Annotated in this window: 52 protein-coding genes (2 of these 52 cut by a window edge); 50 read left to right on the forward strand and 2 right to left on the reverse strand. The window is 36.2% G+C overall.

Translation table 11 applies throughout. From position 1 onward, the window contains the following. A protein-coding gene (locus tag GMD78_RS03050; protein WP_155667036.1) for a M14 family zinc carboxypeptidase crosses the window boundary here: on the reverse strand, nt 1–2,760 show its 5' portion. It extends 615 nt beyond the left edge of the window; the window shows 2,760 of its 3,375 coding nt (coding positions 1–2,760); the start codon lies at nt 2,758–2,760; its stop codon lies beyond the left edge, outside the window. A gap of 675 nt (nt 2,761–3,435) precedes the next feature. Here GMD78_RS03050 and GMD78_RS03055 point away from each other — a divergent pair. The 27 genes from GMD78_RS03055 to GMD78_RS03185 all read left to right on the forward strand — a co-directional run bounded on the left by GMD78_RS03055 (nt 3,436) and on the right by GMD78_RS03185 (nt 32,964). Beyond that, nucleotides 3,436–4,698, forward strand: a complete 1,263-nt coding sequence (locus GMD78_RS03055; RefSeq protein ID WP_155667038.1) for an ABC transporter substrate-binding protein — start codon at nt 3,436–3,438, stop codon at nt 4,696–4,698. 95 nt (nt 4,699–4,793) lie between these two features. Further along, a complete protein-coding gene (locus GMD78_RS03060) occupies nt 4,794–5,699 on the forward strand; it encodes a carbohydrate ABC transporter permease (RefSeq protein WP_155667040.1) in 906 nt (301 codons plus the stop codon). Nucleotides 5,700–5,713: 14 nt separating this feature from the next. Continuing rightward, nucleotides 5,714–6,526, forward strand: a complete 813-nt coding sequence (locus tag GMD78_RS03065) for a carbohydrate ABC transporter permease (protein ID WP_155667042.1) — start codon at nt 5,714–5,716, stop codon at nt 6,524–6,526. A gap of 11 nt (nt 6,527–6,537) precedes the next feature. Then, nucleotides 6,538–7,278 (forward strand): MBL fold metallo-hydrolase, encoded by a 741-nt coding sequence (locus GMD78_RS03070; protein WP_155667044.1) that lies wholly within the window; start codon nt 6,538–6,540, stop codon nt 7,276–7,278. A gap of 129 nt (nt 7,279–7,407) precedes the next feature. Beyond that, nucleotides 7,408–8,244 carry an HAD-IIA family hydrolase gene (locus GMD78_RS03075; RefSeq protein ID WP_155667046.1) on the forward strand — a complete coding sequence of 279 codons (837 nt, stop codon included), beginning with the start codon at nt 7,408–7,410 and terminating at the stop codon, nt 8,242–8,244. Next, on the forward strand, nt 8,225–8,857 hold the full coding sequence (locus GMD78_RS03080) for a PhoU domain-containing protein (RefSeq protein ID WP_155667048.1): 633 nt from the start codon (nt 8,225–8,227) through the stop codon (nt 8,855–8,857). The genes GMD78_RS03075 and GMD78_RS03080 overlap by 20 nt, the downstream gene beginning before the upstream one ends. A gap of 18 nt (nt 8,858–8,875) precedes the next feature. Then, complete coding sequence (locus tag GMD78_RS03085) at nt 8,876–10,483, forward strand: Na/Pi cotransporter family protein (RefSeq protein WP_155667050.1); 1,608 nt, start codon at nt 8,876–8,878, stop codon at nt 10,481–10,483. Between the two features lie 30 nt (nt 10,484–10,513). Further along, complete coding sequence (locus GMD78_RS03090; protein WP_343042091.1) at nt 10,514–11,083, forward strand: glycerol-3-phosphate responsive antiterminator; 570 nt, start codon at nt 10,514–10,516, stop codon at nt 11,081–11,083. Nucleotides 11,084–11,617: 534 nt separating this feature from the next. Then, complete coding sequence (locus GMD78_RS03095) at nt 11,618–12,676, forward strand: Gfo/Idh/MocA family protein (protein WP_155667052.1); 1,059 nt, start codon at nt 11,618–11,620, stop codon at nt 12,674–12,676. Nucleotides 12,677–12,691: 15 nt separating this feature from the next. Further along, nucleotides 12,692–13,744, forward strand: coding sequence for a Gfo/Idh/MocA family protein (locus GMD78_RS03100; RefSeq protein ID WP_155667054.1), 1,053 nt, complete (start codon nt 12,692–12,694; stop codon nt 13,742–13,744). Between the two features lie 12 nt (nt 13,745–13,756). Next, on the forward strand, nt 13,757–14,590 hold the full coding sequence (locus tag GMD78_RS03105) for a sugar phosphate isomerase/epimerase family protein (RefSeq protein WP_155667056.1): 834 nt from the start codon (nt 13,757–13,759) through the stop codon (nt 14,588–14,590). 12 nt (nt 14,591–14,602) lie between these two features. Further along, nucleotides 14,603–15,280, forward strand: coding sequence for a hypothetical protein (locus GMD78_RS03110; RefSeq protein WP_155667058.1), 678 nt, complete (start codon nt 14,603–14,605; stop codon nt 15,278–15,280). Then, complete coding sequence (locus GMD78_RS03115) at nt 15,277–16,263, forward strand: Gfo/Idh/MocA family protein (RefSeq protein ID WP_343042092.1); 987 nt, start codon at nt 15,277–15,279, stop codon at nt 16,261–16,263. Before GMD78_RS03110 ends, GMD78_RS03115 begins: the two co-directional genes overlap by 4 nt. An 11-nt stretch (nt 16,264–16,274) precedes the next feature. Continuing rightward, entirely contained in the window at nt 16,275–17,012 is a 738-nt protein-coding gene (locus GMD78_RS03120; protein ID WP_155667059.1) for a glycerophosphodiester phosphodiesterase, read from the forward strand. Between the two features lie 16 nt (nt 17,013–17,028). Beyond that, nucleotides 17,029–17,736 (forward strand): alpha/beta hydrolase, encoded by a 708-nt coding sequence (locus GMD78_RS03125; RefSeq protein ID WP_155667060.1) that lies wholly within the window; start codon nt 17,029–17,031, stop codon nt 17,734–17,736. Nucleotides 17,737–17,843: 107 nt separating this feature from the next. Further along, complete coding sequence (locus GMD78_RS03130; protein WP_155667061.1) at nt 17,844–18,815, forward strand: ROK family protein; 972 nt, start codon at nt 17,844–17,846, stop codon at nt 18,813–18,815. A 14-nt stretch (nt 18,816–18,829) separates the two neighbouring features. Beyond that, nucleotides 18,830–20,026: an alpha amylase family protein gene (locus GMD78_RS03135; protein WP_196493705.1), complete on the forward strand. Its 1,197-nt coding sequence runs from the start codon at nt 18,830–18,832 to the stop codon at nt 20,024–20,026. Nucleotide 20,027: 1 nt separating this feature from the next. Next, nucleotides 20,028–21,539 (forward strand): DUF4127 family protein, encoded by a 1,512-nt coding sequence (locus GMD78_RS03140; RefSeq protein ID WP_155667063.1) that lies wholly within the window; start codon nt 20,028–20,030, stop codon nt 21,537–21,539. 13 nt (nt 21,540–21,552) lie between these two features. Next, entirely contained in the window at nt 21,553–23,112 is a 1,560-nt protein-coding gene (locus GMD78_RS03145; protein ID WP_155667064.1) for an FAD-dependent oxidoreductase, read from the forward strand. A gap of 222 nt (nt 23,113–23,334) precedes the next feature. Beyond that, on the forward strand, nt 23,335–24,645 hold the full coding sequence (locus GMD78_RS03150; protein WP_246187546.1) for an ABC transporter substrate-binding protein: 1,311 nt from the start codon (nt 23,335–23,337) through the stop codon (nt 24,643–24,645). Between the two features lie 192 nt (nt 24,646–24,837). Next, nucleotides 24,838–25,692, forward strand: coding sequence for a carbohydrate ABC transporter permease (locus tag GMD78_RS03155; protein WP_155667065.1), 855 nt, complete (start codon nt 24,838–24,840; stop codon nt 25,690–25,692). Between the two features lie 14 nt (nt 25,693–25,706). Next, a complete protein-coding gene (locus GMD78_RS03160; RefSeq protein WP_155667066.1) occupies nt 25,707–26,576 on the forward strand; it encodes a carbohydrate ABC transporter permease in 870 nt (289 codons plus the stop codon). Nucleotides 26,577–26,597: 21 nt separating this feature from the next. Further along, nucleotides 26,598–27,224 (forward strand): YesL family protein, encoded by a 627-nt coding sequence (locus tag GMD78_RS03165; protein ID WP_155667067.1) that lies wholly within the window; start codon nt 26,598–26,600, stop codon nt 27,222–27,224. Between the two features lie 38 nt (nt 27,225–27,262). Next, nucleotides 27,263–27,949: an N-acetylmannosamine-6-phosphate 2-epimerase gene (locus tag GMD78_RS03170; RefSeq protein WP_155667068.1), complete on the forward strand. Its 687-nt coding sequence runs from the start codon at nt 27,263–27,265 to the stop codon at nt 27,947–27,949. A gap of 96 nt (nt 27,950–28,045) precedes the next feature. Beyond that, nucleotides 28,046–29,719 (forward strand): alpha amylase family protein, encoded by a 1,674-nt coding sequence (locus GMD78_RS03175; protein ID WP_155667069.1) that lies wholly within the window; start codon nt 28,046–28,048, stop codon nt 29,717–29,719. A 109-nt stretch (nt 29,720–29,828) separates the two neighbouring features. After that, nucleotides 29,829–30,659, forward strand: coding sequence for a MurR/RpiR family transcriptional regulator (locus tag GMD78_RS03180; RefSeq protein ID WP_155667070.1), 831 nt, complete (start codon nt 29,829–29,831; stop codon nt 30,657–30,659). 454 nt (nt 30,660–31,113) lie between these two features. After that, nucleotides 31,114–32,964, forward strand: coding sequence for a GDSL-type esterase/lipase family protein (locus tag GMD78_RS03185; protein WP_155667071.1), 1,851 nt, complete (start codon nt 31,114–31,116; stop codon nt 32,962–32,964). A gap of 192 nt (nt 32,965–33,156) precedes the next feature. Here GMD78_RS03185 and GMD78_RS03190 read toward each other — a convergent pair whose 3' ends face one another. Then, nucleotides 33,157–34,221 carry a C40 family peptidase gene (locus GMD78_RS03190; protein WP_155667072.1) on the reverse strand — a complete coding sequence of 355 codons (1,065 nt, stop codon included), beginning with the start codon at nt 34,219–34,221 and terminating at the stop codon, nt 33,157–33,159. A 281-nt stretch (nt 34,222–34,502) separates the two neighbouring features. Here GMD78_RS03190 and GMD78_RS03195 point away from each other — a divergent pair, with 281 nt between their 5' ends. From GMD78_RS03195 to rfbB, 23 genes are all read left to right on the forward strand, one after another. Next, nucleotides 34,503–35,459 carry a nuclease-related domain-containing protein gene (locus GMD78_RS03195; protein WP_155667073.1) on the forward strand — a complete coding sequence of 319 codons (957 nt, stop codon included), beginning with the start codon at nt 34,503–34,505 and terminating at the stop codon, nt 35,457–35,459. Between the two features lie 424 nt (nt 35,460–35,883). After that, on the forward strand, nt 35,884–36,621 hold the full coding sequence (locus tag GMD78_RS03200; RefSeq protein WP_155667074.1) for a YveK family protein: 738 nt from the start codon (nt 35,884–35,886) through the stop codon (nt 36,619–36,621). Between the two features lie 4 nt (nt 36,622–36,625). Then, nucleotides 36,626–37,324, forward strand: a complete 699-nt coding sequence (locus GMD78_RS03205; RefSeq protein WP_155667075.1) for a CpsD/CapB family tyrosine-protein kinase — start codon at nt 36,626–36,628, stop codon at nt 37,322–37,324. Nucleotides 37,325–37,603: 279 nt separating this feature from the next. Beyond that, the gene (locus GMD78_RS03210; RefSeq protein WP_155667076.1) at nt 37,604–38,377 is read left to right on the forward strand and encodes a tyrosine-protein phosphatase; all 774 of its coding nucleotides are present in this window, start codon (nt 37,604–37,606) and stop codon (nt 38,375–38,377) included. Between the two features lie 341 nt (nt 38,378–38,718). Then, a complete protein-coding gene (locus tag GMD78_RS03215) occupies nt 38,719–39,681 on the forward strand; it encodes a YeiH family protein (RefSeq protein ID WP_425495045.1) in 963 nt (320 codons plus the stop codon). Nucleotides 39,682–39,886: 205 nt separating this feature from the next. After that, nucleotides 39,887–40,651 (forward strand): tyrosine-protein phosphatase, encoded by a 765-nt coding sequence (locus GMD78_RS03220; protein ID WP_155667078.1) that lies wholly within the window; start codon nt 39,887–39,889, stop codon nt 40,649–40,651. 281 nt (nt 40,652–40,932) lie between these two features. Then, complete coding sequence (locus GMD78_RS03225) at nt 40,933–41,601, forward strand: response regulator (protein ID WP_155667079.1); 669 nt, start codon at nt 40,933–40,935, stop codon at nt 41,599–41,601. Nucleotides 41,602–41,870: 269 nt separating this feature from the next. Further along, a complete protein-coding gene (locus tag GMD78_RS03230; RefSeq protein WP_155667080.1) occupies nt 41,871–42,503 on the forward strand; it encodes a helix-turn-helix transcriptional regulator in 633 nt (210 codons plus the stop codon). 31 nt (nt 42,504–42,534) lie between these two features. Then, nucleotides 42,535–44,370 carry a polysaccharide biosynthesis protein gene (locus tag GMD78_RS03235; protein WP_155667081.1) on the forward strand — a complete coding sequence of 612 codons (1,836 nt, stop codon included), beginning with the start codon at nt 42,535–42,537 and terminating at the stop codon, nt 44,368–44,370. A gap of 77 nt (nt 44,371–44,447) precedes the next feature. Then, complete coding sequence (gene galU / locus GMD78_RS03240; RefSeq protein WP_155667082.1) at nt 44,448–45,326, forward strand: UTP--glucose-1-phosphate uridylyltransferase GalU; 879 nt, start codon at nt 44,448–44,450, stop codon at nt 45,324–45,326. 339 nt (nt 45,327–45,665) lie between these two features. Next, complete coding sequence (locus tag GMD78_RS03245; protein ID WP_343042122.1) at nt 45,666–45,911, forward strand: type II secretion system protein; 246 nt, start codon at nt 45,666–45,668, stop codon at nt 45,909–45,911. 571 nt (nt 45,912–46,482) lie between these two features. Next, complete coding sequence (locus tag GMD78_RS03250) at nt 46,483–47,118, forward strand: sugar transferase (protein WP_155667084.1); 636 nt, start codon at nt 46,483–46,485, stop codon at nt 47,116–47,118. Continuing rightward, nucleotides 47,115–47,912 carry an NAD-dependent epimerase/dehydratase family protein gene (locus GMD78_RS03255; protein ID WP_155667085.1) on the forward strand — a complete coding sequence of 266 codons (798 nt, stop codon included), beginning with the start codon at nt 47,115–47,117 and terminating at the stop codon, nt 47,910–47,912. The genes GMD78_RS03250 and GMD78_RS03255 overlap by 4 nt, the downstream gene beginning before the upstream one ends. 18 nt (nt 47,913–47,930) lie before the next feature. Beyond that, complete coding sequence (locus GMD78_RS03260) at nt 47,931–48,707, forward strand: glycosyltransferase (RefSeq protein WP_155667087.1); 777 nt, start codon at nt 47,931–47,933, stop codon at nt 48,705–48,707. A gap of 48 nt (nt 48,708–48,755) precedes the next feature. After that, nucleotides 48,756–49,610: a glycosyltransferase gene (locus GMD78_RS03265; RefSeq protein ID WP_155667089.1), complete on the forward strand. Its 855-nt coding sequence runs from the start codon at nt 48,756–48,758 to the stop codon at nt 49,608–49,610. 38 nt (nt 49,611–49,648) lie between these two features. Beyond that, nucleotides 49,649–50,713, forward strand: coding sequence for an EpsG family protein (locus GMD78_RS03270; protein ID WP_155667091.1), 1,065 nt, complete (start codon nt 49,649–49,651; stop codon nt 50,711–50,713). A 41-nt stretch (nt 50,714–50,754) separates the two neighbouring features. Further along, the gene (locus tag GMD78_RS03275) at nt 50,755–51,648 is read left to right on the forward strand and encodes a glycosyltransferase (RefSeq protein WP_155667093.1); all 894 of its coding nucleotides are present in this window, start codon (nt 50,755–50,757) and stop codon (nt 51,646–51,648) included. Nucleotides 51,649–51,660: 12 nt separating this feature from the next. Beyond that, nucleotides 51,661–52,863 (forward strand): polysaccharide pyruvyl transferase family protein, encoded by a 1,203-nt coding sequence (locus tag GMD78_RS03280; RefSeq protein ID WP_155667095.1) that lies wholly within the window; start codon nt 51,661–51,663, stop codon nt 52,861–52,863. Nucleotides 52,864–52,922: 59 nt separating this feature from the next. Beyond that, a complete protein-coding gene (locus tag GMD78_RS03285) occupies nt 52,923–54,368 on the forward strand; it encodes an oligosaccharide flippase family protein (protein WP_155667097.1) in 1,446 nt (481 codons plus the stop codon). A 46-nt stretch (nt 54,369–54,414) separates the two neighbouring features. After that, on the forward strand, nt 54,415–55,293 hold the full coding sequence (gene rfbA / locus GMD78_RS03290) for a glucose-1-phosphate thymidylyltransferase RfbA (RefSeq protein ID WP_155667099.1): 879 nt from the start codon (nt 54,415–54,417) through the stop codon (nt 55,291–55,293). A 23-nt stretch (nt 55,294–55,316) separates the two neighbouring features. Further along, nucleotides 55,317–55,877, forward strand: coding sequence for a dTDP-4-dehydrorhamnose 3,5-epimerase (gene rfbC / locus GMD78_RS03295; RefSeq protein WP_155667609.1), 561 nt, complete (start codon nt 55,317–55,319; stop codon nt 55,875–55,877). A gap of 4 nt (nt 55,878–55,881) precedes the next feature. After that, a complete protein-coding gene (gene rfbD / locus GMD78_RS03300; RefSeq protein WP_155667101.1) occupies nt 55,882–56,736 on the forward strand; it encodes a dTDP-4-dehydrorhamnose reductase in 855 nt (284 codons plus the stop codon). Beyond that, nucleotides 56,737–57,671, forward strand: the 5' portion of a protein-coding gene (gene rfbB, locus GMD78_RS03305) for a dTDP-glucose 4,6-dehydratase (RefSeq protein ID WP_343042096.1). Its footprint extends 91 nt past the window's final position; 935 of the gene's 1,026 nt are visible here — the first part of the coding sequence; the start codon lies at nt 56,737–56,739; its stop codon lies off the right edge, out of view.

Below are 57,671 nucleotides of genomic sequence, written 5' to 3' on the forward strand. Positions count from 1 at the left end.
AATAGATACTTCATCTAATATTTCTTTTGTATTATAGGAACTGTACGTTGTACCTTTTGCGTAAGAATATGCATACTCATCAAGCATTGTCATTAATAGATTAGTAGTCATATGTTCACGAGCATGGAATGAACCGTTAAAGAATACTTCTTTTTTACCAAATCCTAATTTTACTGCATAAATGTTTCGACCATCAACAGACTTGCCGATGATTTCTGATGTTACTAATTCCGGGTATTGCCTTTCTAATGTTTTAATATCATTTACCATTTGATTATATGAGTACTTAGCAACATTCCCGTTAACAACTTTTGAAGTAATGTATATCCTCTTCCCACTTTTAGCTAATTTTAAATAATTTTCTACTTGTTGTTTAATGGACTTATTAACCCCAGAAGATCCTATAATTTTATTGTATCGATCAATCGCAGTTTTGAAGTTTCCACTTTGATGTTTTGTAGTAGCCCAGTCTAGTAATAATTGAGCACTTTCATTCAATCCTGCTTTCATCTGCTTATCTCTAGGATAATATACATATCCATTATTATAGATTTCTAGTTTACCTGAAGCAGTGGTATTTTTATTAGCATTTTCTATTATTTGAGATACGGTAGGAATTTGTTTACCTTGATTAGCATAATCAAGTTTTGTTTTTGTTTCTTTCGTTATATTACTCTTTAACACAGGGGCACTTAGTATACTCTCATATCTGCTTTTAGCAGTAGCTATATTCCCTAAAGAATGCTGAATAGTAGCCCAATCTAATAGAGTAATAGCACTAGAATTAATCATGTCTTCAAATTTGTTACTTCTTGGATACAACTCATATCCTTCAATAGATCTTTCAAACTTGTCAGAGGCTTTGTTTGAATTTTCTATTTGTGTAATTAATTCTTTTTCAGTTGGTAGTGTTTTTCCTTCTAAAGCGAATGATAGCTTCTTTTCTATTTCGTTTGAAATATTATTTTTAATACCTGATGCTTCTAAGATCTTATTATAACGATTTTTTGCGACTTCAATATTGCTATTTTGATGCTGAATAGTAGCCCAATCTAGTAGTATTAAGGCATTATTATTTAATACTTCCTGAATGCTTATACTTCTTGGATATAACCAGTACCCTTCCAATGATTTCTCAAATTTTCCAGAGGCAGTGGTTTCGTTGTTTATTAGTTGTTGTAATTCCTTTTGTGTAGGCAGTATTTGTTCATCATTTGCCAATTCTAATTTAAGAGTTGTTTCTCGCTCTACATTAGCAGCTAATACAGGTGATTCTAATATTCTTTCATACCTTACTTTAGCGGTTTCAATATTCCCCTTTTGATGTTGGTTAGAAGCCCAATCTATTAACAGAATAATGCTATTAGCTAACCCCTCTTGTACTAATGAATTTTCGGGATAAAGATTGTGTCCTTCCAAAAATAACGAATACTTCTCAGATACTTTATTAGAACTATTAGCTAAGCTAATTATTTGATCGGAGGTTAATTGACCTTGTAATGCAACGTTTAAATTGTCCTCCGTTTTTTGTTTAATTTCTTCTTTTAGTTTAGGAGCATGTAAAATTTTCTCATAACGGTTAATCGCAGTATCAAAATTTCTAAGTTGGTGTTGATTATCAGCCCAATTGAATAATAGTTGAGCACTTATGTTGATACCATCCCATATCTGTTGTTCCTTAGGATATAATAGATACCCTTGTAAATAGATTTCCAGTTTTCCTGAAGCACTATTATTTTGTTCTGCTGAATATATTAGCTCATCAATCGTTGGTAATACATTTTCATTTACAGCAAACTCTAACTTATATTCTGTCATTTCTTGTACAGTAGAGTCTAATAAAGGAAGGTTTAATATACGTTCATATCTATCTTTTGCAGTATTGATATTCCCTTTTAGATGTTGACTAGTAGCCCATTCTAATAGAGAGAGTGTGCTGTTATGTACACCTTCTACTATTTCTTCGTTATCAGGATATAAGCTGTAGCCTTCTTCAAATAGGCTTAGAATTTCGGATACCTTGTTAGATCGATTAGCTAATTCAACATAATGCTTAGGAGCTAAATGACCTTCAAGGGCATAACCCAAGTATTCCTCTGTTTTCAGTCTAAACTCTGTGTCTATTAGAGGTACATTTAGAATTGTTTGATAACGATCTGTTGCTGTAGAAAATTTTCTTTCATTATGTTGTCTATCAGCCCAAACAAATAGAAGATTAGCACTGTTTTTTAGGCCAGATTTGATCTGGTCATTATTAGGATACAAGCTAAATGCTTCACTATATTTTTGTAGTTTTCCTGAAGCGGTACTAATAGATTCGGCTGAATTAATAAAATCGGATTCAGTTGGGAGTTTTTTATTGATATACTCTAGTTTTCGCTGTGTTTCTCTTGCGATAGGCTCGTCTAATTCTGGTGCACTTAGTATGCGGTTGTAGCGAATCTCAGCTACGGTTAAATTTTTTAATTGGTGTTGACGGGTAGCCCAGTCTAATAGTAATCTTGCACTTGAATTTATACCTTTTACAAATCGTTCATCCGATGGATAATGATGATAACCTTCTATAAAAGCTTCTAGTAATGCAGATGCAGTAGTTTGTGAGTTAGCATATTCTAACCACTCATCAGCAGATAGGTCTTTGTCACTAGATTGCTCCAATATGCTTTCTGACGTCTGATCCCCAGTGTTTTCCTCACCATAAATATTGTTTGGATAAATGGTGATGGCTACTACTAATAAAATAATTACTAGTTTTTTCAACAATTTTCCCCCTTTTTTTACACCTATATACAGTTTTTTATTATATCAAATTAATTAGATTATAGGAAGATGAGATGGAGTATAACCTTCCGTATCCGACACTGACAATGGAAAGTAATAACTAGTTCAATAGTCTCGTATGTAAGTGGCTTTTTAACGGATCTACCAAATAGTAAATTTGGAGTGAATTTGTACTTTTTTTGGGATACGGAAATTTTAATGGAAGATATATACTGAGTAGAAATGTTTGCCCTTTTTTGTAAACGCATCCAAAAAACTATTGCTTTTCCCAAATTCATATTGTATTATTGTAAATAATCAAACAAATCAAAAGGTACAATGGGTAGAGATTAGGAGAACCCTGTGAACAGTAAAACGTATTACGTTGATGTAGTACTTTTATTTGTTCATGGGGTTTTGTGTATTTTATCCCGTATTTATCGGGCAGTAAATACCAGTTTAACTTTATTATCTTAATCTTTAAAATGTACAAACTAAACAATCACTTTACACCCATTTCATACTTTTTTTACATGGATAAGTCATGCTATGAAGTAAAGAATCCATTTATTTTAAGTAATATGTAACGACATATTACTTGTAAATAACATGCTTCTATACATATAGAAGTAGTTTATAGAATCTCTTGAACTATTAAAAAGGAGGAAAGTGTAAATGAAGGGGAAGGTTTTGTCTTTATGTGCTATTTTAGTTATCATTCTGGCAGCATGTAGTAGCACGACATCAAGTGAAGAGGTTGAAATCGACTTTTATTTCCCGGTTGCTGTTGGGGGACCAATTGCAAACATTGTGGATGATTTAGTTGATGAGTTTGAGGAAGAAAATCCAAATATTACAGTAAATGCTAACTTTGGTGGTAGTTATGCAGAAACGATGACTCAGGTTATGGCTTCTGTACAAGGTGGAAATCCTCCAGAGCTGGCAGTGTTGTTTTCTATTGATTTATTTACCTTACTAGAAAATGATGTCATCGAAGAAATGACACCACTATTTGATGAAGCTTATTTCGATGATTTTTATGATGGATTTATGGCGAATTCCTCTATTGGGGATGAAGTGTGGAGTATCCCATTCCAACGGAGTACGATCGTTCTTTACTATAACAAAAATGCTTTCGCTGAGGCAGGACTAGACCCAGATCAGCCTCCAACAACATGGGACGAATTAGTGGAATATGGGAAAAAGTTAACGACTGATGAACAATGGGGTCTTGAAATCCCAAGTACTGGTTATCAGTACTGGATGCTACAAGCTTTAACCTTACAAACAGAGGACAATATTATGTCCTATGATGGAAAAGAAACGTACTTTGATGCTCCATATGTGAAGGAATCGATGGATTTCTGGATGGACTTAAGTCAAGAACACCAAATTATGCCAGAAGGAGTTATTGAATGGGCTACCGTACCATCTGATTTCTTAAGTGGTAAAACAGCTATGATGTACCATACAACTGGTAACCTATCAAATGTAAAAGAAAATGCGGAATTTGATTTTGGCGTATCGTTCCTGCCAGCTAATAATCAATATGGTTCCCCAACTGGTGGAGGTAATATTTACTTGTTTAAGGATGTACCAGAAGAAAATCGTGATGCAGCAATTAAGTTTATTGAGTTTTTAACGGAGCCTGAAAGAGTAGCGCAATGGTCAATCGATACGGGGTATGTAGCAACTAGGGAATCAGCATATGAAACAGATAAGTTAAAAAAGTATGTGGAGGAATTTCCAGCAGCACTGGTTGCGAGAGAACAGCTAGAATACTCCGATAGTGAGCTTGCTACTTATCAAAATGGTGAGGTGCAAAAAATCTTAAACGATAATATCCAATCCATTTTAACTGGAGATCGTACAGTTGATGAAGCACTGGAAAGAGCACAGCAACAAGCAGAAGAAGTGCTTGAGCCATTTCAAGATTAATGACTTTAAAGTAGATATGGAGAAGCTCTGTTTCTGGTCATAAACTGAGCTTCTCTCTTTACATACACCACCGATTGGAGGTTATACATAATCTAATGAAAACAACGAATCAGAAATCATTCAAACAGAGGTTTAGTCGGTCATTTCGGCAAAATATTTTTGCATATACGCTGTTACTTCCATCTTTTATTTTTCTAACTTTATTTACGTTTTATCCAACCATTAAGTCGATTCAGCTCAGTTTTTATAGTGGCCCAATGACCAGGCTGCAATTTTCAGGGCTGGATCAATATAAAGATGTTTTTACGGATGAAATTTTTAGGAAGGTGTTATGGAATAATATCATTTTTATGATTGGTACGGTACCAGCTAGTCTTTTTTTAGCAATGTACTTGGCCATTTGGTTAAACAAGAGAATGAAGGGGAGTGCATTACTTCGAACATCATTTTTTTATCCGACAGTTATTCCATTAATTGCGGTAGCGAATATCTGGCTATTTATTTATACCCCTCAATACGGACTATTGGATCGTTTCTTGGATGTATTTGGAGGAAGTGGACCGAACTGGTTAGGTGATCCGAATACCGTTATGATTGCGATGATCATAATGATTATTTGGAAAGATGCTGGATTCTTTATGATTTTTTACTTGGCAGGGTTGCAAAATTTACCGAGGGATGTTTATGAAGCGGCAACTATTGAGGGAGCAAAACCGTTTCAAATGTTTCGGAATATTACATTTCCATTATTGATGCCGACGACATTATTTGTTCTAATTGTTGCTATCACCAATTCATTTAAGAACGTGGATCACTTATATATCATGACAAAAGGCGGACCAGATAATGCTAGTAATCTATTACTTTACTATATTTATGAAGTAGCCTTTACGAATTGGGATTTAGGGAAGGCAGCTGTGTTAACTGTCATTTTAATTGTTATTTTATTAAGTGTGACCGCATTTAACTATCTATATTTAGACCGGAAAATTCATTATTAGAGAGGAGAAAATAAATGAGTCGTTATATTAATTATTCCATTATGATTATACTCGGATTGGTATTTTTTGCACCGTTACTTTGGATCTTTATAACTTCTTTTTCTCCTCCTGGTGAAGTTATTAATGGTTCGAACCCGTTTTGGGTGTCTAACCCAACGTTTCAAAACTATATCGATGCATGGAATGCTGCACCGTTTTTACGGTATTATTTAAATACATTTATTATCGTTTTTGGTGTTTTAATCGTACAGTTATTTACGATTACCTTAGCAGCATATGCATTTGCCAGACTAGATTTTAAGGGGAAAAATGTTCTATTTATCTTATTTTTATTACAACTTATGATTCAACCAGAAATTCTATTATTTCCGAACTATCAAGTGATGAGCCAGTTAGGCTTAGTAGATACGAAGCTAGCAGTTATGCTTCCATATTGGGCATCTGCGTTTGGAGTGTTTTTGCTACGACAAACGTTTAAGCAGGTTCCATATGAATTAGACGAGGCTTCAAAAATGGATGGAAGTAAATGGTACCAGACATTGAGACATGTTTACATACCAGCAGCAAAGCCAACCTATGTTGCTTTTGCCCTCGTATCGGTAAGTACACACTGGAGTAATTTCATGTGGCCATTAATCATTACAGATTCCGTTACGAACCGTCCACTTACAGTGGGGATGGCGTTATTCGCACAATCCTATGAAACTGGTGCACAGTGGGGGATGGTAACTGCAGGTACGATGATGGTGATCTTCCCATTACTCATTGCGTTCTTTATTTTCCAAAAGCAGTTTGTATCTAGTTTTATGCATTCTGGTATTAAGTAGGTGGTGACAAAATGTACATTCATTTTTTAGGAACTGGGAGTGCTTATCCGGGCGAGACAAGAGATAATACTTCTTTAAATATCTCGAATAATGGATATCATGTGCTAGTTGATGTAAGTGGAAACCCTTGTAAAAAGTTAAAACAGCTAAAAATAGGACTAGATGAAGTGGATGCGGTTATTTTCACGCATTTCCATATTGATCATATATATGGATTGCCTTCATTATTGTGGGGAATGTGGTTGGAGCATCGTAAAGAGTCCCTAACGATTTATGTTGATTCACGTAATGAGGAAAAGTTAAATGAGTGGCTACAGACGATGAATGTAAAAGAATGGGGAATAGAATTTCCGATACATATCGTTACATTTCAAGGTGATAAGACGGGACAGATTCTAAAGGAGAAAGATTTAGAAATATCCTGTTTCCCTGCCATACATTCTGTGCCAACCATTGGCCTAGAAATAAGGAGTAAAGATAAAATAATTGTTTACTCTGGTGATTCGGAAATAAATGCGCATATTCAATCATATAATGGGATTGATGTACTAATTCATGAGGCAACATCTGCTAGAACATCAGCCAGGTACCACTCCAGCCTAGAGGGAATTAGTAAAGCTTATAACATGGAAAGGATTGGGGAAGTAGTTGCGGTACATTTATCCGATAATGAACCGTATGAGGAAGTGCTAGCTACGTTACCAAGAGGTAAATTTACGGTAGCAGAAGATTTGATGACAATAAAAATTTAATTTCATAAACAGGGTAGAGATTAGGAGATCCCTTGAGCAATATGTATATCCAGTGGTAATCATTGGATACTGTCATAATGCTCAAGGGATTTCTCATATATTTATACTTATATACATTTGGAGGAACCTATGGAAGAGATCAAAGGATTTATTTTTGATTTAGATGGAACAATTTATCTTGGGGATCAAGTTATAGATGGAGCAGATACGGTAATCAATACACTACAACAACTTGGAAAAAAGGTGTTATTTCTCACCAATAAAACGATCGAGTCACGAGAGAAATATGCGAAGAAGCTGCAACAATTTAATATTCATGCATCGGTTGAAAATATTTTAAACCCTACAGTAACCCTAATTAATTATTTGCAAGAAAGTGATCCGACAGCCTGTTTATACGTAATTGGGGAGCAAATTATTAAAGACGAACTATCAAAAGCGGGATTTTTACAAGCTCAAACACCAGAAGAGACGGATATTGTCATCATATCCTGGGACCGTGACTTCCATTATGATCATCTCAATTTTGCCTATCAGGCTGTAAAGCGAGGGGCTAAAATGATTGCAACCAACCCGGACAGGACGTGTCCTATCGAAAATGGAGATGTACCAGATTGTGCTGGAATGATTGGTGCCTTAGAAGGAGTTTCAGGAAGAAAGATAGATCTTCAAATTGGAAAGCCATCCATTATAACTTTAGATGCAGCTTTAAAAATTCTTGAATTAGACTCGCATCAATGCATTATGATTGGAGACCGATTGGAGACGGATATTCGCATGGGCAATGAAGCGGATATGAAGACCGCGTTGGTTCTTACCGGCATTACGACAATGGAGGATCTAAAAACATCAGATTGGGAGCCTGAATTTGTGCTTTCTTCCATAAATGAAATCATTTCTAGTGGAAAGCTAGGAAAATTCACATTGGGAAGTGATAACGATTCTAGTGAGGAAAAATTATTATGATGAGAAAGTGAATGAAGTAAAAGGGGATTTTGGAAATTTGTTTGCCACCTTATTTGAGATGCTTTATTACACGAATGAGTATATATCATCTGGTGAAAAAGAAACGAAAAATCAACTTTATTTACTAGAAGACCAAGTAGATGATCTAGATGAAAAAATTGAGCAGCATATTATAGAATTGCTAATGATCAAGCAGCCAGAAGTGAATTATATGAAACTGTTTTTGTGCTTACTTCGCGCAATAAAGGATCTAGAAAGAATAGGTGATCAAACAATTAATTTTGTTAACATGGTAGACCGGATTTCAGAACAACCACAAGTGTTTAAAAATGCAATCTCAAAAATGAATACGACGCATACAAAAATGCTCCAAAGCTGTTGGGAGGGTATTCAAAAAAGAGAACGTAGTCTACTAGATGACTGTATTCTCATGGATGAACAAATTGATTACCTGCATATTAAAACAAATGAACTAATTGTCGATGCGATGGATGAACATAGCATTGAAAGTTCGAATGGAACTAAGATGATTGTGATGATCCGCTTTTTAGAAAGGCTAGGTGATAATATTGTAAATGTTTGTGAAACCTATATTGATTATTTTTATAAATAAACTAGGAGGGGCGTACTGTTGGAATATGTAAATATTATCATAGGTCTGCTTGGTGGAATTGGTATTTTCCTTTATGGTATGCACCTGACTAGTCGCGGAATGCAGAAGTTAGCGGTTAATAAGATGAAGGAATACATTAGTCAATTTACAAATAATCGAATTCGAGGATTATTGGTTGGGATTGTTGCGACATTCTTCATGCAAAGTAGTACCGCAACCTCGATTATTGTTGTTGGACTAGTAAGTGGTTCGGTTTTAACCCTGTGGCAAGCACTTGGGGTTATATTAGGTTCTTCGATTGGTACGACTTTGACCGTGCAAATCCTTGCCTTTGATGTGACGAAGTATGCTAGTTTGTTTATTTTCATAGGTGTTATTTTCATTATTTTTACACGAGCAAATAAGCTAAAATTACTTGGTCAAGCGATGCTAGGGATTGGTTTTTTATTTTTTGGAATTGGTGTCATTTCCTCCTCTTTAGAACCTCTAGGAAAGGATCCTAGTTTTATAGAATTCATGGTTCAATATGAAAATATCCCATTTGTTTTATTTCTTCTAAGTGTTGTTTTTACACTTCTTATGCACAGTAGTGCTGCGACGATTGTGCTCTGTATGACGCTTGTTACAACTGGGGTACTGTCATTTGAGTCATCGATCTCGATTGTGCTTGGTGCGAATCTTGGTGCAACTATTCCAGCATTAATATCAAGTCTTGCTTCATCAAGAGAAGGAAAGAAGGTTGCATTATCTTACTTTCTATTTAAATCGATCGCTGTTACAGTTGCTTTTATTTGTTATGGACTAATTGTTAATGGTATTGCCTATCTACCTGGGGATTTAGAGCGACAAATTGCCAATTTGCATACAGTCTTTAATGTATTAACCGCAGCAATCTTCCTACCGATTTTGTACCATGTTTCGAAACTAATGGAGCGGATACTTCCTTCAAAGGAGGAACAATCTGTCATTCAACTAGATAACCGATTACTAGAGCTTCCAGATGAAGCCTTGCACACTGCTAAAAAAGAAATTGCTAAAGCAAGTGTTAAAGTGGAGAAAAACATGATCAATCAGCTCATCCCTTTACTTCAGGATCAAGATTACTGGAAATGCGTAGATCTGATTGAAGGAGCTGAGCGAGATTTAGATCGTGACTATTTAATTATTTTGCAGTTTTTACTAAAACTTGGACAACAGGATTTATCCCAGAAGCAATCGGATAAAGAAGTGAAATGTTTATATGTTTTAAATGATTTGGAGCATATTGGGGATATTGTTAATCAAATTGCCAAGATTTTCACGAAAATGGAACAAGAAGATATTTTATTAAATGAAGCGGATAAACAGGAACTCCTAGCTATGACGAATCGGATTAGTAACACATATAAAAAATCCTTAACAGCATTTGCAAAGCAAGATTTTGACTTGGCAAAAGAAGTGATCAATGAACAAGGAACGTATTCAACAATCCAAAATGATTTAATCTTTAACCATTTTAATCACTTAATAGAAGAGAAAAAATATAATTCTACGATGAGCGCTAACCATTTAGAGTTGATCAATCAGCTGTTTCGTGTTCACCAACATTCCGTTCATATATCGCAAACCGTTCTCGGTGTTGTATAATAGATCAAAATAGTCGAAAGGGTTGATACAGTGAAACAATATATGGTTGATTTATTTGAATCACAAATCATTGCTACCATTACTACACCAGAACAGATTCCACTTGCAATAGAAAGTCATTCAAATGTAACGTTTTTACTTGCAGGTGATCTACTAACCAGCCCTTCATACATCAACGAATTAAAAGACGCCGGCATGATCGTTTTTATCCACCTAGATTTAATAGAAGGACTTGCAAATGATAGAAGTGCCATTCGATACGTAGCGAAAAATTGGAAGCCAGATGGCATTATCACGACTAAAACACATTTAATTAAATTTGCTAAAGATGAAGGTATGCTAACCGTGCAGCGGCTATTCCTCATTGACCAGCATGCCGTTCAAAAAGGAATTGAAATAGCAAACAAGTGCCAACCAGATGCAATCGAGGTACTGCCTGGCATCATGCCACGAGTCACCTATGAAATCACCGAAAAAACTAGATTACCAGTTATTGTCGGTGGTCTAATTAAATATGAAGATGAAATTCATGCTGCTTTACGAGCAGGAGCACTAGCAGCTTCCTTGAGTGATCAGAAATTGTGGAATTTGGGGATTTAGGTGGATGGGTGTTTGAACATGGGAGGAGCACATGCGATGAAAGCGAGCGCACCAAGTTTTGTAATAAGCGCACGGAGTTGTAATTAATCGCACCACTCCGAGGGCGAGCGCGCCAATATGAAAATAAACGCACCACCCATAAGTGCGAGCGCACGCGAAACAAAATAAGCGCACCACTTTCAAGGGTGAGCGCACCAAAATAAAAATAAGTGCACCACCCATAAGTGCGAGCGCACCAAACAAAAAATAACCGCACCAAACCCAAGTACAACCGCACCAAACCCAAAACAACCGCACCACACCCCAGCGTAAAACGCAGCAAGCTAAACGACAAGACCTCTTATAAAAATGAAGAGGTCTTTCATTTTTTCTCCTACAATTCGACAAGTGACAGGCACCGACAAAACAAAATAATCTCTACAAATCTTTTTTATGTAGTGGTATAATGAAATCGATTACAATTGAAGGAATAATCCACTTTTTCTAATATATTTGAACATTAATTCCTTCTTGTTAAGAAAGGTGATGTTGATGTTGGAACAAGTTAGAGTAGGTATTATTGGGATTGGGGCGATTGCTGAGGCAACTCATTTAACGTTTTTGAAGCAACATCCGGAAGCCTTGGTAAAGGCAGTAGTAGACCTATCTATTGACCGAGCGAAGGAAATGGCTGATAAACACAATATACCCCATTATTTTAAAACGGTTGAAGAAATGTTTGCCAAGACTGTAGTAGATGCTGTCATTATCTGTACTCCTAACCAGACTCATATGCAAATTGCTAAGAAAGCAGCTGAGCATGGTGTCCATGTTCTGGTTGAAAAGCCGATTGGTACTTCGTTGCAAGAGGTAGATGAGTATTTAAAAACAGCTAAGAAAGCAAACACCATAACCATGGTAGGGATGACACATCGGTTTCGTAATGATGCAGCGATCGTAAAGCGTTATGTCGAAAAGAAAGAATTTGGAGAGCTGTACTATGCGAAGGCAAAATTATTTCGTCGTCGTGGTGCGCCTAAGGGCTGGTTTACGAACAAGGAATTAGCTGGTGGTGGAGCAATGATGGATATTGGTGTTCATGCCCTTGATCTTGCCTGGTGGCTACTAGGGAGTCCAAGTGTTCAATCTGTATCTGGACAAACAACGAAAGCGTTAGGTGCATATCAAACAAAGCATGTTTCTACATGGGAATCGAAAAATAAAGAATTAAATGCTCAGCACGTATTTGATGTAGAGGACTTTGGTGCGGCATGGATTCGTTTTACAAATGGGATCGTTTTATCCTTGGAAATTGCATGGGCAGTTAACGGTGAACAGGATGACGGGATTCAGTTAGAGATATTAGGTAATAAAGGTGGAGCAAAACTTGCTCCTTTAACCATCTATAAGGAAGAACAAGATGGATTGTTTATGACATCTCATCCGCAGCATGACAACAATGATCCATTTAAGGCGGAGATCGATCATTTTATCGATTGTATCCGTTTGAATAAAACCCCTTTGATTACTGGGGAGAATGGATATGAAATTCTAAGGATGCTTCAAGCAATCTATGAGTCTTCTGAGAAACAAAAGGAAATATACTTTAACTAAAAAGGAGAGATGATCATGTTAAGAGTAGGTGTTATTGGAATAGGTTCCATATCTGACTTACATATTAAGTCGTACTTACAAAATGAAGAGGTACAGTTAGTAGCATTTTGTGATAAGAATGAACAGCGACTACGGGAGAAGAGCGATACGTATGATGTAGATCGCCGCTATGACAATTATCAAGATTTACTACGTGATCAAACCATTGATGCAGTTAGTATTTGCACCTGGAATAATTCGCATGCTGAGATTGCCATTGCTGCTTTGGAAGCGGGAAAACATGTCTTGGTGGAGAAGCCTTTAAGTATGACAGTGGAAGAAGCGGAAGCAGTTGAAGCAGCTGTGCAAAGGACGGGGAAGGTTCTTCAAGTAGGGTTTGTACGCAGGCATGGAAATAATGTGAAGCTACTAAAAAAATTTATAGAACACGGAGAACTTGGGGAAATTTATTATGCTAAAGCATCCTGTTTACGTAGACTAGGAAACCCTGGTGGTTGGTTTAGTGATATTACTAAATCTGGTGGTGGACCGTTAATTGATTTAGGTGTGCATATGATTGATATTTGCTGGTATTTAATGGGGAAACCGCGTCCTGTTTCGGTAAGTGGTAATACGTATAAAAAATTAGGTAATCGAAGTCATATAGAAAATCTTTCATTCTATAAGGCTGCTGATTATGATCCATCGGTTAATGATGTGGAGGATTTAACGAACGCGATGGTTCGGTTTGAAAACGGTGCTTCATTACTAGTGGATGTTAGTTTTACCCTACAAGCAAAAGAAGATGAGATTTCTGTGAAGCTTTTTGGTGATAAAGGTGGTGCTGAAATAGAGCCTGAACTAGCGATCATTACGGAAAAGTATCAAACGATATTGAATGTAACACCTCAAATTGATCAACTGGGATTTGATTTTAATCAGGCATTTGGTAGTGAAATTAATCATTTTGTTGCTTGTTGTCTTCACGGAAAAGAAACGATTGCACCAGTAGAGGATGGCGTTCAGGTGATGCGTATGTTAAACGGGATCTATGAATCTGCTAAAACCGGTAAAGAAATATACCTATAAGGAGATGTGGTCATGAAAGTTAGTGTAAGTATGTACAGTGTCAATAAAACAGTTAAACAAGAAAATTGGTCAGTACTTGATTTTATTGAGTTTGCAAGTGACACAGGTTTGGAAGGTGTTGAACTACTTGATATTTATTGGAAGGATAAAGAACAGGAATTGGAGCTAGTGAAGGATGCTTTAGAAAAAAATAACGTAGAGGTTTCTGCGTATGATGTAACGAATAATTTTGTAAGTGAAGATCCGAAACAACGTGCCCTTGCAGTAGATAAAGTGATTGACGGGATAAAAGTAGCTAAGGAGCTAGGAACAAATATAGTCCGAGTATTTTGTGGAGATTTGCACGGGGATTTAACGTATGAAGATGGACAAGGATGGATTGTTAGTGGACTGAAATCCTGTGCAAAAGTAGCGGAGGAAGCAGAGGTTTATTTAGCGATTGAGAATCATGGATTATTAGCAGGTAGAAGTGAACAGGTAGAGGAAATCATACATCAAGTGGATAGTCCATTTGTTAGATCAACATTTGATACAGGAAATTTTTTACTCGTCCATCAAGATCCTAAACAATCATTTGACCGCCTTAAAGAAAAAATAGTTCATGTTCATTTCAAAGATTTTCGCATGAAGGAACCGAGTGAAGATGTGAATGGATTTCGATCTATTAAAGGAAAAGAATTGATTGGAACGATTCCTGGGGATGGGCAAGTGGATTTAGATTATATTGTTAATGGCTTGAAGGAAATTGGGTATCATGGGTGGCTGTCGATTGAATACGAGGGCTTAGATGAACCGATAGAGGCAAATAAAGAAGCAGTTAATCGTCTAAGAAAACTACTAGATTAGGAGGTGATCTGTGTGAGAAAGCTGATTATTGGGGATTTGGATAAATTTACGTTAGAAGTCAATCAAATGAAGGAAAAAGAGGATACCTACTTAATCCGTTCCTTAAATGATGTCGACCATCTCGTTTTATCCCATGATGACCAAGTGTTTTTTCCAATGTCAAAGTTACCACAGGTAAAGTCAGTGGACGATCCATACGTATATTTTGATCTAGAAAGCTATCCATTCTTTCAAAAAGCAAAAGAGATTATCACAAGTGACCCGCACCCACAAGGTGTATTTCGGTTACGAAGGAAAACTCGATCGACAACGACGAATGATCCTATAATCGTAGATGATTTATTTGTGGTTTCTTCAATGTTTGGCAGTCCTAAAATGGTTTACGTCAAACGAACTGCTAAGGATCAATCTCCACTTCATATTATTGTGACTGTTACATTTAACTGCGGTACAATGGCACATCTTGACTATACGTTTATGGATGAGGAAGTTATCGAACTAGAATGGAGTGGGAATAAGAAAATTATTGAATTTACTAGCATGGAGGCAGATCCTTTTGCTACTAAAAAAGATCATACATTAATCTACAGTATAGATTCCGTATTGGATCATTCCCATCCGGTGAATGATAGTCTATTAAAACGTCTTGATGACATTCGAAATCTAGTGACTAGAGGTGATCAACGGTGAAAATAGGTATCATGAGTTTTGCCCATATGCATGCATATAGTTATTCGGATTGCATCATGAAACTACCTAACGTGGAACTGATCGGTGTTTTTGATGATGATCAAAAACGTGGCAATGAAGTGGCTGAACAATATCACATCCCTTTTTATCCGGATCAAGCTGCTTTTCTATCGGAAGAAATGGACGCTGTCATTATTTGTAGTGAAAATATTCATCATAAGGAAATGGTCATAAATGCTGCAAAAGCAAAGAAGCATATTCTATGTGAAAAACCAATTGCGACGTCAGTAGAGGATGCACAGGAAATGATAGATATTTGTAAGGAGAATGATGTTATCCTGCAAATTGCTTTTCCGGTACGGTTTAGTTCACCAATTAGAAAACTAAAGGAATTAATTGATAACGGAGAGTTAGGGGAAATCGTTGCATTTCGTACCACCAACAGAGGACAAAATCCAGGAGGATGGTTTATTGATGAAAAACTGTCTGGTGGTGGCGCGGTATTAGATCACACCGTACATATGGTGGATATAATGCGCTGGTATGTAGGAAAAGAAGTAACGGAAGTATATGCGATAGTTGATTCATTTTTTCACGACATCCCAATTGATGATGCGGGTCTTGTTACACTGGAATTTGAAAATGGAGTAATTGCCTCCCATGATGCGAGTTGGTCTAGGTTTTCGGAATATCCAACCTGGGGAGATGTAACGATTGAAGTAGTGGGAACCAAACAAACGATTAAAGTCGATGCATTAAAAGAGCATGTACGGTTATTTTCAAGTGAGGGTAAAACTTTATCTCATGAATTTTTTGGAAATGATATGGATTTAGGTTTAATTCAGGACTTTATAGCGTGTGTTGAACAAGGTAGGGAGCCATCTATTACTGGATTTGATGGGCTGAAGGCTATGCAGGTTGCTCTGGCAGCCTATAAATCTAGTAGGCTAAACGAGAAGGTCATGATTGAACGAGTAGAATAGGAGCAAAAAATATGACTAAAATTATTGCACATAGAGGAAGTGCGGGGACACATCCTGAAAATACGATGGCAGCCTTTCGGGAAGCAGAACGTGTAGGTGCAGATGGAATCGAGCTGGACGTACATCTAACGAAAGATGGTAAGTTAGCAGTGATTCATGATGAAACTGTGGATCGAACGACAAATGGGAGTGGCCATGTGAAGGATTTTTCGCTAACTGAGTTGCAACGGCTAGATGCTGGAAGTTCATTTAGTAAGCAATTTACCGGTGAAAGAATACCAGAGTTAGCTGACGTATTATCTTGGGTGAAGGAAAAGAATTTGCTCGTGAATATTGAGTTGAAAAATGTATTTTATTTAGAGTATCCAGGATTAGAAGAAAAGGTGCTAGCTGAAGTAGAGCGATTTAACGTAAAGGGTCAAACAATTATTTCATCGTTTAATCATGTAGGGCTAAACAAAGTTAGAGAGTTAGATCAAGATATAGATATCGCTATTTTGTACTCGGCGAAATTGTATCAGCCATGGCAATATGCTGGTTCGCTTGGAGCAACGAGTATACATCCGCATTTCTATAGCATAACAGAAGACATGATACGTACTTCCGAACGGAAAGGAATCCCAACCCGCCCATACACCATTAATGAAGTACCCTTAATGGAGAAACTTATAAAGGCAGGGTGTACGGCGATCATTACAGATTTTCCTGCACGTGCTATCGAGGTGAGGAAGAGACTAAATCGTTCATAAAGGGAGATATAGGAAAATGGAGAAGCGATATTTTCATAGTACCATTTTGAATAAAGCGTTTGAATACCATGTAGTAGCTCCAGATCATCCAATTACAGAAGGAAATATCCTCTATGTACAGGATGGGAATGACTATTTAGAGTTAGGAAAATTTTTAGAGGCATTCCATGGCCTAAAAAGTAAAGGACTAGTCCCTAATGATAATTGGATAATTGTATTCATACATCCAGGAACGTCAGAAGAAAGATGGCATTCCTACAATAGAAAGGGAAGCTATTTTCATAGCTATATACAAATGATGCATACCGAATTTATCCCATTTGTAGAGAAAGAGTTGTCTGTTAGAAACGTAATAAAAAGAGGATTGCTTGGAGATTCACTCGCAGCCAACATTAGTTTAAACATTGCAGCTAAACAACCTAGCATGTGGACGCATCTCCTATTACAATCAGCAGCTATTAGTCAACAGGATTTGGATGAAATATATAATATGGACCAACCGCTACATTGGAAGGTTTATCAAACCGTTGGAATATATGAAGATGAATTTGTATCACCAATTACAAATGAAAGGTTATATATCTATACGAGAAACCGGGAGCTAGCAGAAGTTTTCCGGAAAAAAGGTGCAAGCGTACAATTGACAGAATTCGAGGAACATCATTTATGGGTGGTTTGGGAACGAGATTTACCAAATGCACTTAAGTTTCTCTTTCATTCGTGAAAGGTGAGTTGACTGTCAATTTTGAATAGAATATAATTAAAATTGGAGAATATCTCCTAATTTAATTCATTAAGAGAAAAAAATATTCATAGAATAGAGGTATCTTCGTGAAGGAATGTAGTTTAGGGATAGATATTGGCGGAACTAAAATAGCTGCTGGGCTAGTTGATCGTAGTGGCCATGTGTTAAAGCAACAAACCTATTCAACTCCAAAAGAATCAAAGGATCGTATATTAGATGTTTTGCGGGAAACCGTCATTACATTTTCCAATTTAGCCAAGGAAGCTGGGTATAACATAAATGGTGTAGGGATTGGTACAGCTGGTCAAGTAAACTATGACATAGGTCGAATTATCTCGGGAACATCGAATATAACAGATTGGAATAATATACCGATCATTGATTATCTAAAACAGTATACATCCCTTCCAATTTATCTTGATAATGATGCAAATACCTTTGCTATTGCGGAATATGTGTTTGGAGAGGCACGGGGTACAGATAACTTAATCGGTCTTACATTAGGGACTGGAGTTGGAGGAGGGGTTATCTCACAAGGGGATCTCATCCGTGGGGAATGGGGCGGAGCAGGAGAGCTTGGCCATATGACGGTAAATATGAATGGCCCCGATTGTAACTGTGGTTCAAAAGGATGTATCGAAGTTTATGCGTCCGGAACGGGAATTGCGAATCGAATGAAGGAACGTTTAGAAAACTTGGAATCAACAGATCTTACAGAAGAGCTAAAAGTGTATCAAGGAAATCGTAATCAGCTTACGAGTAAGGAAGTGTTTTCTTGGTATGAAGCAGAAATGCCAGTAGCTAAGGAAACAATTAATCTAGCAATCCTGGCACTTTCTTATGGGATCGTAAATATGATACATACCTTTAATCCATCTGTCATTGTGCTAGGTGGTGGCTTAGTTCGAGAAAGGGAATGGATTGCCACAACTATTCAAGAGCACATCCAACACAAGGGGATGTCTTCTCTTATCGGAACGGTTGATATACGTCTTTCCAAGCTTGGCTATGATGCAGGATTAATCGGCGCATCCAGTCAGGTATGGTTTCAAAAATAAGGAGGAATGCTGGTATGAGTTTTACATTTGATGAAAACGCTAACATTTTATGGGTGGATTTTTTAGCGAATGGAAAGCGATTAGCTGATGATGGAGAACAAGTAAATTTACTTGAAAATGCAGTTGATACAGGGGTGACTCACCTGATCATTGATGCTAAAGTTCCTTTTGGACAAACCACCTACCCTAGTAAGTACGGCTATCATGTTAGTAGCTGGTCTGATGGTCGTTTTAGCATGTGGAAAAATCGTGATTTTTTGGAGGAGTTTTTATCTAAGGCTAAAAACTATGATGTGAAGGTATTGGCTAATGTAGATGTTTTCTCCGAGGGAACGACAGAATCTCGAGATGGGCTCGCATATGATAAGGAACATTGGAAGGTTACGTTTTATAATGATGCCGTTGCATCCGAATCGAATGCGGCAGAATATAAGGATGCTGATACGATCTTCGTGAACCCTATTCATCCAGAAGTGGAGGACCATGAGTTACGTATTATACAAGAAGTGTGTACATATGACTTGGATGGAGTGGTTATAGATCGTTGTCGCTATCCAAATGTTTACGGTGATTTTAGTGAGCTAAGCCGAAACAGCTTTGAGGCGTATGTGGGAGAGAAGGTTTCAAATTGGCCAGAGGATATTTATACGATTAATGATGAGAAGGAAATTGAATTCGGTCCGTATTTTCCAATGTGGACGGAGTGGAGAGCAAATAATATTAAACACTTCGTGAAAAAAGCAAGATCAGTTGTTAAACAACATTTCCCACTATTTGCTGATTATGTTGGTTCATGGTACCCGCTCTATTATAGTGAAGGCGTTAATTGGGGCAGTGAAACATATCGTCCGACCTTAAAGTGGACTTCTGATACATACCAGGTTTCAGGTCTTGCAGAGCAATTAGATTTCTTAATGACAGGTTGTTATTACTATGACGTTACTAGAGATGAAGCAAAGAACAATGAGAAGCCAGCATATTGGTACAGTGTAGAAGGGGCAGCAGATATAAGCTTAGAAGCAATTAATGGGGCAACACCGTTTATTGCAAGCTTATTCCTAAAGAACTATGTCAATGATCCGGAGCAATTTAGAAAAGCTATTCGAATGTGCAAGCAGAAATCTGCTGGTGTCATGCTGTTTGATACGGTTTATGTAGAGGAATATCAATGGTGGAACATTTTAAAAGAAGAATTAGGGAAGCGGGAATGACATGAATAGAAAATTAGCACTCATACCTGTTGATGCTAGGCCAGTTACCTATGATTTACCAAAGGATTTAGCAAAATTAACCGGTTGGGAAGTGATCATGCCACAGAAAGAAATGTTAGGTTTTTTAAAACAGCCAGCTGATTTAGAGAATCTTTTCCAATGGATAGATGAGGTAATACCAAACGTTGAGGGATTTGTTGTTTCTATCGATATGCTGTTATATGGTGGTCTCGTTCCTTCGAGAGTAAATACAGACGGGGAAATGATTTTAAAAGAACGATTGGAAAAGCTAGTATCTATGAAGCAAAAATATCCAGATAAAAAAATCATGGCTTTTAGTTCTACGATGCGGCTATCCAATAGCTATGTAAATCAAGAAGAGAAGGAGTACTGGAATCAGTATGGTAAGGAAATATGGAAGTTTTCCTACCACTCGCACCGGTTTGAGAAGCATGGTGATCCAGCTGATCTTGATATTGTGAAAGCAATGGAGCTAGAAATTCCTACAGATATTTTAGAGGATTATATCCAAACTCGAAAACGAAACTTTTCTATTAATCTATCGATGATCGATCAAGTGGAAAAGGGATGTCTTGATTTGTTAGTTTTTCCACAGGACGATACGAGTGAATACGGCTTAAATATCCAAGAACAGGAAAACTTAGTCGAGGAATCAAGACGAAGAGATTTATTAGATTCGATTTATATTTATCCTGGTGCTGACGAGGTAGCAAGTACGTTAATTGCCCGAATGATTTATCTGTTGGAAGAGGAAACCTATCCTACTTTTTATCCGATATATAGTGGATTAAAAGGTTCCCTTTCGATGGCGATGTATGAGGATCGGGCTTTACAAGAATCGGTAAAAGGACAAATCTTTGCATTTGGCAGTCATACAGTGGAAACACCTCAAGAAGCAGACATCATCCTCGGTGTAAATGTTCCAGGTAAGCGGCAAGGGGATCTGGCCTTACAGCTTTATTTGGATGGAGTAGATACGAACGACCGAAATATCGGTGAATGGACGAGAAAGTTACGTTATTATGCCAGCAATGGCAAATCAATTGCGATAGCTGATGTTGCTTATGCAAATGGGGCAGACCCGGCTATGGTGCCAATGCTCTTTCAGGCATTCCAACTAAATGAGATTTACGGGTTTGCTGCATGGAATACGGCAGGAAATACGCTTGGAACCACCGTTGCACAAGCTGCCTGTGTGCATTTAGCAGAAAGGAAAGGTCTTCCCATACGTGAGGAAAAAGCTAGGCAGTTTTTGGTGCGTTATTTAGATGATTATGTCTATCAAACTATTGTTAGGCAGCAAGTGAGGACAGAAATAGAAAATGAAAGCGAAAGCGAACATGAATTATTGCTAGAAAAAGTGGAAGCGTTATTCATGAAAAAAGCTGTAGAGGTGAAGAAGGACGTTCAAATTAATTTTATAGTAGATCGCATTTATTTACCTTGGAAGCGAACATTCGAAATTGGCATGGAAATAAGGATTCAAAGATAAGGGAGGTGTTTTTTTGAAAAAGGATATCGCAATTATTGGCGGGGGAATTGGTGGCTGTTTAGCAGCTCTTACTGCTGCAAAGCTAGGAAACTATGTTGTTTTAACGGAGGAAACCGATTGGATAGGTGGACAGTTAACGACTCAGGCAGTGCCACCAGATGAGCATCCGTGGATTGAACAATTTGGCTGTACCCAAACGTACCGACAGTTTCGTAATGAGGTAAGGGATTATTACAGACGAAATTATCCACTCAACGAAGAGGCATTAAACAATGAATTACTTAATCCAGGGAATGCTTGGGTAAGTCGAATTGCACATGAACCAAGAGTGGCCTTGAAAATATTGTATGATTTTTTACAGCCTTACCTTTCTAATGGAAGGATTGAAATTCTATTAAATCATAAGGCGGTTCGAGCAGATGTGGTAGAAGAATCAGTAGCAAAAGTATATGTTTCGAATCTGAAGACAGGTGATGAAATTGAGATCGAGGCGGCGTATTTCTTGGATGCAACTGAATTAGGTGATTTATTGCCTTTAGCACATGTGGAATATGTAGTTGGTGCAGAAGCTAGTGAACAGACAGGAGAGCCAAATGCGTTGGCAGAGGCATACCCACAAGATGTACAGTCGATTACCAATGTGTTTGCCTTAGACTATATTCCCGGTGGTGATTACACGATTGCTAAGCCAGACATGTATGATTTTTGGCGTAATTATCAAGCATCATTTTTAGATCATATGCAGCTAAGTGAGTATATTCCGCAAGCACATACGGGAGAGTCGAAAAAAATGCCGTTTTTCTCGACTGATCAGTCTCTTGGAATGTGGGAATACAGGCGGATTATTGACAAAAGGCAATTTGCAGATGGGTTTTATGATGGAGATATTTCCTTGATTAATTGGCCGCAAAATGATTATTGGTTAGGATCGATCATTGATGTGAGTGAGGCAGAAAAGAAAAAGCATCTAGAAGAAGCACGTCAGTTAAGCTTGTCTACGCTTTACTGGCTCCAAAGTGAAGCGCCAAGGCCAGATGGAGGTAAAGGATACCCGGGGTTTCGTTTGCGACCAGATGTCGTGGGAACTAAGGACGGTCTTGCCATGCATCCGTATATTCGAGAGTCGAGGAGAATTAAGGCAATGCATACGGTAACCGAGAATGATATCAATGCAGATCTTCGCGGGGAGCAAGGTGTTTGTAAATTGGAGGATTCAGTAGGAATTGGGGCTTATCGAATTGATCTACACCCAACGACCGTAAAAAATCGCTTGTTTTATGCGAAGAGCTATCCATTTGAAATACCCTTAGGAAGTTTAATTCCTATAAAAGTGAAAAATGTATTGCCTGCTTGTAAAAATATTGGAACAACCCAGCTGACGAATGGATGTTTTCGAGTGCATCCAGTGGAATGGAATATTGGGGAATCTGCAGGGGCATTAGCATCCTTTGCAATAAGCAATAACGTTAAGCCTGCTGCTGTTCATGCAGACAGGCAATTAACCAAAGCATTTCAACACACACTAACCAACATAGGCATCCAGCTCCACTGGCCAGAAATCAAAGCATTTTAACAGGAATACCCTCGGATTTCGAGCGGTGCCTGTCACTTGTCGGGTTTTGTCGAATGGGAGGGGCTTGGTTTAATTTTTACAATATTAATATATTTTGAAAAATATAATTGACAAAATATTTCTTCTAGGTCTATAATTGTGGTGGAGATATTCTTCAAAACATAAATCCAAAAAGGAAGTGAATCTCCACCATAAAATGATTAGTAATTGGAGGGGAAAAGGTTGGAAAAGGTAAAGGGTAAGTTATTATTCATAAGTCTCTTAGGTATTATGTTATTTCTATTTGCTGCTTGCTCGAATGATAGTGGTTCCGAGTCTGATGGAGATCAGGGCAGTGGCAATGACAATGAGGGTACAGATAGTGGCGAGTTAGCTGGTGAAGTAGAATTCATGACGATTTCATTACTACCAGCATTTGAAGATTACTTAAATAATTTAAAGGATGAGTTTGAAAGTATGCATCCAGATGTAACCGTTACCATTAATGATGTACCTTACGATCAAGTGGAGCAAATCATCCTTACATCTGCATCAAGTGGAGATTTACCTGATGTAATGAACTTAAATACAGAATTTGTTAAGAAAATCGGTGCGATGGGTGCACTAGTAAACATGGATGAAGCAGCTGCTGATGTTAAGGATACATTCTTTGAAGGGTTATGGAACACTGGGGGCGTAAACGGAACGGTATACGCATTACCATGGTACACCACTACAAGTGGTTTAATTTATAACCCAGATATTCTAGCTGAAGCAGGTTTTGATGCACCACCAACAACGTTTGAAGAGGCATGGGAAATGTCAAAAGTAATTTATGAAGAAACTGGTGCATATGGGGAAGTTATTCAAGGTGAAATGCATCTATTATTCCCGAAAAATGGTATTCCGATCTTGAACGAAGATAATACTGCTGCAGCATTTAATACCCCTGAAGCAGTTGAATTATGGACGAACCTAAAAGAATACTATGACCAAGGTTTATATGAACTAGATGTTATGTTAAATCAGGTTTCCATGGCAGAATTATATGCTACAGAAAAAGTAGCTTGGTGGGCAACAGGTCCACAATTATTCCGTCAAGTAAATGATTTATCACCAGAAGTGTACGAAAAATCACTAGGTGGTGCTGCATTAGAAGGAACAGCTGGTAAACAACATGCGAACCCAATGAACATAGCAGTTTCTGCAAATAGTGAGTCATTAGATGCAGCAGTTGAATTTGCTAAATTCGTAACGAATGCAGAAAATCAATTAGAATTCGGTAAAGAAGCAGCTGTATTACCTCCAGTGGAAGAGGCTGCAAATGACGAATTCTTTGCTCAAGGTGAAGATTCTGAGGATGCTACAGAACGTGGACGTTACTATGCTGCACAATCTTTAGCAACTGCTGAAAATATGAGTCCACAAGTAGAAAACGTATCACAAGTCATTGAAGCAATTCAAGAAGCATTCCAGCAAGTGATCCTAAATGACGTTGATCCAGCGGATGCATTATCCCAAGCAGAACAAGAAGTTAACAGTGTATTAGAATAGTTGATGTTAAGGGCCAGTCCCCCTACGATGTTCAAGCATCACCTCCATTCCATGGTAGTAGAGGGGGTGGCCCTTATTTGCAAGAAGAAAAAGTAACATTTCCCAATTCTGCATCCCTAAAATGAAAATAACCTGGCTAAGCCTAGGGCTAGTTACTAACTGATAAGTTCTTCTCTTAAAGGAGGTAAGAATATGTATAAGGCGAGGCATGCGTGGGGGTTTCTTGCCATCCCTCTACTATTGTTACTATTATTCACATTTATCCCTAGTATTGCAGCGTTTGTACTAAGTTTTACAAACTACAATGTATTTACACCAATAGAATTTTTAGGTTTAGAGAATTACCTAAAAGCATTTCAGGATAGCGACTTTAAGAAGGCTATGTTCAACACCATCTATTACTGGTTGTTAGTTACCCCAGCACTAGTTGTTCTTCCGATTTTAGTTGCTATCCTAGTTAATCAGAAATTAAGAGGGATCAAAGTATTTCGTTTAATTTACTATTTCCCTGTATTAGTATCTGTTGTTATAACGGCTATCTTATGGAAATGGATGTTTGCCAAAGAAGGAATTGTAAATTACTTTCTAAGTTGGTTTGGAATCGAACCTACTGGCTGGTTAATGGATACATCTACCGTTATGATCGCATTAGCATTCGTTACCATTTGGCAAGGTTTTGGTTATTATATGTTATTTTATTTGGCTGCCTTGCAAGGTGTACCAAAGGACTTGTATGAAGCTAGTGAGTTAGATGGTGCGAACTTTTGGAAAAAACATCTTTATGTAACAGTCCCAATGATCAAACCAATGATATTTTTTGTTGCGGTTATTTCCACAATGGGAGCATTCAAGGAATTCACCTTAATGTTAACGATGACAGATGGTGGACCATTAAAAGCATCCACGACGGTGGTATTGTTAGTGTTTAAGGAAGCATTTACGAACTTAGATATGGGATATGCAAGTGCAATCTCCTTCATCCTATTCGTAATCATCCTTATTATTACGTTAATAAATCAAAAATTGCTAGATAACCCCAATACATAAAGGAGGGGAATACGTTGTCTAAATCCGTAGCGGCAAATCCATCTAAACAAGGATTTAATCGTAAAAAACTAATCAGTAAATTCATTTCCTATTTCTTTTTACTTCTATTAACGTGTATTACGATTGTTCCATTTATTTGGACAGTCTCGATCTCGTTAAAAGGACAAAATGACGTTATCTTTTCGATACCGCCACAATTCATTCCAAATACATTTACATTAGAGAACTTTATAACGGTGTGGAATACGTTACCGATTCCTAGATATCTACTTAACACCGTATTTCTTACCTTTTTTGGAGTGGTATTACCGTTAATATTCTGTTCCTTTGCTGCTTATCCGTTAGCGAGAATGAAATTTAAAGGAATGAATTTAATTTTTATCTTAATTATTGCAACGATGATGATCCCAAATGAGGTAACGATGATTCCGGTGTATCTTGTTATTGATAAGTTAGGTTTAATGGGAACCTATACAGGTATTATTATCACCGGAGCGATTACACCATTAGGGATATTCTTAATGAGGCAAGGATTTAAGGAAATTCCTAGGGAAATAGAAGAATCAGCCGTTATTGATGGAGCAAATGTATGGCAGATTTTTTGGAAGCTGATGTTTCCAATGGTAAAACCAATGCTAGGAGTGCTTGCGATTTTATGTTTTATTTCATCCTGGAATAACTTCCTATGGCCATTACTAATCCTAGATGATCCTAATAAATATCCTATTACATTAGGACTCTATCAATTGCAAGGCGCGTTTTCAGCGAATACCAGATTAATAGCTGCTGGAGCATTGATTGCATTAATCCCTGTCATTGTTGTGTTCATTGCATTCCAGCGTTACTTTATTGAAGCTGCATATTCAAGTTCTGTGAAAGGTTAAATGGAGAAGGTTGTGAGATGAATGAATCTAGTAACGACTATATTTGAGGCTTTTGAATGGTTCATGCGCTTGGTTAAATTAAATGTAATCTTGTTGTTGGCTAGTATAAGTGGTCTTGTTTTATTTAGTTTGTTTCCTGCTGTTGCAGCTTCATTTGCAGTAGCAGATCAATGGACTAAAGGAAATACGGATATATCCGTTTGGAAGGAATTCTGGAAAAACTTTAAGGCTTATTATGTCCGATCACAGATAGTAGGGTATCTGATTGGTAGTTTCGTTCTAATTATTTCTGTTGACTTAAAATTTTTTAATCAAGTAGATGTGTTCATGATTAAAATTCCAGTCATGACCGTTTTAGTTATATTACTTATCGGGATAGCAATTACAATTCTTTATATCTATCCAACAATGTTATCCTTCGATCTTACAGTTAAAAAATTGTTTAAAACATCTTTTTTCACAGGACTGTCTTACATTCATTGGAGCCTCTTTAACTTATTAGGAATTGTTGGAATGTTACTTGTATCCTATAGGTTTCCAGGTGTGCTATTCTTTTTAACTGGAAGTGGAATCATCCTATGGATGGCATGTATGAATCATATTGTACGAATGAAGTTAGATCGAAGGTATGAAGAATTGACTTCTTGAGATAGAACAATAGAAAATTACAAACTGTGGTGAAGTATATGGAGAAAACTAAAATTTTAAAGCAAATAAAGGGGAAGCTAATCGTTTCCTGTCAAGCACTCGAGAATGAACCATTACATGGATCCGATATCATGGCTAAAATGGCGTTGGCTGCTGACATTGGTGGAGCAGTTGCAATTCGAGCAAACGGGAGTGATGATATTGCTGCCATTAAACAGGTGACTAAGCTTCCTATTATTGGACTCGTAAAGCGGATTTATTCAGGTAGTGATGTGTATATAACACCAACTAAAAAGGAAGTAGATGAGCTCCTCCAAGTTGGAGTGGACATGATTGCAATTGATGCCACTGTGCGAGACAGACCAAATGAGGAATCTCTTCCGGATTTGATTCAGTATATGAAAGCGCATGACCAACTCATCTTAGCAGATATTTCTACGGTTGAAGAAGGGATCCATGCAATAGATCTTGGTGCTGATTTTGTTTCAACGACTTTATCAGGATATACAGAATACACCAAAAGAGAGCAGTCAGGACCCGATATAGAATTAGTGGAAAAGCTAGTACATGCAACGGATGCTCCTGTATTTGCAGAAGGACGTATTGAGAGTCCAACGGTAGCAAAACAAATGATTCAAAAAGGTGCACATACGGTCGTAGTTGGATCGGCAATAACGAGACCACAGTGTATTACCAAATCCTTTGTGGATGGGCTTAGTGATTAAATTGTTTAGTACTCCAATACGATATGGGAGGAGGGTAGGGAGTAATTTTTCTGGAGTAGATATATATCAATATAGATTAAGGAAGTGGTGTAATAAATGAAGAAGAAAAAGATGATGAAGTTTTTTTCAGCAATGATTGTCACCATGGTAGTCCTTTTTACATCTATACCTATTCACGCAGATAATGGCTCTCCAAAAGATTTAGTAGAAAATATAGTAAAAAACAAAAATATGAAAGCAAGAATTCTGTGGTATGATCTTAGCGCAAATCTAGATAGCCTAGATACACCGGAAAAAGTAGCTGACATTGTTGCTAAAACAGCACAAGCAAATATTAATACGATCGTACTTGATGTGAAGAATCGGAGCGGTTTTGTACCATATCCGAGTGAATATTCCCCGCATTTGAGTGAATCACAAAATCCTAACTATAATTGGTATCCGGAAGATTATGATTTGATTGAAACAGTTTTAGAGGAAGCAAAAAAGTATGATATTGAGGTTCATTTAAATATAAATGTATTCTCGGCAGGAGACATTGTTTATAATGAAGGTCCAGCAATTGATAATCCAGATTGGCAAACAATTGTTTATGATGTCAATCGAATTGTTACAGAGGAAAATGGGAATACGTACCCAATCCACGGCTTCGATCAATCTAGGGGCACGAATCAATTAATCATCTACACACCAGAAAATAATGACGTTGCTCCTGTTAATCGTTGGGGCATCGATGTAGTGGTTGAGAATGATACAGTTGTCGACATTATTGACCAAGCAATTACCGGTGCCGAAGAAGTGCCTGTTCCGGAGAATGGTTACGTCGTGTCTGGCCATGGGGAAGCAAGACAATGGATATTAGATAATGTGGAGGTAGGAGAACAACTTGATATTGCAAGTGTGGATACCCAGCTGAAGCCAGTATCCGAAACAACAGGACCAGCAGCATTTATGAATCCGATTAACCCAGACGTTAGAGATTACACGTGGAATGTCATTGAAGAGTTAGTAGAGAACTATGATATTGATGGAATAACGCTTGATCGTGCAAGATACAATAACATCTATACGGACTTCAGTGATTTGAGTCGAGAGAAATTTGAAGAATCGATTGGGCAAGAAATCGTGAACTGGCCAGAAGATATTTTTACAGTCGAATTTGAAGGCGATGAGAAAGTTATTCAACCTGGGCCATACTATCAAGAGTGGATTAAATGGCGTGCACAAAACATCCATGATTATTTTGAAGCAACCAAGAACTTTTTACGTGATTTAGATTCTGATGTACTATTTAACACGTATGTCGGTTCGTGGCACCCACTTTACTATAGTGAAGGTGTTAACTGGGGGAGTAAAGATTATCACCCAGAATACGATTGGGCAGCAGAGAATTACAATGAAACAGGGTACGCAAACCACCTTGACTTCCTCATGACAGGTCTATACTATGGCGATGTTACCATCGATGAACTAGAAGGAAGATTACCTTATTGGTATAGTGTAGAAGGTGCTGCAGATTTAAGTATGGAAGCAACCCAGTATGATACCTTCGTATATGGAAGTCTGTATTTAATTCAATACCAGGATCGACCGGAAGATTTCAAACGGGCTATTGAAATGATTGAAGAAAAAATGCATGGTATTATGCTGTTTGATCTAGTATATATCGAAATGTATGATTGGTGGCCATTATTAGAGGAAGTATTTGATAAAGAAACGACCATACCACATTCCGTACCAGGATTTTTACAAAAACTAAGATCCTATTAAATAAGAGAAGGCGAACCTTTTTCGCCTTCTTACCACTTTACATTGGTACCCCTCGTAAAAAAACTTGTACGATATAGGAAGAATAATTATAGAAAAGGCGGTAAACATGATGAAAAAGCCAATTACTGAGATAATTAATAGTTACTTTCCAAGTCTGACAAACTCAGAACAAAAGGTGGCAACGTTTGTATTGAATAACTTGGAAAATGTTATATTTTATTCTGTAACGGACTTAGCAGATGAAGCTGGAGTGGGTGAAACAACCGTCCTTCGCTTTTGCCGAAAAATAGGTCTGAAGGGTTATCAAGAATTTAAACTAACGATTGCACAAAATCTATCAGAGGAAAAGAAAGATAAGAATGGTTCAGATTCTGGTAATATCATTCAATCCATTGCAAACAATTCGGTTTATGCGATAGAAAATACGGCTTCGATGATTAGCGAAGAGGATCTAAACAAAGCTATAGAGCTTTTACAAGGTGCGAAATCCATACATATTTTTGGCGTAGGAAGTTCAGGTATAACAGCAGTAGATGCAAAAAGTAGATTATTACGAATCGGCATTCAAGCAAGTGCTATTACAGATTCCCATTTACAAGCAATGTCAGCTGCAACACTATCAGACCAGGATGTCGTTATCGCACTAAGTATTTCTGGTAGTACAAGAGATACGATCGAATCGGTCAAAATTGCCAAGGATAATGGAGCAAAAATAATTGCAATTACGTATTATTCTCGTTCTCCAATTACACAGTTTGCTGATGTTGTATTAGTTGGCGGTGCTAAAGAATCTCCACTAGAAGGTGGATCTTTGACAGCTAAAATATCACAGCTATTTGTCGTTGACCTACTATGCACAGGCATGGCACTAATCCAAAAAGATAGATCCCTTGAGATGAAAAATAAGACAGCGAAGGCAGTTGTTAGTAAGATTTATTAAGGGGGGAGTGTACGTGCGTGGCACGGTAACTTCATATATCCTTAGTAAAAAACAATCATTTAATAGATGGTTGTTTTTTGTTATTTGGGGACGTTTTGGGGGGGAGTATGGTTTAAGTTTGAGGGGGAGTGGATTAAGTTTGGGAGGGTGTGGCTCAAGTTTTGAGGGGAGTGGGGATCAACATTCGAGCTGTGTCGCTCAACTCTGCAATGTCTTCATCTTACTCATCTCTTTTTTAATTTGTTTTGCTTTCATAGGGTAGTTATAAAGAATATTGAAGTACTAAATTCTTTTTATAAGAAATGGGTTCTATTTATATTGTAAAAATATTCTAAAACTTCTATAATAGGTATTACGAACTATCTAGATTTTACTTCACTTTTCTCATGTAAAACACAACGGAGGTGAATTTTGTAAGCGTTTACTATTGATAGAATGATAGAGAGGTGCAGAAATGAATCAAGTAAGAAGAACATGTAGCTTTTTGGTAGTGATAACGTTATTCCTATCTGTATTTATACCGCAAGTAGCATTTGCGGATGAAGGGGAGAAAAACTTATATTATGTAGCTTTAGGAGATTCCCTCGCAGCTGGAACTGATTATAACAACCAACTTGGAAATGGGTATCCAGATTACATAACGGAAAGTCTAAATGAATACACCGACTTTGATGTAAATCTAAACAATATGGGTGTTCCAGGATATCGAACAGACCAAGTGTTAGAGCAAATTAGTGATCCAGAAGTGTTAGCAGAATTGGCTGCAGCGGACATTATTACGCTAAGTGCTGGTGCGAATGACGTATTACAGGCGGTCAATATTAAGGAAGTTGATTTCAGTGATCCAGAACAGGTTGCAGAAGTGATTCAAATTGCTACTGAAAAAATGGAACAAGTAGCTGCAAATATTTCCACTACAATTGCAACGATCAAACAAGTTAATCCAGATGTATTGGTCTATGTAATGGGTTATTACAATGCTTTGCCTTATATGGATGAAGGTGCCCAAGCATATATTCTCACATTAATTGATGGGTTGAATAGCGGAATCGCTGGTGGAGCACAAGCTATGGGTGCTACATTTGTACCGACATTTGATGCATTCGATGGAAAATATGAAGACTACCTACCTAACGAAGAAAATATCCACCCGAATGAAGCTGGATATAGAGCTCTTTCACAACTGTTCCTACCATTTATTTATCAAGATATTGGTGAAGGTGGATGGATATTTAATGCCGGAGAACCGGAAGTACACCATCTAGGAAGCTCTTATTATGTAGACACAAATACTCTTAATGTCTATGAAAAAGTAGACTACGAATGGCAGCTGGTAGGAAATTATAATGATGGTTCCGGAAAAGTTGGTGAACTCGAACTACTGTATGGAAGCGGAATTCCACCAAGGGATGCAGGGGAAGTTGGCCAGCTGTACTTAGATGTTGGCCTTAAATATCTTTATGTAAAAGAAGAAGCTGGCTGGGCTGGTTTAATAGATTTAAATACGATGGAAGCAATTGATAATCCTAGTTATCCCGATCAGATTTTCATAGATCAAGAAAGTCTAGATGCTGTAGAAGAAAATGGAGTATTATCTATTGCATTACGTGGACAAGCTACCACGAGTGAGGTCGTTTTAACTCGTGAACAAATCCAGCTATTGAACGAAAAAAATGCCATGATTACGATTCATAATGGTGAGGTTGCACTCCAAATACCACCATCTGTACTTAACGACACAAAAGAAGAGGCGGTTATTACAGTCGAAAACCTCGGTGGGCACTCTGGAAGTTTAAGTGATGTATATGATTTTACGATAAGTATAGACGGCACTACGATCAGTGAGTTTGAAGAGGGAATTGCAGTAGCATTCAAGGTTGACGAAGCGAAAGTTACAAATACTGATTATGTAAAAGTTTTCTACTTCAATGAAGACGCTAGTGAATGGGAATTAATTGGTGGCGAATATGAAGATGGTGCTGTAGTTGCTATAACAAACCACTTCAGCAAATTCGCTGTGTTTGAGCATGAAAAGGAAGATGAAGAAGATACAAACGATGAGAATGAAGAAGGAAATAATGATCAAAAAGAAAATGAAAATGGTAATGAAGATCCTAAAGAAAAGGAGGAAAAAGAAGGTTCACCTGGAGCAAAAAACAAGAAGTCGAGCGGAGATAAAAAGGAGCAAACAGGGAAAAAACTTCCAGACACAGCAACCAATATGTATTCCATCCTTTTAGCAGGAGTTCTATTTACCCTTGCTGGACTTGCACTATATCTCTTTGCACGTAGAAAAGTAGCATAGTTTGAAGTGAGAGTCGCCTCCCTATTGTGAAGGGAAGGTGACTCTTTTTGTGTAGGACGAGTATGAACGGATGGGACAGTGTTCCCGACCCCATGTCCCAAACGGACGGGACAGTGTTCCCGACCCCATGTCCCATTCCCGACCCCCGTGTCCCACAAAAAAAGAGAACCTTTCCAGGCTCTCTTTCTAAATTTAATAGAATCTTTTAAATCCTTCAAAATGCTTTTTCCAATAGGAATTGTTTAAGCTTGTCACTTGTACGCCACCTGAGCTAGCGTGGATGAATTCGTTATTGCCAATATAAATACCGACATGTGAGATTCCTGCTTTATACGTTCCCTCGAAAAATACGAGGTCACCAATTTTAGGAGTGTTTACATAATAGGATCGGCTATAGTAGCCCTCACTGGAATAGCGTTTGATATCCATTCCTGCCTGCTTATAGGCATAATAGATGAATCCACTACAATCGAATCCAGAAGGAGTGGTTCCTCCCCATGCATAAGATGCACCTACTTGATTCTTCGCTACTTTTACTAGACTATCCACGTTATAGCTAACATCGGTTGAAGCTGGTGCCTGATCTTTTGGAGTGCTTGTAGCAGGTGTGCTACTACCGATGTTAAGCTTTTGTCCAATTAAGATAAGGTCGGATTTTAAATTGTTCCAGTTTTTGATTTGAGCAACGGTTACTTTATGTTCGGAGGCAATTCTAGATAATGAATCACCAGATTTTACGGTGTATACAACAGAAGAGCCGACTTTTTCTGCAGGCTTTTCGGATGTTTTTTTCTCCGTTGAGCTATTTGATTTTTGTTCTGTTGCTGTAGTCTTACTTACAACTAGCTTATTACCAGGGTAAATAAGTGTTGAATTTAAATTGTTCCATTTCATCAAGTCAGAAAGCGAAATCTTATACTTGGAAGCAATACCACTTAACGTGTCTCCTGATTTAACCGTGTATGTAGATGTAGAAGTACTATTACTCGATGATGTGCTGCTGTTTGATGAACTGTTCTTAGAAGTAGTAGATTTTTTCTCTGTTTCTAGGACTTGGTTTGGAAAGATCACATCACTAGTTAAATTGTTGATAGATTTCAGTTGTGAAACGCTAGTGTCAAACTTCTGAGCGATCACCCACAGTGAATCTCCACTTTGGACCTTGTAACTCGCTGCCTCAGCTTCTTCTGCCCCAAGAAATGCAGAAGCAATAAATGCTGTAGCAGTTACCGACATAAATATTTTCTTATTGGCCAATAAAAGTACCTCCTTTAAGGGAATCTATTATTTTCTATATTATACTACAACCCTTGTAGAAATTAGTAGATTTTTGGCAGAAATTGGTCAAAAATTAACAATCTATCTTTTTATGTTTATAAACGGGAAAAACATTTATTATCTAGTTGGTAATTTTCGTTATTTAATTTTTGCATAGGCAAAGCAAAGCTTTATTCATACTTCCACCCAATAAAATGAATTTTTCCTTATTGGAAGGAATTTTTAATTCGTTGTATCTTTAGAAATAAAGGAGGATTTCCATGAATATTCGAACTCGTCAAGTACCATTACCACTGCAAAAATTACAAGCAGTAATTCCACGCTTGCAACCAGGGTTCCAAAATTATGCTGCTTTATGCTATGAGGAGAGAAACAGGTTAAGAGGCTTTGAAGGGGAGAAGGAGATAGACTATTATTTAAACTTACTAGCCAATCGCTGTACCATCCTTCAAGATGTCTATTTGAAAGTCAATGGAAAATCATTTCAATTGGATTCAGTACTTGCAACAAGACGTGCTTGCTACTTAATTGAAAGCAAAAATTACAGTAAAAGAGTTTTGCTTGATACTGTACTAAAACAATGCATTCTTTCTAATGGAAAAGTAGAAACTGGAGTTAACTATCCTATTACCCAAGCAGAAAACCATAAAATCCAGTTCGAGAATTTTCTGGCGAAGCATAATTTGCCTGATGTTCCAGTATATTTCTTTGTCGCTTTAAGTGACCCAGGAACGATTATTGAAGTAAAAGGAGATGATCAAGAGATTGTCAATAAAGTCACCCACGGAGAACAACTACCAAAAATGATATTGGATATTGATAGTAAGCTAGAAGATAGATTCCAGGATTACAAACTAGGTAAAACCATTCTGAGAGAATGTGGAGAATTCGACTTTGACATACTTAATAAATATGGTGTTAAAACGACAGATATCATGCCAGGTGTTCAATGCCCTAAATGTGGACATATTGGAATGGCTCGCACCTATGCTTACTGGGAATGTCAAAGTTGCAAATGCCGCTCAAAAAATGCCCATGTAAAAGCAGTCAGCGATTATCTGCTACTTATAAATCCTTATATAACAAACAAAGAATGCAGGCGTTTTTTACGAATTACCTCCAAAAGCCTAGCAACGAGAATACTTAAAGAGTGCAATTTAATTTATCAAAAACAACATAAAAGATGGTATCAACATCCTTCACATACTATAACTTGAGCAACACCCCAAAAAAGTTAATCCACCACACTCCAAAGTTGAGCGACCCTCACCAAAAGTTGATCCACCACACCCCAAAGTTGAGCGCCCCCCACCAAAAGTTGATCCACCACACTCCAAAGTTGATCCACCACACCCGAAAGTTGAGCGCCCCCCACCAAAAGTTGATCCACCATCCCCCAAAGTTGAGCGCCCCCCACCAAAAGTTAATCCATCACACTCCAAAGTTGATCCGCCCCCACCAAAAGTTGATCCACACCCCCCCAAAAGTTGAGCGCCACCCGCCAAAACAACCTCCCACCCCCTCCTAGTAATTCGACACTATTTTCCAAAAAGTGATACTACATTTGACCTAGTTATGTTATAATTTCCTTTGTATTATTAAATAAAATTATAATGGTTTTATATATTTGGGGGTTAAGTAATGGAAGAAACGATTTCCTTGAAGGAAATATTTGAGGTTCTTAAGAAGCGTGTTGGTCTGATTATTGGTTTGATCATTGGGGCTGCGTTGATTAGTGGTGTGGTTACTTATTTCTTTATTACGCCTACCTATCAATCTAGTTCACAGTTTATTGTTAACCAGCAGCAACAGGATCCGAATATGCAGTATAGTGTGAATGATGTGCGTTTGAATGTTGAATTGATTAATACTTATAATGAAATTATTAGAAGCCCTCGTATTCTTGATTTGGTTATTGAGGAGTTGAATTTGTCTTTATCTAGTGGACAGTTGCAAGATAAGATGCAGGTTGCTACTTCAAATAATTCACAGGTGGTGACCGTAACTGCTACTGATACGGATCCTGAGCTTGCGACGGAGATTGCGAATACGACGGTTCAGGTGTTCCAGGATGAGATTCCTGATTTAATGAATGTGGATAATGTGCATGTTTTATCGCCTGCTGTGACTCCTGCAAATCCTTCTCCGGTTAATCCGAAGCCGATGCTTAATATTGCGATTGCGATTGTGCTTGGAGCTATGGTTGGTGTTGGGATTGCTTTCTTATTAGAGTATCTTGATACGACGGTTAAGACGGAAGATGATATTGAGAAGCGTTTGGGTGTACCGGTGCTTGGTACGATAAGTCATGTTGATGATTCGGATCTTCGTGTAGAAAGCTTGCATAAAAAAGCTTCTAGAAGACAGAGGGGAGCGTAATGGTATGGTACGTAGAAAAAAACAGTCTAAATTAAGTAGTGCTCGTCATTTAATAGCCAAATTAAATCCGAAGTCTCCAATTTCTGAGCAATACCGGACGTTACGTACGAACTTGGATTTTTCTTCTGTTGATGAAAAGTTACAAACGATTCTTGTTACGTCAGCTGGGCCGAGCGAGGGGAAATCATCTACGATTTCGAATTTGGCAGTTGTTTATGCGCAGCAAGGGAAACGAGTCCTCCTTGTTGATGCAGATTTGCGTAAGCCGACCATGCATTATACGTTCCGAATGGATAACTTACGTGGGTTAAGTAATATTTTAGTAGGTGATACCACTATTGAAGATGCGACCGCTGATGGTGGTGTAGCAGGTTTAGATATCATCGGATGTGGTCCGATTCCTCCTAATCCATCTGAACTTCTAGGTTCTAAACGTATGGAAAAATTCATAGCGGATGCGCGCGAGAGATATGATGTGATACTGTTTGATGCACCCCCAGTACTTGCGGTAACCGATGCGCAAATTCTTGCTAACAACTGTGATGGATCCCTGCTAGTAATCCGTAGTAAAAAGACAGATATCGAAGGTGCGAAGAAATCGATCGAAGCATTAAAACCTGCTAAAGCGAAGCTGCTTGGTACGGTTCTGAATGATAGGGAGAAAAAAGCAGCGAACTATTATTACTATTATGGTAATAACTAGTGATTAACCACTATGACCATTTGAATATATTCTTTATAAAGAACTGTCCAGTTTTATAACTTGGGCAGTTTTTTTCTATTTTCCCTTTAAAACCCTTGATAAACACAAAAGTTTAATTATGTATACTTTTTCCATTTTATCTGCTATAATGAACAATATAGTTAAAATTAACTAGTACAATTGTAGGTATTTGTCGAACGGTTTTGTGCTAATATTCTGTTAGTTCGACAATGTTACTAGGTTACATATGATAGTGTTACTTGAAAAAGGGGTGGGAATATGATTGATATACATTGTCACATTTTGCCTGGTGTAGATGATGGGGCTAGGACAATTACGGAAAGCATTGCGATGGCACGTGAGGCAAACATACAAGGTATACAAAAAATAATTGCTACACCACACCATCAGAATGGAGCTTTTACGAATTCGGCATTGGATGTTATGGAAGCAGTGAATCTATTAAATGAACAGCTACAATCTACAAATATCCCAGTAGAAATTTTACCTGGACAGGAAACGAGAATCTATGGGGATATGGTGAAAGGATTAAAAACGGGTGATGTGTTACCGCTCAATGAGACAAGCCGATATGTGTTTGTGGAACTGCCTGAGAGTCATGTGCCACAATACACGTCACAATTACTATTTGATATTCAAATAGTAGGGTATATCCCAATTATTTCAAATGTGGAACGAAATCAAGAGTTATTTGAGAATCCGGACAAGCTTTATCGACTCGTCAAAAATGGCGCGGTAACAGAAATGAATGCAGCGAGTGTTGTTGGGAAGGCTGGAAAAAAGGTACAAAAATTCACCCAGCAGTTACTACAAGCAAATTTAGCTCACTTTATTGGATCTAATGCACATAACTTAAAAAAACGTGGCTTTTATTTACGTGATGCATTCGAGGAGATCGGAAGGACATTTGGAAGTACGTATTCCTATCAACTAATGGAAAATAGTGAAGCGGTTGTAAGTGGGCTTGCATTACATAAAGAGGAACCAGAACGGATTGCTAGTCAAAAAATATGGAAGATATTTAGCAGATAAATAGAGAGCTAGATACGTGATCAAGGGGGAGCGGTATCTAGCTTTTTTAATGCACAAAAGCATTCAATGGCTACACTTGGTTACCAATTGCTCCGATTGTAAAACAAGCATAAAAAACTATATTGAATGTACCTCCTCACCCAAAACAACAATTCAATTTCTAGATAAAAATAAGCCACTAGACTATAATTGTAGAGTAAAAAGTCCCCACATGCCTGGTGACGTAGGTATTTGGGCTTTCGATTGTAAGAGGAGGTGTTCGGTTGCAAACAACAGGATGGGAACGAACAAGTAAAAAGGAACCGAGGCAATACTCCGCTAACGTATTATGGGTAACTGGTGTGGCATTTACCTTTCTAATCGCAGCATTCGGTTATATGCTTGCGCTAGTACCAGGGTTTACGTATGTTGGACAGTTAGGGAGTGCGATTATCCTAGCGATTGTTTACCGGCAAATCTTTGGTTACCCTGAGGCGATTCGGTCCGGGGTTACGTTTTCGGCTAAGAAGTTATTACGTTTAGCTATTATATTATATGGTTTACGGTTAAATATCGGCATTGTACTTAGTGATGGGTTAGGCTTATTGCTACGGGATGCTATTATCATTTTCCTGTCGATCATGCTCACGATTTGGCTTGCTAAAGTAATGAAGGCTAATGCGAATATTTCATTATTACTTGGTGTTGGAACAGGTGTGTGTGGAGCGGCTGCGATTGCTGCTGTTGCACCAATCATTAAAGCCAAGGATGAGGATACAGCAATTGGTGTTGGTATCATCGCATTAATGGGAACTATTTTTTCTATTATCTATACGATCATCCGTCCAATCCTGCCAATGACTGATGTGGACTATGGGATCTGGTCGGGGATGAGTTTACATGAATTAGCACATGTTGCCTTAGCGGCGGCACCTGCTGGTGAGGACGCGCTTGCGATGGCACTGCTTGCGAAGCTAGGTCGTGTGTTTCTACTCGTTCCACTGTGTTTCATCCTCATCTATATGATGAAACGGAAAAAAAGTGCTAATGATGAAGATCAAACAAAAATTGCTTTCCCATGGTTTCTCATCGGTTTTATTGTTATGAGTATTTTAGGAAGTTATGTTTTCGGTCCGGTAGTACCAGTATCAGAAGCTGGTTTAGAAACGGTATATACGTTAACGACATGGCTATTAACGGCGGCGATGGTTGGATTAGGTTTAAGTGTTAGTCTCGACGAAGTTCGTAAAAAAGCGATGAAACCGCTTATTGCGATGACTTTGGTTTCAATCGTTGTATCGCTGTTAGCATTTGTACTCGTATAGTATTTTTCATGCCCCTCATGTAAATGGAGGGGGCTTTCTATTTAACAGTATTCATATAAAAATTTTAACAGATTTTCCCTATAAAACACATTAAATCTTCAATAACCTACGAAAATAATGAGAATTTTCCCACTTTTAAATAAGTATGTAAAATTATGTAGTTTTTTGATATACTAGAACTACCAATTAACAGGAAGTGAACCTTTTGATAGATATTCATAGTCATATATTACCTGGTATTGATGATGGCGCGAAAACATTTACAGATAGCTTAGTGATGGCTCAAGCAGCAGTGAAACAGGGGATCCACACTATCCTTGCGACACCTCATCATCAAAATGGTAAATATATCAATGAAAAACCTGATATTACTTCTTTAGTCAAGAAATTGAATGAAGAATTACAGAAGGAAAGTATCCCATTAACCGTTCTGGTAGGGCAGGAAACTCGTATTCATGGGGACATGATTCACGAACTAGAAACGGGGAAAATGGCTACATTAAATGATACAAAATATGTATTCGTTGAATTTCCTTCTAGCCAAGTACCACGATATGCGAAGCAGATGCTATTTGACATGCAGGTTGCTGGCTACACTCCGATTATTGTTCACCCGGAGAGAAATCAACAGATCATGGAGCAACCGTCGATATTATTTGATTTTGTTCAAAAAGGGGCACTTACCCAGGTAACCGCTGCGAGTATTGTTGGGAAATTTGGGAAAAATATTAAGAAATTTTCTCATCAATTAGTAGATGCAAATCTAACTCACTTTCTTGCATCGGATGCACATAATACGACATCAAGAGGCTTTGTCATGCGGGAAGCCTACCAAGTACTTCGAAATGAGCATGGAAATGCAGCGTTCTATATGTTTATGGAAAACACTCAGTTTCTAATTGAAGGTCAAAACGTCATCCGAGAACAACCAGAAATGATCAAGAAGAAAAAGTTTCTTGGGATATTTTAGCGCTTAGAAAAAGTGTAACTAAGGCATCACCATAAAGGCTTGGTGAATGCCTGGTTTTCTATATTGTATATTCATGTATGTATGCTTAATCAGTGGGAATAATAAAATCCTCACTGATTTCATGTTATATTGCACATAATCCTAAAGGAGTAGTTAATTTTCACTGATGAAATCAGTGCGTGAACATGTGAAATATACCAACGTGTTTATTTTTCTTTATTCAATTTCGGTGTTTGCTTTAATGCTCTAACGTTATAAAAATAGAAATAAGGGTGTCATACATGATAAAGGTTTTACTAGTGGAAAAGCAGCGTTTATTCCGTAGGGGGATAGAGGCGTTAATCAGCGCAGAGCAAGACATGAAAGTCGTTGGCATGGCAGAAGACGGAAATTCAGCGCTAGAACAGGTTGCTACATTAAATCCTGATGTTGTTTTAATCGATATTCATATGCCGAATTTGAGTGGGATCCACACTGCTGCACGAATTAAACAACAATTTAGTGGGGTAAGAGTAGTATTTCTTACTTCCGAGGTGGAAAAGGAACTAATTATTCGAGCGATTACAATAGGTGATGGATTCTTATTAAAGGATCTTTATCCGGATAACTTATATCAAGCAATCCGGGATGCTTATCGTGGACAAGTGGTGCTTTCAGGGGATGTAGCTACAATTTTAGTGAACACAATCCGTGAGCTAACCATGGATTCTAAGAATGTACTTTCAATTAGACTTCAAAATAGAGGGATTCATTTAACGCCTAGGGAATTAGATATAGCTATATTGTTAATAGAAGGAAAAACAAATAAACAGATTGCTCATACTTTCCATTTATCCGGTGGTACGGTTAAAAATTATATTAGTGACCTTTATATGAAGCTTGATATCCGAAATCGTAATGAAGTGATCAAATACTTAACGGGTCTTATCGATGGTGGAGTACCCAGATGAAAGTGATTTTTAGATAATGACTTACTTTTTATTAGTGCATAATTTTTTAATTCCGACAAACTTCTACGGATTTATGACTTTTTCTGAAAAAAGTCACTATTACACATGATTGGGTATTTAGTATGATTGTTTTGTGACTAGATCGGTATAACATTTTAGGTGAAAATACCTATTATATTATAACTTTTTAGTTGTGATGTGATAACATTTTGAGCTTAAACAGAAAGTTGTCCAAGCTATAACTTACAGAGTGGGTGGTTTGGGATTGAATGATAGAGATAATATTAATGAATCAAACGCCTTTTATGCGGTTGATTCAAGAGCGAATTAGTTTACTAGAAGGTATTCAAGTTCTTGCGTTTCAAGAAATTAGCATGGAACTGATTCACTATGTTCATGCTGATATTGTTGTGTTTGATTTAGATGAATATATAGACAAACGGGAAAAACCCCATATCCCAGCAGTTAACAATCAGATGATTGTAGGTGTTACGGAGAGTGTAGATCAGCTACAGTTGTTAGGGTGGCTAGAGGCTGGAATGGATAGTTTATTATTTAAAGAGGATCAGACATTAGAAAATTTGGATGGTATTTTTCATTCGATAACAGTTGGGAATTGCTATATTCCACCTTTTGTGGTTTCCACTCTTTTGATGGAAATGGACAAGCTAAAGTCAATTGATCATGGAAAGTTTCGTACAGAATTACAGAACAATAAATACCACCTAACTCCAAAAGAAGCAGAAATTGCTTATTTAATGAAACGAGATTTAACAAATAATGAGATTGCTAGAGTGATAGGGATTTCAGAAGGAACCGTAAAAGTACATATTAGTCATATTTATAAGAAGTTAGGGATGAAAAAAAGAAAAGCAGTTGTGGAGCTGTTAAGGACAATATAACTCCACAACTGATAGGAAAGGGGTGTCTATCATGAGCTATAAAAAAAGATTGTTATTTTTAATTCTCCTCGATTCAATAATTGTCATGTTTGCTATCTTTGCTGCCTCGTGGATTGTTTATCCTAATACTCCAGTAAATGCTGAGAATTTATTCGTTTTAATTGTCACTTCGATATCATTATTATTTTTCCATCATTTTTATGCATTTATTTATAAGTTATATAACAAGGTTTGGGCGTATGCGAGTGTTGGGGAATTATTAACAATTGTAAGAGCTGTTACATTGTCAATTGTGACAACAGGTGTAATTCAGTATCTGGCAAATGGCTTCGATTTGTATCGACGAGCATTAATTGTGACCTGGTTATTGCATATTATTTTGATTGGTGGCTCACGTTTTGTGTGGCGGGTTTATCGTGATCGTTATATCACAACGGATAAGGATAAAAAGCGCACTTTAATTGTAGGAGCAGGTGCTGCTGGTACAATGATCGCTCGACAGTTACATCAAAATCATGATAACAATGAGCTTCTTCCGGTTGCGTTTGTTGATGATGATATGGGTAAGTGGAGAATGGAAATTTATGGTTTACCAGTTTTAGGCAGTGTGAGGGATATTGGAAGGATCGTAGAAAATCACCAAATTGATCATGTGGTAATTGCTATTCCTTCCTTGAAAAACGGGGAACTGCAACAAATTGTTGCCAAATGTAATGAAACAAAAGCAGTAGTTCAGATGATCCCAAAAATTGAGGATTTAATGACTGGAAAAGTGTCTGTAAGTAACCTGAAAAATGTTGAAGTAGAAGATGTTCTTGGACGTGAGCCTGTTGAGCTAGACATTCATGCGATCTCAGAGTATGTTACAGAGAATACCGTGATGGTAACTGGTGCTGGTGGATCGATTGGATCAGAGATTTGTAGACAGTTAATGAATTTCACACCGAAAAAGATAGTCCTTGTTGGTCATGGGGAATTCAGTATTTATACGATCGATATGGAGCTTCGTGAAAAATATAGTACGACTAATATTGAGATTGTTCCTGTGATTGGGGATGTTCAAGATCGTAAACGAATGTTTGATGTGATAAAAGAACATCAACCTACGATCATCTACCATGCTGCAGCACATAAGCATGTGCCGTTGATGGAATATAATCCGCATGAGGCTGTTAAAAACAATGTGATTGGTACGAGAAATGTTGCTCATGCAGCTGATGCTGGTGGTGTGGGTACTTTTGTTCTCGTTTCTACGGATAAAGCTGTTAATCCTACCAATGTGATGGGTGCTACGAAGCGCGTTGCTGAAATGGTAGTACAGGATATGGCGAAGCATAGTGATACGAAATTTGTAGCTGTTCGTTTTGGTAATGTACTCGGTAGCCGTGGTAGTGTTATTCCCCTTTTTAAAAAGCAGATTGAAAAAGGTGGTCCTGTAACGGTTACTCATCCAGAAATGACAAGGTATTTTATGACGATACCTGAAGCTTCTCGGCTTGTGATACAGGCTGGTACGCTTGCTCGTGGTGGAGAGATCTTTGTACTAGATATGGGAGAGCCAGTTAAAATAGTAGATTTGGCTAGGAATCTGATTAGGTTGTCCGGATACTCAGAAGATGAGATTCCAATTGAGTTTAGTGGAATACGGCCTGGGGAGAAGATGTATGAGGAGCTTCTGAATGAGAAGGAAGTTCATCCAGGGGCGGTTTATGAGAAAATTTATGTTGGTAAGACGGTTGATGTGGATTCACGTGCACTTGATCGTTTGGTAGATAGTTTTGGAGAGTATGATTCTGTTCAGCTTAAGAATGAGTTGATGGGAATTGTGTTTGCGGAGCGGGAAGTATTGGCTGCGAGAGGGTCTTAATTTTATTTCTTAATAATTATAAATATAGTATCTGAACCTTTCGGTTCTTTGTTAATATGATGATGGGGGATTATGTTATGAGAACAGTAAAAAAAGCTATTATACCAGCTGCTGGATTGGGGACTAGATTCTTGCCAGCTACAAAAGCAATGCCAAAGGAAATGTTACCGATAGTAGATAAGCCTACGATTCAATATATTGTGGAGGAAGCGATTGAGTCTGGTATTGAAGATATTATTATTGTTACTGGTAAAGGGAAGCGTGCGATTGAGGATCATTTTGATCATAATTTTGAACTAGAGGATAATTTAGTTAAAAAAGAGAAGTTTGAGATGCTAGAAAAAGTTCGTCATGCTTCAGATGTTGACATTCATTATATTCGTCAAAAAGATCCTAAAGGATTAGGTCATGCTGTTTGGTGTGCGCGTAAGTTTATAGGAAATGAACCATTTGCAGTGTTGTTAGGTGATGACATTGTTCAAGCTGAAACTCCAGGACTAAGACAGTTGATTCAGCAGTTTGAAGAGACGCAACGTTCTGTTGTAGGTGTTCAGCAGGTATCTGAAGATGAAACTCATCGTTATGGAATTGTTGACCCTAGTACGGTTGAAGGACGTCGGTATAGAGTTAATAACTTTGTAGAAAAGCCTGCACAGGGTACTGCTCCTTCTAATTTGGCTATTATGGGTAGGTATGTGTTTACACCAGAAATCTTCGATTTCTTAGATAGACAAGAGATTGGTGCTGGTGGAGAGATTCAATTAACGGATGCAATTCAGATGTTAAATGAATTGCAGAGTGTGTATGCTTATGATTTTGAAGGTAAGCGATATGATGTTGGGGAGAAGTTAGGATTTGTGAAGACGAATATTGAGATGGCATTGGAGAATGAAGAGATTCGGGATGATTTGTTGGAGTATTTGAGTGGGTTGGTTAGTAATAGGGTTGGGGGATAGTTTTTTATCCTACTACTGGTTTAATTGCAAAATTTGTGGAACCTTGCGGTTCATTAGTGATTTTTAGATGTGGCTTCTTACGAAGTCTATATTATAGGTGATGTCTCTTTACCTTTATCAATAGGGGCACTCGGCTATGCTGTGGGTTGAAGGACCTTAGACACCTGTTGTCATTAGTGTGGTGTGAGGTGGGGTTAGATGCCCTGTATTTTTATTACAATTTTTAAATGCACCTAGAAGGTATGACAAAAATGGCTTCATTGGAAATAAGCTATTATAACTGTTGTTTGAGGTGCTTGAGATCATGTGGAAGTTTTGGATAAATAAATTAAAGTTAATATTGGATTTACTTTAATAGAGGCCCTAGCTGTGTTAGCGATATTAAGTATGATTTTATTAATTGCAATTTCAACTATTTTATCAAGTGTTGAGAACGCTGAAGCAGAAGTGTGTAATGCTAATGAAACTATCTGCCATATAGATGGAATAATCTCATATGTGGATGGAGGTGTTATTTGTAGTGAGCATTCTAGTGGAGAACAAGTTGAAGATAATAATGATGGTGTGGATGTTCCGTTTTTGTGAAGTGTGTCAAAAGGTTGGATAGTTGAAAGATGAGTGGGGAGAGAGTATGCACTTGTTACTGAAACAGTGGCCTGTTTTTATTTACGAAATTTGAAAACTTGAATGGTTTATATAATAGGAAGAAACTCGGTTTAGAGTGCTGGATTAGTGAATATCTATTTTGTATTTGCTTGGTGATTGAATAGATACTACGAGGTGGCTATCGGATATAGATAAACACGATATGTATTGTTGAATTATGCGAAAAAGTATAAATTAAACACAATATTTGATTTTGTCTATTTTGTATAATCATACTAAATACTAATATATTAAATGGATTAAAAAAGCTGACGCAAATTTAATGAATAGTTAAAAAACGCAATATATAGTATTAAAACTCAATTAATCATATCAAATGATACAACATATTGATTTTTTTATCTATTTCTCATAGTGAGGGTAAAATACGAGGTGGCTATCAGAAGTAGATAACAATTTTAGTGATTTAGTAGTTGGTTGGAAATAAGGATTCGGATAGTTCCAATTAAGTCCTAACTCACTAAATAACTTTTCAAGGAGTGTTATAGGCATGTATATGAAAATTAAAAGATTGATAGATATTATCCTCTCTTTAATTGGACTTTTAGTATTATCACCGATTTATTTAATTCTTATTGTTGCTATTAAACTTGATTCAAGAGGTCCGGTACTATTTAAGCAAAAACGTGTTGGAATAAACAAAACTCATTTCAACATATTGAAGTTCCGTACTATGCGCATAGATACGCCTAAGGACACTCCAACTCATTTATTAGAGAACCCAGAACAATACATTACTAATATGGGGAAGTTCTTGAGAAAGACTTCTCTTGATGAGCTACCTCAAATTTGGAATATCTTTGTTGGTCAGATGAGTATTATTGGTCCCCGCCCTGCATTGTGGAATCAATATGACTTGATCGCTGAACGTGATAAATATGGAGCCAATGATGTTCCACCAGGGCTAACCGGCTGGGCACAGATTAACGGTCGTGATGAGCTTCCGATTGAGGTAAAGTCCAAGTTAGATGGAGAGTACGTTGAAAGGATTAGTCTCTGGATGGATATAAAGTGCTTCTTTGGGACCATCGTTAGTGTTGTCAAAAGTGACGGTGTTGTTGAAGGTGGGACTGGAACTACAGCGAAGAAAGAAATCGCGAGTAGTAAGGAGAGTATTTCCAAATGAAAAAAATACTGATAACAGGTAAAAATAGTTATGTGGGTATGAGTCTGGAAAAATGGCTTGGAAACAATCCTGATAGTTATTCAATGGATTCGATTAGTTTAAGAGATGATTCGTGGAAGGAAAAAGACTTCTCAGAGTATGATGTGGTGTTTCATGTGGCTGCTGTAGTTCACAAAAAAGAAAGGCCTGAGATGGAAACTTTGTACTTTGAAGTAAATAGGGATTTGTCTGTAGAAGTGGCAAAGAGAGCAAAAGTAGCAGGAGTAAAACAGTTTATTTTCATGAGTACTATGGCAGTTTATGGTGAAGAAGGTAAGCTTGGACAAGAAGTAGTCATTAATCGGAAAACACCGGTTAATCCGAAGACTTTCTATGGATTCAGTAAGGTAGAGGCTGAGGCAGAACTCAATAAGTTAAATGTTGATAATTTCAGAGTTGTTGTATTAAGGCCACCAATGGTATATGGGCCTAACTGTCCTGGAAACTATGCTATGTTAGAAAAAATAGCAGAAAAATCACCAGTGTTTCCAATGATAGAGAATAAGCGGAGCATGCTTCATATAGACAAACTTTGTCAGTCTATTAAGGAATATATTGATAATGAAGTCGAAGGACTATATTTCCCTCAAGATGATGAGTATGTAAATACATGCCTAATGGTAAAAGAGCTAGCAGGGAAGAATGGCAAGTCGATTCATTTATCAAGAGTTGCTGGAATGGTTATAGAGGTAATCGGTAAAAGGGTTAATTTAATCAATAAGGTTTTTGGTAATTTGGTTTATGAAAAAGAGTGAAGATAGGAGTATCTATTTATGGAGCAAATTGATTTGACATTAGCAATTGTTACTTATAACAACTCAAGCATTATTGAAGATACAGTGAAGAGCGTCGTGGAAAACATCCCTACTAACTATTCGTATAAACTGTATATTATCGATAATGATTCAATAGACAATACACTTGATTTAGTTAGAAAAAATAAAGGAAATATTGAAATTGTTGAACTTGGAGTTAATAAAGGGTTTGGCTATGGGCACAATGCAATTCTTGATATTATAAATTCTAAATATCACTTTATTATTAATCCAGATATTAAAATAGAAAACTCTGATCAAATAAAAAAGATAGTTGAATATCTCGATAATAACCAAGATGTAGGAATGCTATCTCCTTTGATATTAAGTCCAGATCTTTCAATTCAATACTTATGTAAGATTAATCCTACTGTCTTTGATATGTTAATTAGAAGAATATCACCTAACCTTTTTAAGCAGAGACAGAACAAATATGTTATGAAGGAATCTGGTTATAATCGTATTATGAGACTTGATTATGCAACTGGTTCTTTTATGGTTTTTAGAACTGACATTTATAAAAAATTAAAAGGCTTCGATGATGCTTTTTTTATGTACTTAGAAGATGCAGATATAACGAGAAGGGTAAATCAAATATCTAAAGCAATCTTCTATCCTGAAGCAAGAGTTATTCATGCTTGGGAGAGAAGTGGTCATAAAAGTTTTAAGTTTGCAAGAATAACAGTACAATCTATGATTATCTATTTTAATAAATGGGGATGGAAATTATTTTAGATAGTCATTAAGTTTGAAGGATAATCCTGTGAAAGGGGAAGTTTTGGTGTGGGAAATAAAGTAAGTGTTGTTATACCAACTTATAAGAGAACTGGTGAACGGCTAACAAAAACAATACAAAGTGTTTTACAACAGACATATAAAAATTTGGAGATTATAGTTGTTGATGATAATGGCAATCCAGAGTATTCAAAGGAATTAGTAAATGCATTAAAAATGTATCCTGAAATTAAATATATCGCTCATAGGGAAAATAGAGGAGCTTGTGAAGCTAGAAACACAGGTATATTAAATAGTGAAGGTGAATTTATTGCTTTTTTGGATGATGATGATACATGGGAGTCAAATAAAATTGAAAAACAGCTTGATAAATTTAACAAGCCAAACATAGGGCTAGTATATTGTGGAATTAAATACTACTATGAGAAAAATGATAAGGTAGAATATAAAAGTGCAATTAAGTATGATGATCCTTGTAGGGAATTGCTAATGCATAATTATATTGGGTCTACTTCCTGTGGAATAGTTAGAAAGACCTGTGCTATAGCAGTAGGAATGTTTGACAAAAATCTCAAGTCAGGTCAGGATCTTGACTTTTGGTATAGAATAGCTGAAAAATACGAGGTTGACTGTGTTGAGGAGTGTCTCCTTAATTATACAATATATACTGAAGATACTATTACTTCTAATATAAATAATAGATTGGAAAGTAATCTTTATTTAAAAGAAAAGTACGGTTCAAGGATTAAACATGACACAGAGTTAATAACAATTTACAACTTGAAGATTTTGAAAGCTTACCTAAAATTAAAACAGCCGATTAAGGCCGCTAAACATATAAAAAAATCTATCATTGAACGAGAGCTTTCATTAAAACATGCTCTTCAATCGATTCTCAGATAGCCTTCTGTAATTTTATATAAAAGAGGTTTATAAAAAATATGATTATTTATTACTTTTTACTCGCAATTACTTATTTTTTTTATATTACTAAACTAAATAACTATAAAATTAATAACACAAATGTATTTCTTTTTATCTTTAGTATTATTTTATTAGTAATTAGCGGCATGAGATACGGAGTAGGAACCGATTTTTTTTCTTATTATAATTATTATTTAAATTTCACTCTTTTGGACGGGGTCTTTGAACCTTTTTATAATATCTTGAATTATTTAAGTTATAGGATTTCTGACAATCCGCAATTTTTAATTTTCATTACTAGTTTCATTATTATAGGATTAGTATATATTTCTATAAACAGATTCTCAATTAATTCAAGCATGAGTGTTGTAATTTTTGTGTTTGGTTTTTTTTACTTTGATTCAATGAATGTAATCAGACAATATATTGCAGCTGTAATTATATTATTTGCAGCACACCAGTACTTACTTAGAAATAAAAATCTATTTTTTATATTTAGTGTTGTTTTAGCTACATTGTTCCACTACAGTGCTGCATTTTCAATTATTATGTTGTTGTTTAAAAAAATAAAATTTAAGAGATATTTTGCAGTACCATATTTAGTTATTGTTGTTATATTAGTTCCTTTTTTGGGACGTATCCAGAATTTTCTTTTTAGCATAGTAAATGAGTTGCCTATTGTTAATGAATATATAGTTTATGATCAGTTTCGAATTAATTTAAATGCTTCACCTTATGATTTTATTCTTTACTCACTGATATTTTTAATAGCTGCATACGCTTTTAATGGGAATTATATAAATGAAAAAAAAGCAGAATATAATTTTTATCTTAATTCAATGGCAGTAGTGGTAGCACTTAAAGCACTATCATTAGAGAATAAATTTTTTGATAGATTAACCCTTTACTTCACTATCTTTATCATATTTTTATTACCATTAACTATTAAAGCGTTAGGTATTAAAGAAAGAAAGAGTATTGAGGTTTTGATAATTGTATTTTTTATGATTTATGCTTTTGTAAGAATATATACAGGTCAAGCAGGTGTTATTAATTACGACATTTTCATAAACCATAAATAATCTGTTGTGATCTTTCACAAAAAATATGTGAGGTTTTAAAAATGTATAATTTTTGTTTTGTAATTTTGCACTACAATGTACTACAAGATACCATCGAATGTGTGGACTCTATAATAAAAATTGCTAGAGATAAAAAAATAGAAATAGTAGTAGTTGATAATAATTCACCAAATAAAAGTGGAAGAGAATTAAAAACAATTTATAAAGAGTATAAAAATGTTCATATAATTGTAAACGCTGAAAATTTGGGCTTTGCAAAAGGAAATAATATTGGGTATGATTTTGCCAAAAATCAACTCAAAGCAGATTTTGTAGCCATAATAAACAATGACACTATGATGATAGATGAGTATTTCGTTGATAAAATTATGACTCTTTTTTTAGAAGAAGAATTTCATATAATGGGACCAGACATAATTACTAAAAACGGTGAACATCAAAACCCTTATAAAGAGAAAGCAGTAAGTTTAGAAGAGGTTGAAAAATTCCTGAAAAATTATAAAATGATTAAAAAAATTAGCAAAGTTAAAATAATGATTAAAAGAATTTTATTTAAAAGTAAATTTTTAATTAATTTAATTAAATCAATAAAAAAAGATAAAAACAAAATTTTTGATTATAAAATATCATATCATAACGTTGTTTTACACGGTTCAGCAATAGTTTATTCTCCTTTATATATTAAAAATGAAAAATATGCTTTTCATCCAGATACCTTTATGTATGTAGAAGAGGATATTTTGTATCATTTATGTTTAATGAAAAATTATATCATAAAATATAACCCTATAACCAAAATATACCATAAGGAAGATTCAGCGACCGATTCTTTATTGAACTCTGATGAGAAAAAACAAGAATTCATTCTAGAAAATCACAAGACTTCATATAAAGTTTTAAGAGACTTATTAAAAAATTCAAAAAATGAGGGGTAAGTGTATATTATAATGAATAAAGAACTGTTATTGTTAGGAGCCTTTGATAGATATAATTACGGGGATTTATTATTTCCTATTATATTCAAAAAATATATAGAGGTATATAGAAATGATATATATAATCATTATTCAAAAATAATTCCTACAGCGCTGGAAAACTCGGATTTGAGCAAAGTTGGAGGTTTACCCACTGTTGCGTGGAAAGATCTAAATAAAAATACTAATAAGGATGTTATAGTGGTTGGTGGAGATGTGCTAGGGGCAACAACTTCTGGTTTATACCTTGATTCACTTGATTCATTCTACAAACAAATTGTTATGAAAATAGTAAAAAAATATATTAATAAAAACTATATACAGTATAAAGCCGATAAAAAGTTTCAAGTAAATAACATTCTTCCCTATGTACCTAACTATTCTGAAGAAAATATTAAAAACATTACTTACAATGCTGTGAGTGGATCTGGATTAATTTCTCAGAAAATAGACGATGAGCATAAAAAAATAATAATCAATAGACTTGAAAAATCTAGTTATGTCTCAGTCAGAGATAATAAATCTCAAGAAGCTTTAGTTAGTGCAGGCATAGATGTTAAATTATCGCCTGACTCTGCAGCTGTAATGTCCGACTTCTTTCCGTTATCTGAACTATCTAAAGAAGTTAGTGATAAAAATATTTTATCATTACAAGAAAAAAAATATGTAGTACTTCAGGTTGGGTATTGGAAAAGTAAAAATAACATTAATGAAATAGTCGAACAGTTGAAATTAATATACTCGACTGGAAATGTTGAAGTTGTTCTGTTACCAATTGGGTTTGCATCCAATCATGATGATTTAATTGCTTTAAATAAAATTTCAAATAAATTGGATTTTAAACATTATTATTTTAAAGATATATCAATATGGGACATCATGTTCATAATTGGAAGTGCTAGCTTCTTCTTGGGTACTAGTTTACATGGAAACATAACGGCTATGTCCTTCGGAGTTCCAAATATGGGGTTGAACAAAAATATTTATAAATTAGATAAATATTTAAATTCATGGGGAACAAAGCCATTTAACAAATGTATAAACTTTAATGAAATTTATGATCAATATATTAAAAGTAAGGACTTTGACAAAGAGGCTTTACAAGTGAATCAAATGAACACACGAAAATTAGTTTATGAAAATAATAATAATTTATTGAATATGTTACTAAGTTAATAGTTAATAAATGAATTTAAATTTATGAAAATAATACATTACTTTTAAGAAGGGTAGCAATGAAAAATAAAATTTTAAAGTTTAAAGCAACGGGTCCTTTATTTTTATTATTTGCACAGTATACATCTAAAATAGTAGGACCCTTAGTTAGTCTTTTGGTTGTGAGGTATTTAGGACCTGAAGAATATGGGTTTTACGCTGCAGCACTTGCGATAGTTGCATTGTTAAGCTTTCTTCCGGATTTTGGTTTGCAACAATCGGCATTGAAAATTTCAGCAAATAATGATTTTACCTTGTCGAAAATTATTAAAAGTACAATTATTACAAGTGTAACTTACTCATTGATTACTTTTCTAATAATGATTATATGGTTAAATATATTTGATTATGAAAGAAAAGTGTACTTGCTATCATTAATATTAGCTTTTAATTTCTTTCGTACTTCCTTTTTAATAGTTTCAACTACTATGTTACAAATAAGATTGGAGTACATGCGATTAGGGGTATGGAATCTAATTGTTAATTCATCACAATGGATGTTAACGATATTGGCGATTCTTTTGAAAGCTGAAATATACTCCTTAATTTTTTGGCCAGTATTTATATCATTTTTATTATCCTTATTTATGTTCTTAAAAGAGGGAGCTCGGCTAAGAATTTTTAGAAGAGAAGGTTTTTTATCCCAAAGTATACTAACAAACCTTGTTGGTCAATCAATGGAGTTTGGTGCTGGGGGATCTATGCAACAGTTATATCATAGATCAGATGCTGCTATTTTATCTGCAACACGAAATCCTATTGAAGTGGGGTACTTTACCGTTGCTTATAAAATTACAGATTTAATAAACTTCTTGCCTTCAGTTTTATTCAATCAAGTCTTGTACCCAAAATTATTTAGTTGGAGTAAAAACGATAGGGAAAAATATCTTGTAAGCTATAAAATCCTTAATAATACAATGATATTTATTGGAGCTTCAGCATGTTCGTTTATATTACTTTTTTCTGAAGAGATTACTTATTTGATTTTCGGAACTAGAGAAGATTTTCTAAGCACTCTTCTAAACATTATGGTGTTGGCTATTCCATTTAGGTTTCTTGCTAGCTCTACCGGTGCAATATTAACAACAGACAATTTAATTAGAAAAAAAATAAAATTTCAATTTATTATTGCATTTATTAATGTAGGGCTTAATGCTATTTTTATTCCAATTTACGGTGCAATATCAGCGGCGATATTAATGTTTTTTACAGATATTCTATTGTTACTCGGGTACCTATTATTGGTAAACAAGTTTGTGACTCAGTCACACTTTAATAGAAAAATATTTTTCCAGATACCAATAATTGTGATTTTAGTTTCTTGTTCAGTTTTATTTAGCGATTATAATTTAGGTTTTCGGTTTTTTATAATTATTTTAATTTTAAGCCTATTTGGTTTTACGTACTGGATTTCATTAGGAAATAAAGAAAAGGGTCAAATTGATCAATTTTTATTTAAGAGATAACTATTAAATTAGGGTTATGGAATAATTAGAAAAGGAGTTTTTTTACATGAAAGGTATTATTCTAGCAGGGGGAAGTGGCACTCGCTTATATCCCTTAACGATGGTAACAAGTAAACAACTATTACCAGTTTATGATAAACCTATGATTTTTTACCCTTTATCGACTCTAATGTTAGCGGGTATTAAGGATATATTAATTATTTCAACGCCAGAAGACACCCCACGATTTAGGGAATTACTTGGAGATGGGTCTCAGTTTGGAATAGATCTTGAGTATAAAGTTCAGCCGAGGCCGGATGGGTTAGCCCAGGCTTTTTTAATTGGAGAAGAGTTTATAGGCGATGACTCTGTTGCTATGATTCTGGGAGATAATATTTATTATGGTAGCGGAATGAGAAAAATTCTTCAAAGAGCAGCAATGAAGGAAAGCGGAGCAACAGTATTTGGATATCATGTACAAGATCCTCAACGATTCGGTGTTGTAGAGTTTAATGAGGACGGGAAGGTAATTAGTGTTGAAGAAAAGCCAGAAGTACCAAAATCTAATTATGCTATTACTGGCTTATATTTTTATGATAATCGTGTAGTTGATATTGCCAAAAATGTGAAACCTTCTGCACGTGGTGAACTTGAAATTACTTCAGTAAACGAAGCATATTTGAAACTGGGAGATTTGGAAGTAGAATTATTAGGTAGAGGATTTACTTGGCTGGATACAGGGACCCATCAAAGCTTAGTCGAGGCAACAAATTTTGTTAAAACAGTTGAAGAACATCAAGGCATTAAGATTGCAGCTCCAGAGGAAGTTGCCTTTATAAATGGCTGGATTACTAAGGATCAATTGTGGGATTGTGGTGAAAAACTTAACAAAACCGGATATGGTCAATATTTATTGAAAGTGGCAAATGGAGAAATACAATATTAAGACTGGAAAGAAGTGAAAGAATGATGAAACTTACTAAAACTAATTTAGATGGTGTCGTTATAGTTGAGCCAAACGTATTTGGTGACCATCGTGGCTGGTTTATGGAGACATATAATGAAGCAAATTTGTTGGAAGCTGGAATCAATATAAAATTTGTTCAAGATAATCAATCATTTTCAGCTGCTAAGGGTACATTAAGAGGATTACATTACCAACTTGAGCCTAAAGCCCAAACGAAACTGGTACGTTGTACTAGGGGGGCAATTTATGATGTTGCTGTAGATATTCGAAAAGGTAGTCCTACTTATGGACAGTGGTTTGGGATTGATTTAACAGAACAAAATAAAAAGCAATTACTAATTCCAAAAGGATTTGCTCATGGGTTTATGACCATAACTGAAAATGTAGAAGTACAATATAAAGTGGATGAGCTATACGCACCAGAGTGTGATCGAGGTATTATCTGGAATGACCCTATAATTGGAATCAAATGGCCTATGGATATAAAGCCAATTTTATCCGAAAAAGATGAAAAGGCACCGGTACTAAAGGATGCTGAGAATAACTTCAGCTATGAGGAGTAGTCATATGAGGGTATTAGTAACTGGATATACTGGTCAGCTAGGTTACGATGTCGTACAAATTGGTTCGGAAATCGGTTTAAACATGTTGGGAATAGGTTCCAAGGATTTAGATATTACGAACGAAGCTGCAGTTGCTTATTACGTTAAAGAATTGCATCCTGATGCAATTATTCACTGTGCTGCGTATACAGCAGTTGATAAAGCAGAAGATGATAAGAAGATGTGTTGGAATGTAAACGTTGAAGGAACAAAGCACTTAGCTAAAGCTGCAAGAGAGATAGATGCAAAGTTTTTATATATAAGTACTGATTATGTGTTTAACGGAGAAGGGGAATTACCATTCCTAGAAACAGATAAAATAAATCCTATAGGATATTATGGATTTACAAAATTTGAAGGTGAAAAAGTAGTTAAACAACTGTTAGATCAATGGTTTATTTTACGTATCTCTTGGGTTTTTGGTATAAATGGAAATAATTTCGTTAAAACGATGCTTAGATTAGCGGAAACAGGAAATGAATTAAATGTTGTAGGTGACCAAGTGGGTTCTCCTACTTATACATTCGATTTAGCACGATTGATTATTGAAATGATCCAAAGCGATAAATATGGAGTTTATCATGCTTCAAACGAAGGGTTTTGTAGTTGGGCAGAGTTTGCTCAGGAAATATTCAGACAAGCTAATGCAGATGTAAAAGTTAATTCAATATCTACTGAAGAGTATCCAACTCGTGCCGTCCGTCCAAAAAATTCACGGATGTCTAAGCAAAAGCTGATCGAAAATGGTTTTCGTCCCTTACCAAAATGGCAAGATGCACTAGAACATTATATAAATGAAATAAAAAAAGAGGTGAAATAAGTGTCTAGAAAGAAGATTCTCGTAACAGGTGGAGCCGGTTTTATTGGCGGTAATTTTGTACAATATATGGTGGATAAGTATCCTCAATATGACATATATAATATGGATTTATTAACTTATGCAGGTGACTTAACAAAGCATAAGTATATAGAAACGAAAGATAATTATTTTTTTATAAAAGCAGACATAGCTGACCGTGAAACAATATTGGAACTGTTTAAAAAAGAGCAGTTTGACTATGTTGTCCATTTTGCAGCAGAAAGTCATGTTGATCGTTCAATTACTGATCCAGGAATCTTCGTTCAAACGAATGTACTTGGAACACAAGTTTTATTAGATTCGTCAAGAGCAGTTGAAGTAACGAAATTTGTACACGTATCTACAGATGAGGTATATGGTGAATTAGATTTTGATCCAGATACATTTTTCACAGAAGAAACACCTTTACAACCAAATAGCCCTTATAGTGCGAGTAAAGCCTCATCTGATTTATTAGTTAGGGCGTATCACGAAACATATGGATTACCAGTAAACATCACTCGTTGTTCTAATAATTATGGACCATATCACTTCCCGGAAAAGTTAATTCCATTAACAATTTCTCGTGTCTTAAATGACCAAAAGGTTCCAGTTTATGGTGATGGGAAAAATATTCGCGATTGGTTACACGTAATTGATCACTGTGCTGCGATTGATTTAGTTCTTCATGAAGGTGTAAATGGAGAAGTTTATAATGTTGGTGGTCATAATGAAAAAACAAATTTAGAGGTTGTAAAAACGATTATTAAAACGCTAGATAAATCTAAAGAGTTAATAGAGTTCGTAAAGGATCGCTTAGGTCATGATAAGCGTTATGCAATTGATCCTACTAAATTGGAGGGGTTAGGTTGGCAACCAACTTATACTTTTGAAACAGGTATCGCCCAGACTATTCA

Origin of the sequence: Ornithinibacillus caprae, assembly GCF_009728145.1 — a bacterium.
Lineage (GTDB): Bacteria > Bacillota > Bacilli > Bacillales > Amphibacillaceae > Ornithinibacillus > Ornithinibacillus caprae.

Coding starts and splice junctions, on each gene's coding strand:
- GMD78_RS03270 (WP_155667091.1), top strand. CDS start 49,649: ATGATTATTTATTACTTTTTACTCGCAATTACTTATTTTTTTTATATT.
- GMD78_RS03225 (WP_155667079.1), top strand. CDS start 40,933: ATGATAAAGGTTTTACTAGTGGAAAAGCAGCGTTTATTCCGTAGGGGG.
- GMD78_RS03280 (WP_155667095.1), top strand. CDS start 51,661: ATGAATAAAGAACTGTTATTGTTAGGAGCCTTTGATAGATATAATTAC.
- rfbC (WP_155667609.1), top strand. CDS start 55,317: ATGAAACTTACTAAAACTAATTTAGATGGTGTCGTTATAGTTGAGCCA.
- GMD78_RS03075 (WP_155667046.1), top strand. CDS start 7,408: ATGGAAGAGATCAAAGGATTTATTTTTGATTTAGATGGAACAATTTAT.
- GMD78_RS03155 (WP_155667065.1), top strand. CDS start 24,838: ATGTATAAGGCGAGGCATGCGTGGGGGTTTCTTGCCATCCCTCTACTA.
- GMD78_RS03250 (WP_155667084.1), top strand. CDS start 46,483: ATGTATATGAAAATTAAAAGATTGATAGATATTATCCTCTCTTTAATT.
- GMD78_RS03105 (WP_155667056.1), top strand. CDS start 13,757: ATGAAAGTTAGTGTAAGTATGTACAGTGTCAATAAAACAGTTAAACAA.
- GMD78_RS03065 (WP_155667042.1), top strand. CDS start 5,714: ATGAGTCGTTATATTAATTATTCCATTATGATTATACTCGGATTGGTA.
- GMD78_RS03275 (WP_155667093.1), top strand. CDS start 50,755: ATGTATAATTTTTGTTTTGTAATTTTGCACTACAATGTACTACAAGAT.
- GMD78_RS03285 (WP_155667097.1), top strand. CDS start 52,923: ATGAAAAATAAAATTTTAAAGTTTAAAGCAACGGGTCCTTTATTTTTA.
- GMD78_RS03195 (WP_155667073.1), top strand. CDS start 34,503: ATGAATATTCGAACTCGTCAAGTACCATTACCACTGCAAAAATTACAA.
- GMD78_RS03200 (WP_155667074.1), top strand. CDS start 35,884: ATGGAAGAAACGATTTCCTTGAAGGAAATATTTGAGGTTCTTAAGAAG.
- rfbA (WP_155667099.1), top strand. CDS start 54,415: ATGAAAGGTATTATTCTAGCAGGGGGAAGTGGCACTCGCTTATATCCC.
- GMD78_RS03070 (WP_155667044.1), top strand. CDS start 6,538: ATGTACATTCATTTTTTAGGAACTGGGAGTGCTTATCCGGGCGAGACA.
- GMD78_RS03255 (WP_155667085.1), top strand. CDS start 47,115: ATGAAAAAAATACTGATAACAGGTAAAAATAGTTATGTGGGTATGAGT.
- GMD78_RS03135 (WP_196493705.1), top strand. CDS start 18,830: ATGAGTTTTACATTTGATGAAAACGCTAACATTTTATGGGTGGATTTT.
- GMD78_RS03205 (WP_155667075.1), top strand. CDS start 36,626: ATGGTACGTAGAAAAAAACAGTCTAAATTAAGTAGTGCTCGTCATTTA.
- galU (WP_155667082.1), top strand. CDS start 44,448: ATGAGAACAGTAAAAAAAGCTATTATACCAGCTGCTGGATTGGGGACT.
- GMD78_RS03230 (WP_155667080.1), top strand. CDS start 41,871: ATGATAGAGATAATATTAATGAATCAAACGCCTTTTATGCGGTTGATT.
- GMD78_RS03210 (WP_155667076.1), top strand. CDS start 37,604: ATGATTGATATACATTGTCACATTTTGCCTGGTGTAGATGATGGGGCT.
- GMD78_RS03060 (WP_155667040.1), top strand. CDS start 4,794: ATGAAAACAACGAATCAGAAATCATTCAAACAGAGGTTTAGTCGGTCA.
- GMD78_RS03165 (WP_155667067.1), top strand. CDS start 26,598: ATGAATCTAGTAACGACTATATTTGAGGCTTTTGAATGGTTCATGCGC.
- GMD78_RS03055 (WP_155667038.1), top strand. CDS start 3,436: ATGAAGGGGAAGGTTTTGTCTTTATGTGCTATTTTAGTTATCATTCTG.
- GMD78_RS03185 (WP_155667071.1), top strand. CDS start 31,114: ATGAATCAAGTAAGAAGAACATGTAGCTTTTTGGTAGTGATAACGTTA.
- GMD78_RS03260 (WP_155667087.1), top strand. CDS start 47,931: ATGGAGCAAATTGATTTGACATTAGCAATTGTTACTTATAACAACTCA.
- GMD78_RS03235 (WP_155667081.1), top strand. CDS start 42,535: ATGAGCTATAAAAAAAGATTGTTATTTTTAATTCTCCTCGATTCAATA.
- GMD78_RS03100 (WP_155667054.1), top strand. CDS start 12,692: ATGTTAAGAGTAGGTGTTATTGGAATAGGTTCCATATCTGACTTACAT.
- GMD78_RS03180 (WP_155667070.1), top strand. CDS start 29,829: ATGAAAAAGCCAATTACTGAGATAATTAATAGTTACTTTCCAAGTCTG.
- GMD78_RS03140 (WP_155667063.1), top strand. CDS start 20,028: ATGAATAGAAAATTAGCACTCATACCTGTTGATGCTAGGCCAGTTACC.
- GMD78_RS03170 (WP_155667068.1), top strand. CDS start 27,263: ATGGAGAAAACTAAAATTTTAAAGCAAATAAAGGGGAAGCTAATCGTT.
- GMD78_RS03175 (WP_155667069.1), top strand. CDS start 28,046: ATGAAGAAGAAAAAGATGATGAAGTTTTTTTCAGCAATGATTGTCACC.
- GMD78_RS03125 (WP_155667060.1), top strand. CDS start 17,029: ATGGAGAAGCGATATTTTCATAGTACCATTTTGAATAAAGCGTTTGAA.
- GMD78_RS03120 (WP_155667059.1), top strand. CDS start 16,275: ATGACTAAAATTATTGCACATAGAGGAAGTGCGGGGACACATCCTGAA.
- rfbD (WP_155667101.1), top strand. CDS start 55,882: ATGAGGGTATTAGTAACTGGATATACTGGTCAGCTAGGTTACGATGTC.